Genomic DNA, 55654 nt, shown 5'->3' with positions numbered 1-55654 from the left:
CTTCCCGTCGTGGCCGTCGCTCATCCACCATGGGCGGCATGCCTGTCAATGACATGCCGTGGTGGCGCTGGCGCAGCAACGTGCGCTCGGCGCTGCACATGCTCTCCGATCCCGTGTTCCAGCGGGACGTCTGGCTGGCCGGCGTGGACGGCTTCGGCGACGTGACCGACGCGGTGTACCGGCTGGTCGAGGACACCTGGCTGGACCACTGGTCCGCCGAGAAGTACGTCGGCACGATCTTCCGCGACTCGCAGGAGGCGGCTCTCGTCGACACGGCCGTGCTGCGGGTGCTGCGGATCATGCACCAGGTCGGGCCGGACGCGCCGGTCGCCACGTACCTCGAGCACCAGGCGTGGCCGGAGGCGGTCCGGGCGGCCCGGGACGCGCATGTCCGGCTGGCCGCGAGCGACGGTGACGAGCCGGACGCGCCGCCGCGCAGCCTGGAGGTGCTGCGGATCATGACGAGGTCCGCGTAGCGGGACGGTTGCCGGTGCTCTGGTTCCTTGTGGGAACCTGTCCTGCATGAACGAGCAGTCCACCAGCGCCGCGGCCCCGGCCGACCAGTACGTCCTCACCCTCTCCTGTCCGGACAGGAAGGGCATCGTGCACGCCGTGTCGAGCTATCTGTTCATGACCGGCTGCAACATCGAGGACAGCCAGCAGTTCGGCGACCACGACACGGGACTGTTCTTCATGCGGGTCCACTTCTCGGCGGAGGCGCCGGTGAGCCTGGACAAGCTGCGGGCCAGCTTCGCGGCGATCGGTGACTCCTTCCAGATGGACTGGCAGATCAACCGGGCCGACGAGAAGATGCGCATCCTGCTGATGGTCAGCAAGTTCGGGCACTGCCTGAACGATCTGCTGTTCCGGGCGCGGACCGGTGCGTTGCCGGTGGAGATCGCGGGTGTGGTGTCCAACCACACGGACTTTGCGGAGCTGGTGGGCTCGTACAACATCCCCTTCCACCACATCCCGGTGACGAAGGACACGAAGCCGGAGGCGGAAGCCCGGCTGCTCGACATCGTGCGCGAGGAGGGTGTCGAGCTGGTCGTTCTCGCGCGGTACATGCAGGTGCTCTCCGACGACCTGTGCAAGGCGCTCGCCGGGGGGATCATCAACATCCACCACTCGTTCCTGCCGAGCTTCAAGGGCGCGAAGCCGTATCACCAGGCTCACGCCCGGGGTGTGAAGCTGATCGGGGCGACTGCTCACTACGTGACGGCTGACCTGGACGAGGGGCCGATCATCGAGCAGGAGGTCGAGCGGGTCGGGCACGACGTGACGCCGGAGGGGCTGGTCGCGATCGGGCGGGACGTGGAGTGCCAGGCGCTGGCGCGGGCCGTGAAGTGGCATGCCGAGCGGAGGATTCTGCTCAACGGGCGGCGGACTGTGATCTTCGCCTAGGAGCTCGGGACGTTCCGCTTGTGTGGCGGGTGCGGGTGGACCGTGGCTTGTCGCGCAGTTCCCCGCGCCCCTGAGCCACTTACATCCTGCTCAGTGACGCCGCCGCGAACAGGACATCCCTGATCGCCTCTCTGTCTCCCACCTGACCCGCTGCCGCCTCCTGTGGGGGTACGTGGCCCGCTGCCAGGCGGCAGAACTCCACGCCGTCCAGGGCCACGTGGGCCACCTCGTGTTCGGCCGAGCCCTTGGCCGCGGGGGAGTCGAGGGGGATCAGCCACTCGCCGCCGCCCGAGCCCTCGATCTCCAGGCGGAGGCTGCGGCCCGGTTCGCCCGCTGTCACGAGATGGCGGTGGTGGGCGGGTGCGGCCAGGCCGCTGCGGCGGCGGTCGGCCAGGGCGTTCGGCAGCATGCGGGCGGCCAGGTCGATCATGCGGTGCAGGTGGCGCGGCGTGGGCGGGTCGTACGGGTAGTCGACCGCGTTCGCGATGTCCTCAGCGTGCACCCAGCACTCGAAGGCCCGGTCGAGCATCGCGTCGTGCAGGGGCAGCTCGAAGTCGCCGTAGGGCACCGGCAGGCCGCCGACGCCGCTGCCCGTGAAGGACACCGTGCGGACGAGGTTGTGGCTCTGCTCCCGCCAGGGCGCCCGCACGGCACGGGTGGGCGGGAAGTGGGAGGCGCTCCAGTACGCCTCGGTGCGGGACGCCGGGGTCGGCTGCCGGGACGTGACGTCGCCCAGTGGGTCGTCGAGGCCCAGCGCGACCGCGACCAGCCCGTCCACGCTGAGCAGATGCGCGATGACGCCGGCGACGGTGGTGCGGCGGCTCGTGGCCTCGTCGCTCCGGAACCAGCGCAGCCGTACCGGCGCGTGCCACTCGGCGTCGCCGAAGTCCTGGAGCAGGGCGTCCAGGCGCGCGGTCTCGGTGTCGTACGCGGCGGCCCAGTCCGGCACCGGGATGCGCGGCGGGCGGCGCTCCAGGCAGGACTCCAGGACCCGGGTGCGCAGGCCCGGATCCAGGTCGAGGCTGTCGGGGCGTTGCAGCAGCCCGACCGCCTCGCGCAGCCGCCGGGCCTCGTCGGCACACGCGCCGCACTCGCCGAGGTGCTCCTCGACGGCCGTGGCCTCCTCCGCCGAGCACGCGGCCAGCGCCCAGGCGCCGAGCAGGGCCTTCAGCACGGGGTGCTCCAACACGGGCCGTACGGGCGGCGGTTCTGTCGCGTCACCGGGCTCCTCCAGCGCGGGCAACGGCAGCCCGCTGTCCTCGACGGAGGCCCGGGGCAGGGGGATCCGCGGCGGGCGCCCAGCAGCACGCTCGTTCTGCGGGCCTTCGGGGCGTTCGTCCTGAATGTCGCCTTCGTTCCGGGGCTTGTCCTTCTCCTCGGGTCCGTCATCGCCGTCGTGCGCCTCGAACCGGTCCGGCCCGTTCACACCGCACCCCCGTATCCGGGCGGTGCGCCGGGTGCCTCCGAGTCGTGGGCGGTGGACAGCAGTTGCAGGCCCAGGCGGAGGCGGCGGCGGGCCTCGTCCTCGGTGATGCCGAGGTCGGTGGCGGTCTGGCGGTAGTCGCGGCGCTGGAAGTAGGCCCGCTCCAGGGCCGAGCGCAGCGGGACCGGCATGGACTGGACGATGTAGTCGGCACGGGCGGCGACCGAGGCCCGGCGCACCTTGTGCTCCAGTTCCTCCGGGGTGCCGGAGCCTTCGCGGGCGAGGGCGGCGGTCTCGGTGGCGCGCAGGCGCTGGACGGCCAGGCGGTGGGTCAGTGCGGCGACCCAGGTGCGCAACGGGCCCTGCTTGGGGTCGTAGGTGTCCGGATGCTCCCAGACGTGGATGAAGACCTCGCGTGTGATGCCGTCGGCGGCGCGCTCGTCGCCGAGTACGCGGTGGGCGAGGCCGTGCACGAGGGAGGCGAACCGGTCGTAGAGCTCACCGAGGGCGGCGGCCTCCCCGCGGGCGAGCCGCTGCTGCATCTTGCGGTCCCAGCGAGGCGGTGCGTCCTTTTTCGCCATGCCGCCTCCTCACCCCCTGCTCGTGTCCCGCGCCCGTGCCCTGTCCAGACTGTGTCCGACGTCTCCCCGAATGTAGTCGGCACGTCCGGTAGCGCACGCCCCTTTGTGGCAATGTGCGCCCCCTGGTCGGCCGCAGATGGTAGGGGACCGACGGCGCTCGCGACGGGTGCTGTCGGGCCGCGCCTACCCAGCCGCCCTCCGATCAGACCTGACCGAAGAGGATCGAACAGGATCGAAGTCGACTAAAACAAGCCTCTTCTCGGGGGATCCGTTTTTCGGGTTGTGTTTCAGGGAACGGCCGCTGGGCAGCCGCGCTGCAAGGAAGCGTAGGCACTGCTTCCGTTTTGGCGATCGAAGGGCGTGGTGGTGACCTTCAAAGTGACCGGCGGCGAGCAGGGCGAGTGGGCCGTGCTCCAGGTGTCGGGCGAGCTGGATCTGGTGACGTCGCCGGTGCTGCGTCAGCGTGTGCACGACGTGGTGGCCGAGGGGCACCACTGTCTCGTCCTCGACCTGTCCGAGGTGTTCTTCTGCGATTCCAGCGGCGTCGGCGTGCTCATCGCCGCCCGCCGGCTGATCCGCTCCTGCCAGGGCCGGCTGCGGCTGGTGCTGCCCGCCCGGGGCGCGGCCGACGGATCCCATGTCAACCGGGTCCTCGGCGCGCTGGGCGTACGCAGGCTGTTCGACGTGTACGGCGATCTGGACGCGGCCCTGGGCGACGAGGGCGAACCCCTGTCCGCGTGACGGGCCGGTGACGCACCGTAGGACGAGTGTTGCCGTTCCGACACGCTGTTGTCCCGGAATTCCCCCGGTCTTGGCACAAGCGACGTTTTCCCGCGCCTGAACGGCCCCCTCCGTCGTACGCTCCGAGCGAGAAGCACCCCACCCGACGTAAGGCGGCCCGAAAGAGACATGGTCAGCAGCGAGTACGAGCGCAGGATCGCCGCCCGGTTCGCCACCTTCGACCAGGACGGCAACGGTTACATCGACCGCGAGGACTTCTACGGCGCGACCAAGGCGCTGCTCACGGAGTTCGCCGTGGCGGCCCGGTCCGACAAGGGACAGGCGCTGTACGGCGGCGCCGAGGCGTTCTGGCAGGGCATGGCCGGGATAGCGGACCGCGACGGCGACCAGCGCATCACGCGCGAGGAGTTCGTCAACGGCGCGGTCAAGCGGCTGCGCGACAACCCCGACCGGTTCGCCGAGATCGCCCGTCCCTTCCTGCACGCGGCCCTGGACGTCGCCGACACCGACGGTGACGGCGCGGCGACGGTCGAGGAGGCCGCCCGTGTCCTGAAGTGCCTCGGCGTCCCCGAGGACATCGCCGGCCCGGCCGCCGCCGCGCTCGACGCGGACGGTGACGGCAAGGTCGGCGAGGCCGAGGTCGTCCCCGCCTTCGCCCGCTACTTCACCGTCCCCGAGTAGCGGCACCGGGCGCCGGGCGTCACGTGCCCGCATAGCGCTCGCGCAGCTCGTACTTCAGCACCTTCCGCAGGGTCTCGCCCCGCGGAAGGGCGTCCACCACCTCCAGCCGTTCCGGCAGCTTGTGCACGGACAGTCCCTCGGCGCGCAGGAAGGCGGTCGCGGCCGCGAGCGTCAAGGCCTCGGCTCCCGGCGGCCGTTCCACCACCGCGCACACCAGCTCCCCGCGCGCCGCGTCCGGCAGCCCGATCACCGCCACGTCCCCGACCGCCGGATGCCGGTGCAGCAGGTCCTCGATCTCCTGGGCCGAGATGTTCTCGCCCTTGCGGATGATCACGTCCTTCAGCCGGCCGGTGAGGACCAGGTGCCCGGTCTCCGTCAGCCGCCCGAGGTCGCCGGTGCGCAGGAACCCGTCCTCGTCGAAGGCCTCGGCCGTCTGCCCCGGGTCCAGATATCCCCGGCACACCGCTTCCCCGCGCAACCGCACCTCGCCGTCGACGATCCGTATCTCCATCCCCTCCGGCGGCCGCCCCTCGGTCGTCGCCAGCAGCTCGGGGGAGTCGTCCGGCGACCCCATGGTGATCATCGGCACCTCGGTCATGCCGTAACCATGGGTGAGCTGCACGCCCATCTCGCTGATCACGGCGTGATACAGCTCCGGCGGCTTGGGCGCCCCGCCGCCCGCCAGCAGCCGCAGCGAAGGAACGATCGGAACTCCCGGCTGCTTCCGCTGCTCCGCCAGGAACATCGAGTAGAACGCCGTCGACCCGCCCGCGATCGTCACCCCGTGCGTGCGGTACGACGCCAGCGCGTCCGGCAGCGCGAACTGCTCGAACAGCACCGCCGGGAAGCCGTACAGCAGCAGCATCACCGTGTAGTCGGGCCCGCCTATGTGGGCGTAGGGGAAGGCGATCGACCCCACGTCGTCCGGCGAGGGCCGTAGCGCGTGGGCCAGGCAGGAGCCGCCCGCGAGGAGCGAACGGTCCGTGTGCAGCACGCCCTTGGGGGCGGAGGTCGTGCCGGACGTCCAGTAGATCCAGCGGACCGCGGTGCCGTCGGAGGGCGGGGCGGGCAGCACGGACGGATCGCCGTCGGGCAGGTCGTCGTACGCCTCGAAGACGCCCTTCGCGCCGAGCCGCCTGGCCATCTCCGTGTGGTCGAAGCCCCGCCAGGTGCCCGGCACGGCGAAGAACTCCGCCTTCGACTCGCGCAGCGCGAAGCCGACCTCGCGGTCCCGGTAGAAGGGGATCACCGGGGTCTGCACGGCGCCGAGGCGGGCCAGCGCGAAGGACAGCAGGGCCGTCTCGATGCGGGTGGGCAGCTGCCAGGCGACCACCGTGCCGGGGCGTACGCCCATGCCGTACAGGCCGGCCGCGACCCGCTCGGCGCGCGCGTGCAGGGCACCGAAGGTGAGCGTGCGCCCCCCGGGCCGGCCGTCCTGGAGGAAGAGCGGGCGGTCGGGGGTGCGGGCGGCGCGGCGGGCGACCAGCTCCCACAGGGTGCGGGACGAACTCAGGGCGTGCGGGGTCTCGTTCACGGCTGCCCCCTTGCTCCTTGGCTGACGGGTCGTCAGGTGGGATGCTAACTGACGCTGCATCAGATAAGTACCGTCCGGCGGAGGGGACCCATGGCGACCGAACTGCCCCGCATCATCAGCGTCGACGACCACGTGATCGAGCCCGCCCACCTCTTCGACACCTGGCTGCCGGCCAAGTACCGCGACCGCGGCCCCAAGGCGCTGACCGCCGGGATCGGCGAACTCGCCTACGTCGGCGGCAAGTACCGGATCACCATGGACCCGGACGGCCCACCCACCGACTGGTGGATCTACGAGGATCTGAAGTTCCCGTACAAGCGCAACATCGCCGCCGTCGGCTTCGACCGCGACCAGATGACCCTGGAGGGCATCACCCGCCAGGAGATGCGGCCCGGCTGCTGGGACCCCCAAGAGCGGTTGAAGGACATGGACCTCAACCATGTGGAGGCCAGCCTGTGCTTCCCGAGCTTCCCGAGGTTCTGCGGCCAGACCTTCGCCGAGGCGCACGACAAGGAGGTCGCCCTGGCCTGCGTGCGCGCCTACAACGACTGGATGGTGCAGGAGTGGTGCGGGGACAGCGGCGGGCGGCTCATCCCGCTGTGCCTGATCCCGCTGTGGGACGTCGAACTGGCGGTCGCCGAGATCCGCCGCAACGCCGCACGCGGGGTGAAGGCCGTCACCTTCTCCGAGATCCCCACCCACCTCGGGCTGCCGTCCATCCACTCCGGCTACTGGGACCCGTTCTTCGCCGTCTGCCAGGAGACCGGCACGGTCGTCAACATGCACATCGGGTCCTCGTCCCAGATGCCGGCCGCCTCCCCGGACGCCCCGCCCGCCGTCCAGGCCTCGCTCAGCTTCAACAACGCGATGGCCTCGATGATGGACTTCCTCTTCAGCGGGGTGCTGGTGAGGTTCCCGCGCCTCAAACTCGCCTACAGCGAAGGCCAGATGGGCTGGGTCCCGTACGCCCTGGAGCGCGCCGACGACGTCTGGGATGAGCACCGGGCCTGGGGCGGCGTCCGCGACACGATCCCCGAGCCGCCCTCGACGTACTACTACCGGCAGATCTTCTGCTGCTTCTTCCGCGACAAGCACGGCGTGGCGTCGATCGACGCCGTCGGCCGCGACAACGCCACCTTCGAGACGGACTACCCGCACGTCGACTCGACCTTCCCGCACACCAAGGAGGTCGCCCTCGACCATGTGAAGGGCCTGGACGACGAGACGGTCTACAAGCTGATGCGGGGCAACGCCATCCGGATGCTGGACCTGGACCTCGACCGCTGATGGACCTGTCGGACACGCCCGTGGAGCAGGAGTTCCGGGCCAAGCTGCGCCAATGGCTGGCGCGGGTGCTCCCGGGGCTCCCGCCCGAACCGTCCCCCGACGACTGGCCCGGGCGGCGGGCGTACGACCTCGGCTGGCAGCGCAGGCTCCACGACGCCGGTTACGGCGACGTCCACTGGGACGCCTCGCCGACCATCCGGCTGATCTTCCTGGAGGAGACCGAGAAGGCGGGCGCGCCCTACGTGGGCGCCAACTTCGTGGGGCTGCTGCACGCCGGGCCGACGATCGCCGCCGAGGGCACGGACGCGCAACGGGCGCGCTGGCTGCCGCCGATCCTGCGCGGCGAGGAGGTCTGGTGCCAGGGCTTCAGCGAACCGGACGCCGGCTCCGACCTCGCGGCCCTGCGCACGCGCGCGTGGCGCGACGGCGACGCCTACGTGGTGACCGGCTCCAAGATCTGGACCTCCCACGCGGAAGTCGCCGACTGGTGCGAGCTGTTGGTCCGCACCGACCCGAAGGCGCCCAGGCACCGGGGCATCACCTGGCTGGCCGTGCCCATGGACGCGCCCGGCATCACCGTACGGCCGCTGCGCACGCTCGCCGGATCGGCCGAGTTCGCCGAGGTCTTCCTCGACGAGGTGCGGGTGCCGGTGGGGAACCGGGTCGGGGACGAGAACGACGGCTGGCGCGTGACCATGGTGACGCTGTCCTTCGAACGCGGCACGGCCTTCGCCGGCGAGGTCGTCGCCTGCCGCCGCGTCCTCGGCGAACTGGCCGTCACGGCCCGCGAGAACGGCCGCTGGGACGACCCGGCGCTGCGGCGCAGGCTGGGCGGGCTCCACGCCGAGTTCCGGGCGCTGTGGCGGCTGACGCAGTGGAACGTGAGTGCGGCGGAGGCGTCGGGGGGAGTGCCGGGCGTCAGCGGCTCGGTCTTCAAGCTGCGGTACTCGCACGCCCGCCAGGAGCTCTACGACGCCGCCGCCGAGGTACTGGGCGCCGACTGCCTCGACCTGGACCGCCCGTGGACGCTGGACCGCCTCTCCTCCCTGTCGTACACCATCGCGGCCGGCACCTCGCAGATCCAGCACAGCATCATCGCCGAGCGGATCCTCGGCCTGCCGAAGGGACGGTGACCGTGCGCTTCCGGCTGACGGACGACCAGCGGGCGTTGCGGGACGGCATGCGGCAGCTGCTGGCGCGGCACTTCGACGGGGCGGCGCCGCGGGCCGCCGCGGAGGCGCCCGCGCGGCTCGACCGGGAACTGTGGCGGGCCCTCGGCGACGCCGGGTTCTTCGCGCTGCGGCTGCCTGAGGCGGACGGCGGTGTCGGACTGGGCGCGGCCGAGGCGGTGTTGGTGTTCGAGGAGGCCGGGCGGGCGCTGGTGCCCGGTCCGCTGCTCGCCACCCACCTAGCCGCCGGTGCCGTACCGGGCGCGGCCACCGGAGAGACCGTCGTGGCGAGTGTCGACGGCGCACTGGCGGAGTGGCTGGCGCAGGCCGACGTCGTACGCGGCGACGCCGCCGGAGCCGTGCCGGTGCGCTCCCTCGACCCGTTGACGCCGCTGCACCGCGTGCCCGGCGGCACGGCGGCGGAACCGGATCCCGTCGCCGTCCTCCTCACCGCCGCCGAGCAGCTCGGCACGGCCGCCCGCGTCTGCGAGCTGGCGGTGCAACACGCCCGGGCGCGCGAACAGTTCGGACGGCCCATCGGGAGCTTCCAGGCGGTGGCACACCTGTGCGCCGGGATGCTGGTCCGGTCGGAGACGGCCCGCGCGGCGGTGTACGCGGCGGCCGTCACCGGCGACCCGGTCGACATCGCCGCCGCCCGCCTGCTCGCCGACGAGGCCGCCGTGCGCGGTGCCCGCGACTGTCTCCAGGTGCACGGCGGCATGGGCTTCACCTGGGAGTCCGAGGTCCATCTGCATCTGAAGCGCGCATGGGTTCGAACCCAGCGTGCGGGCGGTGTCACGGAGAGTGAGGAATCTCTGGCGGCCGCTCTGGTGACCGGAGTGGTGTGACAGGCCGTCTGGCTGCGGTGTCACCGAATATGCCCGCGAACATGTCGCGGATCGTGGCATCCCGTGATCACGGAGCGTTGATATCGGCTTGTGTCCTCGGAGTGACTCGTCACGGCCCGGAGTCGACTGTCCGCTCCGGTACCTTGTGTGAGATGCGAGTGGCTCTGAGTGCGGTGCTACCCCGTAGTGCCACCTGTTCGACTCCCCGCGACGAGCGTCGCACAGTATGCCGCACGGGTACTCCTTCGCGCTGGAATATGCCCGAAGCGCTTGTTGGGGTGACTGTACGTCAACCATGCTGTCCCACAAGGGATTCACGTTCCGTGATCCTTGTCCCGGCCGTTGTTCTGGCCATGCAGAAAATGGCTACGATCGTGGCCCTCGTGAGGCGCGAGCCTAAGTGTCCGCCGGTTCGGATGGTGTGAGCGGTGCAGGTGCTTCAAGTGCAGCTGGAGATCCGGCCCGACCCCGCAGAGGTGGGGCGGGCCCGGCGGTGGGCCCGCTCCCGCCTGGCCGGGTCGGGCATACAGGCCGACGAGCCGCTCGCCGAGACCCTGATCCTGCTCGTCTCCGAGCTGGTCACCAACGCCGTGGTGCACACCGGCCGGCCCGCCGTGCTGCGGCTGTCGCTGCCGCACGCCGTGACGGAGGAGATCACCGTCCGCCTCGAGGTCGCCGACCGCAGCGGCCGGGCCCCCGTGCCCCGGTGCGCGGACGACGACGCGACCGGCGGCCGGGGCCTCGCCCTCGTCGACGGCCTCGCCGACCGCTGGGGCTGGAGCGTCGAGAGCACCGGCAAGCGCATCTGGTGCGAGCTGGACCGGTGTTCGAAGTCCCCCGAGGTCACGGCGGGGTGCGGGGGCGGCGCGGTGGCGTGCGGCGGTGGAGCGTCCGTCGAGGGGCTGGCGTACGAGGCGGTCTGAGGCGCGACGAGTGCGGTGTACGGCGGCACATGCCGCGCGGTGTTGCGGCGGGGCCGGGGCACGGTCGCACGGCGGGTCCGCCGTTTTGGTCATGGCATGCGGCGATGCGCCGGGATGTGCTTCCGTGCGCGCCCGCGGTGAAAGCCGCATAAGCAACAAATCACCGATCGGGTGTTGACGCCTCGTGACGGTTTGCTCACGCTTGTGGGCAGCGATTCGCCGTGAGGGGACGGCGAGGGCCTGCGACGGCGGCCCTCGGCGAGTGTGAGTCGTGATTCGGCGTCGGCTCCCTGTCAGGGCCACGGGAGCCGGGGCGGGAGCGCCGGAGTCGGGTGGCGGCGCGCGCTGCCGTGCTCGGGGCGAGCAGCGCGGCGCCGCCATCCAGCTTCCTGCGGCGGGGTGGCGGCGGCACGCGCCCTGGCCTGCATGGCCTACAGGACGGCGACCGGGGCCACCGGAGAGCCGGTCGCTCCCGTGAACGGCTCGGGTGTCGCCGCCAGCAGGAACGCGTAGCGGCCCAGTTCTCCACAGGCTGTGGACAACTTTTCGAGATTCCAGTTCTGGCCCTGCGGCATCCCCATCTCCACGAGGTGGAGGGCGTGCACCGGCAGCCACAGGTCCTCGACCTCGGGCGGGAACACCTCGAAGGTGAGGGTGTCGTTGGCGACCGCCGCGACATCGCGTGCGTGGAACCACTCCGGCGTCCGGATCGACAGTCCCGGCGACGGATACGCGTACGCGTGCCGGTCCCCGGCCAGGCAGAGCTGGACCTGCCCCGTCCGTACGAGCACGACGTCGCCGGCCCGCACGCGCGTACCGGCCATTTCCTCGGCGGCGTCCAGGTCCTCGGGCGTGACGGCGTACCCGCCGTCGAGCCGGTCCGTGCCCCGGGCCCGGGCGACGTCGAGCAGCACTCCGCGCGAGACGAGGTGCCGGACCTTGTCGATGCCGCTGAACTCCGCGCCGTCGTGCGGGGTGATGGAGGCTGCCGGGCGGCCGTTGTAGAGCCTGCCCGAGTGCGAGACGTGCGGCAGCGCGTCCCAGTGGGTGGCCGCCTGGAGTCCCATCGTCACGGCATCGTCGCTGCACGCGACGGTGCCCGGGCCGAAGAGCTCCTGGTTGATCTGCACCATGACGTGCAGCGGGTCGATCCGGCCCGGGATCATCCCCGTCTGGACGCCGTCGCGCCGGAGGGGGAGTGCGAGCGGGATCCGGCGGCCGGTGCGGACCGTTGCCGCGGCCTCCCGGACGACCTCGTCGGTGATCAGGTTCAGTGTGCCGAGCTCGTCTGCGGCTCCCCAACGGCCCCAGTTGTTCACGCGCTTGGCGATGTCGTGGAACGCGTCCGGCAGCGACATGAGTCCTCCCCGGGGCTTGTGTTCCCGTATCTGACGGGTCGTAGAATCTGGAGGTCTGCGAAATCTAACGGTCCGTCAGAAACCGTGGGACGGGAAGGGGCCGGGCGTGGGGAACTTCTTGGCAGGCAAGGTCGTCGCCGTCACCGGCGCCGGGCGGGGCATCGGCCGGGCGGTCGCCCTCGCGGCGGCGGCCGAGGGGGCGAAGGTCGTCGTCAACGACTACGGCGTGGCGGTCGACGGTGCCTCCCCGACCAGTGCGGTCGCCGAGGCCGTGGTCAAGGAGATCGAGGCGGCGGGCGGGGACGCGGTCGCCGTCGCCGACGACATCTCCACCATGGCGGGCGGGCAGCGGGTCGTCGACGTGGCGCTGTCGTCGTACGGGCGGCTCGACGGGGTGGTCTGCGTGGCCGGGATCCTCCGGGAGCGGATGCTGTTCAACATGACCGAGGAGGAGTGGGACCCGGTCGTCGCGACGCACCTGAAGGGCACCTTCACCGTGTTCCGGGCCGCCTCGGCGGTGATGCGCAAGCAGCGCGCAGGCACACTGGTCGGCTTCACCAGCGGCAACCATCAGGGGTCGGTGTCGCAGGCCAACTACAGCGCGGCCAAGGGCGGGATCATCTCACTCGTGCGGAGCGCCGCGCTGGGGCTGCACAAGTACGGGGTGACCGCGAACGCGGTGGCGCCGGTCGCGCGAACGCGGATGTCCGCGGGGGTGCCGATGGAGCTGGCGGAGATCGGGGAGCCGGAGGATGTCGCCCCGCTGGTGGTGTATCTGCTGTCCGACGGGGCGCGGGAGCAGGGGATCACCGGGCAGGTGTACACGGTCGCCGGGGCGAAGATCGCGGTGTGGGCGCAGCCGAGGGAGCTGCGGGCCGCGTATGCCTCCGGCGGTTGGACCGTGGAGGGGATCGCGGAGTTTCTGCCCGGGTCCGTGGGGGTGGATCCGATGCCGATGCTCGAGCGGGTGCGGGAGATGGAGAGGGCGGCGCAGGAGGGGGAGCGGCCGAACGCCCAGTAGCTCAGGGGGCGCGTGTGGTGTGGCGGCCGCGGGTTGTTGGTGGCTGGTCGCGCAGTTCCCCGCGCCCCTTGGGGGCCTTACCGCAAGCCCAGTCACCGAGATGAGGCGGCAACCGTGGATTTCGGGTTCGCGCAAGAAGACGAGGACTTTCGTGCCGAGGCTCGTGCCTGGCTCGCCGCGCACGCCGAGGACGCACGGGACCGGCGCTCCTGGGAGCGCACCCTCGGGGCAGCCGGGTGGATCGGGCTCGGGTGGGGCGCGGGCGGGTACGGGAATCGCACCGCCACGCTCACCCAACAGGTCGTCTGGGCCGAGGAGTACGCGCAGTCGGCAGCGCCCCCGCGCTCCGGGCACATCGGTGAGAACCTGCTGGCCCCCACGCTCATGGCGCACGGCACCGAGGAGCAGAAGTCCCGCTTCCTGCCGCCGATCGCCGCCGGGGAGGAACTCTGGTGCCAGGGGTACAGCGAACCCGGCGCCGGTTCGGACCTGGCCGGGGTCCGTACCGCGGCCGTGCGCGAGGGCGACGGCCGTGCCTACCGCGTCACCGGGCAGAAGATCTGGACGTCCCTGGCGCACGAGGCTGACTGGTGCTTCGTGCTCGCCCGCACCGAGCCCGGCTCCGAGCGGCACCGCGGACTGACCTTCCTGCTCGTCCCCATGGACCAGCCGGGCCGGATCGAGGTCCGCCCCATCCGGCAGCTGACGGGCACCAGCGACTTCAACGAGGTCTTCTTCGACGGGGCGCACGCGCAGCACGTCGTCGGCGGTGAGGGCAACGGCTGGCGCGTCGCCATGAGCCTCCTCGGTTTCGAGCGGGGCGTGTCCACGCTGGCGCAGCAGATCGGGTTCGCCCGGGAGCTGGGCAGCGTGGTGCGGGCGGCCGTGGAGTCGGGGGCGGCGGAGGATCCGGTCGTACGGGAACGGCTCGTACGGCAGTGGGCGGAGCTGCGCACCATGCGCTGGAACGCCCTGCGCACCCTGGGCGGTTCGGGCGACCCGGGTGCCCCGAGCGTGGCGAAGCTGCTGTGGGCCGGATGGCATCAGCGGCTCGGGGAGCTGGCGGTGCTGGTGCGGGGTGCGGCGGCGAGCGTCGGTCCGGCGGACTGGTCCCTCGCGTCGCCGTACGAACTGGACGCGGCGCAGCACCTCTTCCTCTTCTCCCGGGCCGACACCATCTACGGCGGCTCGGACCAGATCCAGCGCACGATCATCGCCGAGCGGGTGCTCGGCCTGCCCAGGGAGCCCAAGGGAGCCGCGTGATGCGAGGCGTGATCTTCGACGGGAAGCAGGTCCGGGTCGTCACGGATCTGCAGGTGCGGGAGCCGGGTCCGGGTGAGGTGCGGGTCGCGATCTCGGCGGCCGGGCTGTGTCACAGCGATCTGTCGGTGGTGGACGGGACCATACCCTTCCCGGTCCCTGTGGTGCTGGGCCATGAGGGTGCCGGGGTCGTGGAGTCGGTGGGTAGTGGCGTCACACACGTGGCGCCCGGTGACCATGTGGCGCTGTCCACCCTCGCGAACTGCGGCACGTGCGCGGAGTGTGACCGGGGTCGCCCGACGATGTGCCGGCAGGCGATCGGGCGTCCGGGCCGGCCGTTCCGTCACGCCGGCGTGCCGGTCCACCAGTTCGCCGCGAACTCGGCGTTCGCGGAGCGCACGGTCGTGAAGGCCGTACAGGCGGTCCGGATCCCCGAGGACGTCCCCATGGCGTCGGCGGCGCTCATCGGGTGCGGGGTGCTGACGGGGGTGGGCGCCGTGCTGAACCGGGCGCGGGTCGACCGCGGCGACCGTGTCCTGGTGATCGGGACGGGCGGCATCGGCCTGAACGTGTTGCAGGGGGCGCGGCTCGCGGGCGCCCTGCGGATCGTGGCCGTCGACGCCAACCCGGCGAAGGAGGAGGTGGCACGCCGCTTCGGCGCGACGGACTTCCTCACCTCGACGGAGGGCGTGCGGGACCTCCTGCCCACGGGCGCGGACCACGCCTTCGAGTGCGTCGGCCGGGTGGAGCTGATCCGGCAGGCGATCGACGCACTGGACCGGCACGGCCAGGCGATCCTCCTCGGGGTGCCGCCGGCCGCGGCCGAGGCGTCCTTCCGCGTCTCGTCGATGTACCTCGACAAGTCCATCCTGGGCTGCCGCTACGGCTCCTCCCGCCCCCAGCGGGACATCGCCCTGTACGCCGACCTGTACCGCCAAGGCAGGCTGCTGCTCGACGAACTGGTCACCCGGACCTACCCGGTCGAGGACTTCGAGAAGGCGGCGGCGGACGCGGAGGCGGGCCGGGTGGCGCGCGGAGTGCTCACGTTCTGACGGCCGCCGACCCGTCCCTCCCGGTCCGGAAGGTCCGCCGGTAGGCGGTGGGCGTGACACCGAGCGCCGCCTGGAGGTGCTGGCGCATCGACTGTGCCGTACCGAAGCCCGCGTCGCGGGCCACCTGGTCGACGGAGCGGTCGGTGGTCTCCAGCAGGTGCCGGGCCCGTTCCACGCGCTGCTGGGTGAGCCACTGGCCGGGGCTGACGCCGGTCTCCTCGCGGAAGCGGCGGGTGAACGTACGGACCGACATGGCCTCCTGGGCGGCCATGTCGCGCAACTGGATCGGCTCGTGGAGACGGCCCAGGGCCCAGGCGCGGGCGGTGGTGGTGGAGGCCTGCTGCGGATCGGGCACCGGCCGCTCGATGTACTGTGCCTGACCGCCGTCGCGGTGCGGCGGTACGACCGTACGGCGGGCCACGTCGTTGGCGACGGCGGCGCCGTGGTCGCGGCGCACGATGTGCAGGCACAGGTCGATGCCGGCGGCGACCCCCGCGGAGGTCAGCACGTCGCCGTCGTCGATGAACAGCACGTCCGGGTCGACCTGGACCTGCGGGAAGAGCCGCTGCAGGCGTTCGGCGTCGGCCCAGTGGGTGGTGGCGGGGCGGCCGTCGAGGAGGCCGGCGGCGGCGAGCACGTAGACGCCGGTGCAGATGGAGGCCAGGCGCGTGCCGGGCCGGAGGCGGGCGAGGGCCGCGGCCAGTTCGTCGGTCAGCACTCCCTCGTCGTAGACCGGGCCGAGTTCGTACGACGCCGGGACGATCACCGTGTCGGCCTCGGCCAGGGCCTCGGGGCCGTGCGCGACGTGGATGGCGAAGTCGGCGTCCGTATCGACCGGGCCCGGCGGCCGGACCGAGCAGGTCACGACCTCGTACAGGTGCCGCCCCCGGGCGTCCTTGGGGCGGCCGAAGATGCGGTGCGGGATGCCCAGTTCGAAGGGGAGCAGCCCGTCGAGGGCGAGGACGACGACGCGGTGGGGGCGGAAGGCTTCGCGGGTGCCCGTATGCACGGTCTGCATGGCCCGATCCTAGCGAATGCTGTCTTTCAGGCCACTCGATGAGACGGATCGCGATCCGGAAGCCTTATGGCGTGACCCAGACAAGCGATGCCGCCCCCGACGTGCAGGAATCCGTACCGGAACCCCCCGCCGCGGGCAGGCGGCGCATCCACCGTGCCTGGTTCGTCGCCGCTGTCACCTTCGTGACGATCATCGGCGCGGCCGCCTTCCGTTCCGTGCCGGGCCTGCTCATCGACCCGTTGCACGACGAGTTCGACTGGTCGCGCGGCACGATCGGCGCCGCCGTCTCGGTCAATCTCGCGCTGTACGGTCTGACGGCCCCGTTCGCGGCGGCCCTGATGGACCGCTTCGGCATCCGCCGGGTCGTCGCGGTCGCCCTGACGGTCATCGCGCTCGGTTCGGGCCTCACGGTGTGGATGACGGCGGCCTGGCAACTGATGCTGTGCTGGGGCCTGCTGGTCGGCCTCGGCTCCGGATCCATGGCGCTGGCGTTCGCGGCGACCGTCACCAACCGCTGGTTCACCGAGCGGCGCGGCCTGGTCAGCGGCATCCTCACCGCCGCGTCCGCCTCCGGCCAGCTGATCTTCCTGCCGCTGCTGTCCTGGATCGTCGAGCGGCACGACTGGCGCCCGGCCGCCGTGACGGTCGCGCTCGCCGCCCTCGCGGTCGTCCCGTTCGTCTGGCTCCTGCTGCGCGACCACCCCGCGGACGTGGGCCAGAAGCCGTACGGCGCGACCGAGTTCGTACCGAAGCCCGCACCGGTCCCCGGCGCCGCCCGCCGGGCCGTGACCGTGCTGTTCTCGGCCGCACGCACCGGCCCGTTCTGGCTGCTCGCCGGCACCTTCGCGATCTGCGGCGCCTCGACCAACGGCCTGATCCAGACCCACTTCGTGCCCGCCGCCCACGACCACGGCATGCCCCTGACGACCGCCGCCTCGCTGCTCGCGGTCATCGGCGTCTTCGACGTCGTCGGCACGGTCGCCTCCGGCTGGTTCACCGACCGCTTCGAAGCCCGGCGCCTGCTCGCGGTCTACTACTCCCTGCGGGGCGTCTCCCTCCTCTTCCTCCCGCTGCTGCTGGTGACGCCCGGCGTCCGGCCCCCGATGATCTTCTTCATCGTCTTCTACGGCCTCGACTGGGTCGCCACGGTCCCGCCCACCCTCGCCCTGTGCCGCGAGCAGTACGGCGAGGACAGCGCGATCGTCTTCGGCTGGGTCCTCGCCTCCCACCAGGTCGGCGCGGCCCTGGTCGCCTTCCTCGGCGGCGTCGCGCGCGACACGTTCGGGTCGTACGACGTGGTCTGGTACGCGTCGGGGGCGTTGTGCGCGGTGGCGGCGTTGATGGCGTTGGTGATCCGGCGGCGGGGGGTGGGGGTGGCGGTGACGGCCTGAGAAGGGACTGCCGGGCGCGACAGCGGCTACGCGCCCGCGTAGGGACCCCGCGGCTGGCCCTATCCTTGGGCCAGTTCATTCGCCTCTTGGAAGGTCCGTCGATGACACTCGGCATGGTTCTCGGTGACGTGGTCGTCGTGACGTCGCAGGTTCGTTCACGTTCGGCCTTCCGAGGAGTTTGCCGTGTCCACGATCCGCTGGATCGAGGCTCAACCCCGTTCCGCCCGCTGGCATTCTGAGTCCGGGCTGCCCCTGCCCCGTCGGGTCGTCGTCGCCGACGACCGGATGAGCGCCGCCGTCGCCTACCGTCTGGCCTGCGAGGGCACCGCGCTGTTGTGGCGCGGGGATTTCCAGAACGCGCGGCAGTTGTTGCGCGCGATGGACCGCCGTGTCGGTCGTGCCGCGCCCGGTCCGGCGGGTACGCCGGCCGAGACCTTCCGTCTGTACCGGCGGTTCCGTGCTCACCGTGCGCGCGTGCTCGGCAAGTTGCTCGTGCTGCTGGAGCGGGAGCACGTACTGGCGCTGCGTCGGGCGCCTGACGTGCGGCCGGCGTGCGGTGAGGCGTACGGGCCGTCCGACGGGGACATGGCCGTCGCCCTCACCGAGCTGCTGGGTGTGATCAGTGCCCGGCAGTGGCGGGAGAAGGGTGTGTATGTTCCGGCGCTGGGCGCGCGGGTCCACCCGCATTACGGGGTGTTCGCGCCGACCAGGGGTGAGTACGTCGATCTCGTCGCGCGGGCGCCGCTGCCGCGTGGTGGCGGTGTGCGTACGGCGTTCGACCTGGGCACCGGCACCGGTGTGCTCGCCGCCCTGCTCGCCCGGCGTGGTGCCGGGCAGGTGGTGGCCACGGACGTCAGCGCGCGGGCGCGGGAGTGCGCGCGGGACAACGTACGGCGGTTGGGGCTCGGGCGGGTGGTCCGCGTCGCCGGGCCCGGGCTGTATCCCGAGGGGCGCGCCGATCTGGTGGTCTGCAACCCGCCCTGGATCCCCGCCCGTCCCGCCTCCGACCTCGACCTCGGCGTCTATGACGCGCGCGGTGGCATGCTCCAGGGTTTCCTGGACGGGCTCGGCGGCCGGCTGGAACCCGGCGGTGAGGGCTGGCTCGTACTGTCCGACCTGGCCGAACGGCTCGGGCTGCGCAGCCGGGACGAGCTGCTGAACGCCATCGACACGGCGGGCCTGCGGGTGGTCGACCGTCTGGACACCCGCCCCCGTCACGCGCGCGTGCGGGACACGGACGATCCGCTGCACGCCGTACGGGCCGCCGAGGTCACCTCGCTGTGGCGGCTGGCCGTCGCCTGATCCGTACCGGCTCGATCAATCGGACAGCCGCGCGAAGCGCCCTCGGTGGAACAGCAGCGGTCCGTCCGGATCGTCGTCGTCGCCCGTACCGAGGGCGTCCACCCGGCCGACCACGATGAGGTGGTCACCGCCGGTGTGGACGGCGTGGATCGCGCAGTCGATCCAGGCGACGGCACCCGACAGGCGCGGCGAACCCGACACCGGCGCCGCGTCGTACGCCACCCCCGTGAACTTGTCCGCGCCGCTCACCGCGAAGGCGCGGCACAGCTCGGTCTGGTGGGCGCCCAGGACGTTCACGCAGAACACCCCGGCCCTGGCGATACGCGGCCAGGTCGTCGACGTACGGCCGACCATGAAGGCGACCAGCGGCGGGACGAGGGAGAGGGACGTGAAGGACTGGCAGGCGAAGCCGGCGGGGGAGCCGGCGGGCGAGTCGCCCGTGGTGCCCGGAGTGGTGGGGGGCGCCGTGATCACTGCCACGCCCGTCGCGAAGTGTCCGAGGACGCGGCGGAACTCCGCCGGGTCCAGGGGAGCGCGCTCGTCCTCGCCGACGCACCGCAGCGCGGGGCGCGGCAGCGCTTCGACGGGCTCCGGTGCGGGTGTGCGGGCCGACCTGAGGTAGCGGACGGCGGCTTCGGCCATTCCTGCTTGTCCCATCACATCCACCATTGAATCTGACGTAGCGTCAGATAGGAAGGGTCAGTGACCCTCGTACACGGGTTTCCGCCGCTCCGCGAAGCTCCGTACGCCCTCCTGCGCGTCCGCCGTCGTCATGTTGATCTCCTGCGCGGCGGCCTCGGCGGCGAGGGCCGTGGCCCGGTCGGTGTCGAGAGAGGCGTTGACGAGCTGCTTGGTGAGGGCGAGGGCCCGGGTCGGGCCGGTGGCGAGGCGTGCGGCCCAGGCGCGGGCCGTCTTCTCCAGGTCGGCGTCCGGGACGACCCGGTTAACCAACCCCATCCGCTCCGCGTCGGCCGCCGTGAGCGCGTCGCCGAAGAACATCAGCTCCTTGGCGCGCTGCGGGCCGATGAGGCGGGGGAGGAGGTACGCGCCGCCGGCGTCCGGTACCAGGCCGCGCCGTACGAACACCTCGATGAAGCGGGCCGACTCGGCGGCCAGGACGAGATCGCAGGCCCAGGCGAGGTGCGCGCCCAGCCCCGCGGCCGTACCGTTCACCGCCGCGATCACCGGCTTCTCGCAGTCCAGGACGGCGGCGATCAGGCGCTGGGCGCCGGTGCGGAGGGTGCGTGCGACATCTCCGGCGACAGGTGCGGTCGTCGTGGCGGCGGTGCCCGCCTCGGCGGTCGCGGTGGTGGCCCGGAGGTCCGCGCCGGCGCAGAAGCCGCGCCCCGTTCCCGTGAGCACGACCGCTCGTACCTCCGCCGACGCGGATGCCTCCGACAGCAGCCGGACGATCACGTCCCGCTGGTCGGGCGTGAGGGCGTTGAGGGCCTGGGGCCGGTTGAGGGTGAGGGAGAGGACGTGGTCGCCGGTGGTGTGCAGAACGGCGGGTTCCGTCATCGGCTGCACACCGCCAGCGCGTCCAGCGCCACCGCGCCCTGCCCCTGGGGCAGGACCATGAGCGGGTTGATGTCCAACTCGGCGAGCTGGTCCCCGAGTTCCAGTGCCATGCGCTGCACGCGCAGGACGACCTCGACCAGCGCGTCCAGATCCGCCGGTGGCCGCCCGCGGACCCCGTCGAGCAGCGCCCGCCCGCGCAGCCCGGCGAGCATGTCCCGCGCCCGCTCCTCGCCGAACGGCGGCACGCCTACGGCGGTGTCGCGCAGGACCTCCACGAGCACCCCGCCGAGCCCGACGGTCACGGTCGGCCCGAACAGGTCGTCGTGCGTGACCCCGACGACCATCTCGACGCCGTGCTCGACCATCTGGCAGACCAGTACGCCGTCCAGCGGGACATCCTCGTAGCGGGCGATGTCGGTCAGCTCCCGGTAGGCGTCGCGGACCTGGCTCGCCGAGGTGAGCCCGATCTTCACGAGGCCCAGTTCGGTCTTGTGGGCGATCCGGGCGCCCGAGGCCTTCATCACCACCGGGTAGCCCACCAGCCCCGCCGCCCGTACGGCCGCCGCCGCGCTGGTGACCAACTGCTCGCGCGGCACGCGGATGCCGTACGCCCGCAGCAGCTGCTTCGCGGCGTGCTCGCTCAGCTGCTCGCCGGGCCGCATCAGCGCCTGGGCCTTGCGGTAGGAGGGGGAGGGAGTGCGCGGGGCGTCGTCGAAGGGGGAGTGGTAGCCGGTCGTGAAGCGGTGGTGGCCGAGGTAGGCGCGGACGGCGGTGAGGCAGTTGCCGACCGTGCGGAAGGTGGCCACGCGGGAGGAGCCGAGCAGGACCTCGCGGTAGGCCGGCTCGGTGCCGACCGGCGAACCCCACACCACGCACACCAGCTTGTCCGTCTGCTCCGCCGCCGCCACCAGGTCCCGGACGAGCCGGTCGCTGAGTGGCGGGAACGGCCCGGTGACCGGGCAGACGAGCACGCCCACCTCGGGGTCGTCGAGGATCGCGTCGATGATCTTCCGGCCGCGCCAGTCGCCGACCGGGTGCCCGCCGTTGTCGACGGGGTTGGCGACGCTCAGGTACTCGGGTATCCACTGGTGCAGCTCGGCCTGTCTGGCCTCGGACAGGACCGGCAGCCGCAGGCCCGCCCCGGTCGCCAGATCGGCGACGTGCGCGCCCGTGCCGCCCGAGATCGAGTAGACGACGACCCCGTCGGCGCGCGGCGGGCGAGCCCGGGCCAACAGGGCGGCGGTGTCCTGGAGTTCGTCGAGTCCGTCGACCCGGATCACGCCGTACTGCCGTAGCGCCGCGTCCACCACCGCGTCCGCGCCGGTCAGTTTGCCGGTGTGGGAGGCGGCCGTGCGGGCGCCGGTCTCGGTACGGCCCACCTTGACCGCGACGACCGGCACACCGCGCCGGGCGGCCCGGTCGGCGGCGAGCAGGAAGGAGCGGCCGTCCTTCAGGCCCTCCAGGTAGCAGGCGATGGCGCCGACCTCGGGCTGCTCGGCGAAGTAGGAGAGGAAGTCGGCGGTCTCCAGGTCGGCCTCGTTGCCGGTGGGCGCCCAGTGGGAGAGGCGGATGCCGAGTTCCTGGAGGGCGAAGACGGGGCGGCCCTGGTGGCCGGACTGGGTGATCAGCGCGATCGCCGGCCCCTGAAGGTCGTCACGGAACCGCTCGAAGGCGTTGAGGTTGGTGTTGGGGCCCAGCAGCCGCATCCCGGACCGCTCGACTGCGGCGGTCAGTCGCCGCTGGGCGGCCTCGCCCTCCGCCCCGGTCTCCGCGAAGCCGGAGGCGAAGACGACCGCGAACCGTGCCTTGGCCTCGGCCAGTTCCTCGACCACCGGGAGGGGGTCGCCGACCAGCACCACGGCCAGGTCGACCGGTTCGGGCAGGCCGGCGACGGAGGGGGAGCAGGGTGTGCCGAAGACGGACGGCCGGCTCGGGTGCACCGGATACAGCCGGGCCCCGACCCGCTCGGCCCAGTCGGCCAGTTGCCGTGTGATGCCGGTGTTGGGGCGCCCCTCGGCATCGGACGCGCCGATCACGGCGACGGACCGGGGGCGGAAGAATCGGTCCAGGTCGGGTACGCCGGCGTGCAGCGGACGCCCGCTGACATCGAGGTCTCCCGTCTGGGCCGGCCTGCCGTGCACGACGGGCCCGGACCGCTCGCCACAGGCGATGGCCCGGGTCCGGCGGGAGTCGGTGGTGAGGGTGCCGTGGGTCGATCCAAGCATCGTTCCGCCCGCTCCTGTGAGACAGCCGCTAACTGACGCTCTGTCAGATTATCTGAACTGACGTGATGTCAGGAATGGCCGGGAGCGGGCGAAGTTGACTGTGTCACCCTGAGACGATGAGCGAGGCGACCTCCGGTGTGCGGTTGATGACCATGAACGTGCTGGCGCCGCAGTACGCCGACGGCCCAGCTCGCCGGGCTGTCCTGGCGCGGGAGCTGCGGCGCCGGATGCCGGACGTGCTGGCCCTCCAGGAGGTGACGCGTGGGGACGTGCGAGCCCTGGTCGACGCGGGCTGGCACGTCGTTCCGCATCCCCGGTGGTCCGCCGACGGTGTGGGAGCGGTACTGGCGGCCCGCCGTCCCTTCGGGCGCACCGTGGCGGACCCGCTGGAGGTGACCGGGCGGACGTCGCTCACCAGCTGGTGCGGAGTCGTCGCCGCCGAACTCCCCCTGCCCGAGCCCCTCGGCACGCTCCTCGTGGTGCACCACAAGCCGAGCTGGCCCTACGGCTGGGAACGTGAGCGGGAGCTGCAGGCGCTCGTCACCGCCCGGCTGGTCGAGAGGGCCGTCGCCGAGCGCCCCGTGCGCCACACGGTCCTGCTCGGCGACCTCGACGCGCCGCCCGAGGCCGCCAGCCTGCGGTTCCTTGAAGGGCTGCAGTCGCTCGACGGCATGAGCGTCTGTTTCCAGGACGCCTGGTCGGCCGCGCGTCCCGGCGAACCGGGACCGACGTTCAGCTCCGCCAACCCGCTCGTACGGCAGGGCGACATGCCCGAGGCGTCGGATCGCCGCATCGACTACGTCCTGCTCCGGTGCGGCCGCCACGGCCCGACCCTGCGGGTCTCCTCGTGCGAAAGGGTCCTGGTGGAGCCGGTCGACGGTGTGCAGGCGAGTGACCACTACGGTGTGGCCGCCGACCTGGCACTGCCCGGGCACAGCCCGGGCAGGTGGGTCGTGGGCTAACCGGGCAGCCGCGACACCGCACCCGACCCGTCCCGGGCGACGGCCTTCGCGATCTTCAGGGCGTCGATCGCCATCTCGCGGAGGTTGCCGCTGATGGGGTTCGTGAAGCCGGTGAAGTACAGGCCGGGGGCGGTATTCGGGGTGCGGGCGCCGTGGACGACGGGCCTGCCGCGGGGGTCCAGCACGCCGAGGTGGCCCACGAGGGGCTCCAGGGCGCGGACGTAGCCGGTGGCGGCGATCACGGTGTCCGGGGAGATCCGGGTGCCGTCGGCCAGGACGATCTTGCCGCCCTCCTCGAAACCGTCCACGGCGGCCACGATCTCGACCTCGCCCCTGCGTACGGCGTCGATCAGTCCGACGTCCTGCACGGGGATCGCCCCCTCCTTCACCCGGCTGTACAACCCGGTGTCGGGGCGCGGCAGTCCGTGCGCCGACAGGTCGGGCACGGCCACCTTCGCCTGCACGCGGCTGATCCGGTCGACGAGGCCGACCGGCAGCCGCCGTACGAGGATGCCGCTGTACTGGGCGGCCCAACCCGCGGTCGAGCGGCGCACGATGTGCGGGACGGTCCGCACGGCCAGCCGGACCCGGGAGGCACCGTTCTCCACCAGGTCGACGGCGATCTCGGCCCCGGTGTTGCCGACCCCGACGACGAGGACGTCCCGGCCGGCGTAGGGCTTGCCGCTGCGGTACTCGCCGGCGTGCAGGAGCTCGCCGGTGAAGGTGTCGCGGCCGGGCCAGTCGGGCACGCGGGGCGTGTGGTTGTAGCCGGTGGCGACGACGACCGCCGCCCCGGCCAGCTCCCGTCCGCCGGTGGCGTGCAGCAGCCAGCCCGTGCCGTCGGGCGCGCGCTCGATGCGGGACACCTCGACGCCGGTGACGATGTCCAGCCGGTGGTGCTCCGCGTACTTCTCCAGGTACCGCACCACGTTGTCCCGGGACACCCATCGCCCGAACCGGCGCGGCATCGGCAGCCCGGGCAGGGACGACAGCCGGCGGGTGGTGTGCAGGTGCAGCCGGTCGTAGTGCCCGCGCCAGGACGCCCCGACGCGGTCGGACTTCTCCAGGACGACGGCCCGTATGCCCCGGGCCCGCAGCGCGTACGCGGCGGAGAGTCCGCCGGGGCCGCCGCCGATGACGTAGACGGGGCGGTCGGGTGCGGGGTGCGCGGGGGAGTGTGTGGGGGATGTCGAGTCGGCCATGAGCGGGAGCGTAGCCACGGGCCCGCTTGATGGGTCTCGGTCAAGACCGGAATTGGTTTCGGATCGATCACGACTGTAGGGGGACGGGGTGGGGCCGGTGGCGTAGCGGGCCTGATTGTGGCGGGCCGGTGATCGTTTCCGGCGGACCGTTCCCGACGATCGTTCATCACGAATCGCAGGGTGCGCCTCCGACGGGAACACCCGTCCGTGGAACGGGTGTTGAGAGGACACCGATGGAGAACGGAACGCACCCGCGAAGGAGACCGGAATGGCCCTGACCCGCGAAGAGCGCGAACAGTTCCTGGCCGAGCCGCACATCGCCGCGCTGGCGGTCGACGCAGGGCCGGGCCGCGCGCCGCTGACCGTGCCGATCTGGTACCAGTACGAGCCCGGCGGCGACATCTGGATCATGACGGGCCTCGACTCCCGCAAGAACGAGCTGATCAGTGCGGCGGGCCGGTTCTCGCTGATGGTGGACCGGCTGGAGCCGACCATCCGGTACGTGTCGGTCGAGGGCCCGGTCGTCGACACCGCCCCCGCCACCCTCGACCAGCTGCGCGAGCTCTCGGCACGCTACCTGCCGGCCGACAAGGTCGACGGCTACGTCGACTTCTCCTGGAAGAACCACGGAGAAATGCTGGTGCTGCGGATGCGGCCGGAGCGGTGGGTGTCGTCGGACCTCGGACAGGTGTGAGCAGCCCTCCGGGGGTGACAATCGGGGGATGGCAACGGATCTGCACGAGCTGCTGAGGTCACTGCGGGTCTGGGACCCGCAGGTCACTCACCTGCCCCCCTTCGACCCGACGACCGCCCCTGCCACCCCGCTGCCGCTCTTCACCGAGTGGTTCGCGGCGGCGGTGGCGGCCGGGCAGACCGAGCCGCACACCATGTCGCTGGCGACCTCCGACGAGTCCGGCCTGCCCGACGTGCGGATCGTCATGCTGCACGGCGCCGACGAGACGGGCTGGTCCTTCGCCTCCCACGCCGGCAGCCGCAAGGGCCGTCACCTCGGCGCCCGCCCGTACGCCGCGCTCGGCTTCTACTGGCCGGTCCTGGGCCGGCAGGTACGGGTCCGCGGCCCGGTGTCGTCGGCACCGTCGGAGGAGGCCCAGGGCGACCTCCACGCCCGCTCGACGGGCGCGCTGGCCGCGGCACTGACCGGCCGGCAGAGCGAGGTCCTGGGCTCGGTGGAGGAGCTGACGCGGGCGTCCGAGGCGGCGTGGGAGCGGGCCCGGGGCGAGCCGGCGGCTCCCGTACCGTCCTGGACCCTGTACCGGCTGCGGCCGGACGAGGTGGAGTTCTTCCAGGGAGACGCGGCACGGCGGCACGTACGGCTGCGGTACCGGAGCACCCGGGAAGACGGGGAAGGGTGGACACGGGAACTGCTGTGGCCGTGAACGGACCTGGGCTCATCGCGCCTCGCGGATCCCGAGAATGTACGCCGCAGTGAGCGCGACGGCACGGTCGTCGTCATGGGACAGGTCCGCGAGGGCACGGGACGCTGTGGTACCCGGGATGTCCGCGAGCGCCTGGGTGAGCCGTCGACGCGCGGACGAGTCAACGGTGCCGTCGGCCAGGCGGTCGACGAGCCTGCCGGCGATCTGATCCGCCAACGCGGGACGACTCGCCAGCGCGCTGAGTGCGTCGGCTGCGTCGACGTCGTTCGCCTCCTCGACGATCATGCCGACGAGCGTCGGGACCGCGTCGGCCACCCCACGTGCCCCGAGCGCCAGAGCCGCGTACCTGCGGACCACGATGTCGGGGTTCGCGAGGGCGTCCCGCAGCAGTGCGGTCGCCGCACCTTCCGGAATCTCGGCGACGCACTGGACGGCGCGTTGGCGCACCTCGGCCGCCGGTGAGCCGAGGCCCTCCGCCAGCAGCGCCAGTCCGCCGCCGCCCGACTGCGCCAAGGCCCAGCGAAGGGCTCCGGCGACGTTCGGGTCCGTCTCGCTCAGCGCTGCCTCGACCAGTGCTTCCACCGGCACCGGCACCTCGTCGACCGAGGACAGGGCCGCGCGCTGGCGCGTCCCCGCGCTCTTCGACCCCAACGCCTGGAGGAGCGCGACGGTCTGGAGGACGTCCTCCCAGCCGGCGGGTTCCGCGGCACCGATCCGACCAAGTCGCGTGAGCAGCTCCGTCTCGGCCGCGATGCGTTCTCGCGTCTGGCGGATGAGGTCGTCGACGAGCTCCGAGGGCGTGAAGCCGGGATCATCGAGCGCACGCCCGACTTCACGCAGTGACAGCCCCAGCGACCGCAGGCTCTCGATATGGAAGATGCGCCGGATGTCCTCAGTGGAGTACTCGCGATAACCGGCGTCGGTACGACCCGTCGGCCGCACCAGGCCGAGCGAGTCGTAGTGCCTGAGCATGCGGGCGCTGACCCCGGACCGCCGTGCCACGTCACCGATCAACACTGCCTGTCATCCCTCCTGGCTGCTCGTGCCGAGCGCCACGACGCGCTTCGCCTCCTCGATCGCGAACTCGAATCCGGCATCCGGGTCGCGCAGCAGCCGTTCCGTGGCGAGCGCGTGGGCGCGCACCCGGGGGTCGGGATCCGCCATCGCCGCGCGCAGGGTCGTCATGATCCCCTCACCGAGTGCGATCAGCGCCCGGCTGAGGCTCAACTGCGTCTCGCGCTCGCCGCGCCCGAGCTGTGTGGCCAGCACTCCGGCCAGTTCCGGCTCCTCGCCTCCGGGCACGAGAACGACCGCCGCCCGCCAAGCGCTGCGCGCCACCTCGTCGTCGGCGTCGGTCAGCAGCGCCCGTGTGATCGCCGGCCACGCCTGCCGATCCCCGATCTTGGACAGCGTGTGCAACGCCTGACTCCGTGCCTGCGCACGCTCCGAGCGCAGCTCGTCGAGAAGCTTCGGGACCGTCATCGATGCCGGGTGACGGGTGAGCGCCCAGGTCAGCATTTCGCGGACGTGGAACTCCGGCTCGATCGCGCATCGTTCGATGAGCCTGCCGATGAACCGCGGGTCCGGGACAGTGCCGACCGCCAGCGCTGCCCGCAACCGCACTGACGAGCGGCTGTCCTCCAGCCCCCGAAGACCTCGAACCGTGTCCGCGTCCGTGCCCTGCTTCGGCATGTTCATCGGGACCACCTCCTCCTCGGCACAGTGAAGGCCTTGTCACTGTGTCAAGGTCAAGCCGGCACGGACCGCCCTGTGAAGTCGTACACCCCGAAGTCCGCCACCGGCCGGTACCCGATCCGCTGGTACAGGCCGTTGCTCGTGGGGTTCGACAGGTCCGTGAAGAGGAGCACCTCCTGCGCTCCGGCCGCGAGGGCGGCGCGGCTGACCTCGGCTGTGGCGGCGCCCGCGTAGCCTCGGCCGCGCAGGTGGGGCGGGGTGTAGACCGAGGCGACGCGGACCTGGCCGGCGACCTCGGGGGTCCTGCCGGCCATGGCGGCGGGGGTTCCGTCGGGGGTCTCCCAGAACGTGATGCCGCCCTGCTCGATACGGGCGTCCGCCCACTCGGCGGCGTCCCGGACGGTGCCCATGCCGAGCGACGCGGAGAACTCCTCGTGCCAGCGGATGAGTTGCTTCCGGTCCGCCTCGCCGGCGATGCGCGGCCGGCCGGGCGGTACCGGGCGGGGCAGGGTCAGGGTGCCGAGCCGGTAGAGCCGCTGACGCTGGCGGAGCGTGGCCGTGGCGCCCGTGTGCCGCTGCCAGGCCGCCGCGAAGACGGTGGCGGTGTCGCGGTCGGCCTGCACGCCGGGCAGGCGTTGCCCGAGGGCGGCCAGCCGTGCGGCCAGCGCATCGGCCTCCTCGGACGTCAGGGCGGTGAGGTTCAGCCGGTGCGGTGGTGTGCGGAAGAACGCCGCCCGGACCACACCGTCCTGTTCCAGTACGCCGTACTCCGGTATTCCGTCGCCGTAGACGTGCCGGCCGCGTGTGCGCAGGGTCTCCGTGACGGTCAACGGCACGGTGTGGAGGGCCGGTCGGGAGCGGAGGAAGGCGCCGGCTCGGGTCAGGAAGGCGTCGAGGTCCTGGGTGAGGTGCCAGTCGTCGGTGCGCATGCCCCATGGTGCCGCGCACGCCCCGGCCGGCACCTCCGAATTACGCCCCGGGCCCTCGCCTCGCATCCGGTACCTGGTCCGGGCCTGCGTCCGGGGCCGGTCCCGGGTCCGCACGCGGTCCCGGTTCCCCATCCGCATCCGGTTCCGGATCCGTCGCCAGCCGTGCGTGCAGGTGGGCGTCCCGGAACGCGTCGTGCCGGCCCTCCTGGAAGATCGCCCCGCGCAGCGTCCCCTCGTACGCGAACCCGCACCGCTCGGCGATCCGGCAGGAGGCGTCGTGGCCGACGGCGTGGTCCAGTTCCAGCCGGTGCAGGCCGAGTTCGGTGAGGGCCCAACGGGCGGCGAGCAGGAGGGCCCGGGTGGCGACGCCCCGGCCGCGGGCCTCGGGGAGTACCCAGTAGCCGACGCGGGCGACCTTCAGGTGGTACTTGATCTCGTTGACGCCGATGTGGCCCAGTGCCGTGCCGCTGCGGGCGTCCGCGATCCGGAACGACATGGAGGTGCCCTCCGCCGCGCTCTGGGCCCGCGCGAGCAGCGACTCCCGGGCGCTCGTCCGGTCCGTGACCAGCCTCAGCGGGGTGTTCCAGCGCCGGAACTCCGGGTCCCGCATGCCGCGCAGCCAGGTCTCGACGTCGGAGCCGGACGCGGCGTCCCAGGGGCGCAGACGGAGGCCGTGGCCGTGGATTTCCGGGAGGGGGCCGGTCTGGGACCGGTCGCGTATGGGGGCCATGGGGCCATTCAAGCGCGTGGGGCGGTGCCGTTCACCCGCCGATCGCACCCGGCGCGACACGGAACACCGGGATCCCGTCCCGGAACACGACCTCCAGTTCCGCCCCGGCCGACAGCTCTCCCGCCGAACCCGTTCCCACGACCTCCGTCATCATCCGCGGCCCCTCGGCGAGGTCGACCACGGCGGCGACGTACGGGGTGCGTTCCGTGAAGGGCGGCAGGTCGTTGCGGTGGACGACGGACCAGGTGTAGAGGGTGGCCCGGCCGCTCGCGGGCTCCCAGGCGACGTCCTCGCTCCAGCAGTGCGGGCAGAACTCGCGCGGGTAGTGGTGGGCCCGGGCGCAGGCCCGGCAGCGGCGGATCAGCAGCCGGCCCTCGGCGGCCGCGTCCCAGTACGCCCGGGTGAAGACGTCCGGCTCGGGCAGGTCGAACCGCCCGGCCATCAGAACAGCCCCAGCGCGCCGTCGAGCGACCAGGTCTGCCAGGACATCCCGAACAGGCCGACCACCGACATCAGCGCCATCATCGCGTTCTGCCCCTGCTCGGCCACGTCGTGGATCATGAGGGTGAAGTAGAGGGCGTTGAGGAGGAGCCCGCCCGCCAGGGCGATCGGGGTGAGGAAGCCGGTGATCAGGCCCAGTCCGAGCGCGAGTTCCGCGTAGACGACGACGTACGCCATCGCGCGCGGGTGGGGCGCGACGACCGTCTCGAAGCCCGAACGCACGGCGCTCCAGCGGTGCTCGGCGGCTATCCCGGCGGCCCATGTGATGCCGGTGCCCCGTGCGAACCAGGCCTTGCGGTCCTTGTGCCGCCAGCTCTCCAGCCACCACAGCCCGAGCCCGATCCGCAGCACGGCCAGCCATTCCGCTCCGCTGAGCCAGATCGTGTCCATGCCCATGCTCCCGCATTGCCGCCGACACTGAATCTGACGGTACGTCAGATCTCGTTCTCCCAACAAGCCCTGGAGCGACCGGCCTTCAGGCGCCCCCTCACCATTGCACCGCCGTGAAGTCGATCGGCCGGGGGCGCAGCCCCCGGGTGCGATCCGCCAGGGCGCGCACCCGCCGGGACATCTCGTCGGCGGGCAGGCGCCGGCGGTCGCCATGGCCCGGCAGGAGCCACTCGAAGCGCAGGTCACCGGCCGTCCTGGCCAGGGAACGGGCCAGTTCCTCGATGGAGTGCCACGTCACGCTCTCGGCGACCTCCAGATCGGCTGTCGTGCGTGACCAGTAGAAGCTGTCGCCGGTGAAGCAGTAACGGTCGTCCGCGAGGTAGAGCACACTGCCCCGGGTGTGGCCGGGCAGTGGATGGGCGGTGACCCCCTCGCCGATCTCCACGGGGTCCACTCCACGGATCACCCGGTCGGCGTCCGGTGCCGCGTCGAGGTCGCCCTCGTGGATCCACAGCCGGGCGCCGAAACGGTCCGCGTAGCGGCGGCCGTGCGCGGCATGGTCGCGGTGGGTGAGCAGTACGTCGGTGACCGGGCCCGACGCCGCGTACCGGGCGGCCAGGTCAGGGCTCCAGCGCGGTGTGTCGATCATCATCGCCGTGCCGGACGGCCGCAGCAGCAGGTAGGAGTTGGCCCCGGCGGTGCGGGGGGAGTTGTGGCCGCAGAGCAGCACGGCTTCGTCCAGGGCCATGGGGAACGGGTCCAGCGTCGGGTCCGGCCGGCCGGTCGCCGGGCGGATCGAGCGGGTGGGGCAGGCGAACGCGGCCGCGTGTAAGCGCCGCGTCTCCGCCGCGTCCCTCGGCGGCCGCAGGATCCGCGACCTTCCTTCCGCCTCGCCGATCAGCCCGGGAGCGAGCTGCCGGGCCACGTCGCAGTTGACGCAGCGGTCGTCCACGTACCAGTCGTCCATGGCAGGCGTAGCAGGCATGACAGGGCTCCTTCCAAGGGGGGAACGGCCCCGAGTGGGGGCGCCGGCTCAGGGACCCCTTCAGGTTCCCCGGTCGCGGCCGAAACCGGTAGGCCCCGCCGATCTTGTGTTCTCACCGCCGAGCCACTCTCCCGACCTGCCGCTGCGCAAGGCGTTATGCGACCTTTTGCGGTCAGATGCCCCTTACCCCGCCCCCAACACCACCGTCCCCGAGGAGCAGAACCACCCACCCGTCCCGGACGCCACTCCCAGCCGCGGCAGTGCCCCGTCGGCACCCCGCCGCACCTGCCGCTCCCCGGCCTCCCCCCGCAACTGCCGCACCGCCTCCACCAGCAGGAACAACCCCCGCATCCCGGGATGCTGGGCCGACAGCCCACCCCCGTCGGTGTTCACCGGAAGCCCCCCGCCCCCGACCCGCAGCCGGCCCTTCTCCACGAACGCCCCGCCCTCGCCCTTGCCGCAGAAGCCGAGGTCCTCCAGCGTCACCAGGGTCATGTAGGTGAACGCGTCGTAGATCTCCGCGAAGTCCATCTCGTCCGGCCGTACGCCCGCCCGCTCGAAGGCCAGCCGTCCGCTCACCGCCGCCGGGGACACGGTGAAGTCCGCCCACCCGGACATCGCCGCGTGCGAGACGTGCTCCCCGCTCCCCAGCACCCACACCGGCGGAGTACGGCAGTCCGGTACGTACTCCTCCGCCGCCAGCAGCACCGCCGCCCCGCCGTCGGAACGCACGCAGCAGTGCAGCTTGGTGAAGGGATCGGCGATCACCGGGCCGGCCAGGACCTCGTCCACCGTGACCGGGGTGCGGAACATCGCCTCCGGGTTCAGGGCCGCGTTGGCCCGGGCCTGGACCGCCACCTCCGCCAACTGCTCGATCGTCGTGCCGAACTCGATCATGTGGCGGCGAGCCGCCATGGCGTACTTCGCGATCAGGGTGTGGCCGTAGGGGACCTCGAACTGCAGGGGGCCGCGCGTGCCGAAGGACAGCGTCCCGGTGCGGCGGCCCGCACGGACGTCCGCGCGGGCCGTCGAGCCGTAGGCCAGCAGCACCACGCGCGCGTGCCCGGCCGCGATCGCGTCCGCCGCGTGGGCCGCCATGACCTCCCAGGTGGAGCCGCCGACGGAGGTGGAGTCGACCCAGGTGGGGCGCAGGCCCAGGTACTCGGCGACCTCGACCGGGGCCAGGGTGCCCAGGCCGGCCGAGGCGAAGCCGTCGACCAGCGAGCGGTCCAGGCCCGCGTCGGCCAGGGCGCGCCGGGCCGCCTGGGCGTGCAGGGCGTACGGGGTCGCGTCGGCCACCCGGCCGCAGTCCGAGAGGGCCACGCCGACGACGGCCACTTTCCTCCGGGCAACCATGAATCTGACGGTACATCAGATATGCCCGTCGGCGGGAGCGGCAGGACTCTGGGCATCCCCGCCCCTCCGCCCTAATATGACGCACCGTCAGATGTGGAGAGAGGTAGATCCCCCATGGACGCCCGCTTCACCGCCGAACAGGACGAGATCCGCCGCACCCTGCGCGAACTGCTCCACAAGCGCTCCGGCCCCGAGGAGCTGCGGGCCGCCGTCGGCACCCCGGCCGGGTACGACCCGGCCCTGTGGACCGCCCTCGCCGAACAGCTCGGCCTGCCCGGACTGGCCCTCCCCGAGGCCCACGGCGGTGTCGGCTGCTCGGTCACCGAGCTGGCCCTGGCCTGCGAGGAGACGGGCCGGGTCCTCGCCCCCTCCCCGCTGCTCGCCACGGCCGTCCTCACGGCACCGCTGCTGCTCGCCCTCGGCACCGACTCCCAGCGCGCGAACCTCCTCCCGGGTATCGCCTCCGGCAGGCTCACCGCCGCGCTCGCGGTGCCGGGGCCCGCCCTCGCCACCGCCCTCGGGCTCACCGGCCACGACCCGCGCGGGGAGTGGGCCGGCGGCGGACGGGCCGGGGGCGTGCAGGCCCGGCGGATCGACGGCGGCTGGCGGCTGTACGGGCAGGCCGACCAGGTCCTCGACGGGCACAGTGCTCACCTGCTCCTGGTCGCCGCGCACAGCGGCGGCTTCGCCCGCTCCCGCGTCCTGCTCTTCCTCGTGCGTGGTGACGCGGCCGGTGTCACCCGCGTACGGCAGACCGCACTGGACGCGACCCGTCCGCAGGCGCGCCTCCAACTGCGAGATGTGCCGGCTGAGTTGCTGGGCGGCGCTGACACCGACTCCCTCCCCGCCCTCGCCCGGCTCGGCGGCACCGCGGCCGCCTGTCTCGCCGCCGAGGCCGTGGGGGCCGCCGACCGGGTGCTGGAGCGGACCGTCGAGTATGTCGGGCGGCGGGAGCAGTTCGGACGGCCGGTCGGCTCCTTCCAGGCGGTCAAGCACCGGCTGGCCGACGTGTACGTCCAGGTGCAGGCGGCCCGCTCGGCGGCGTACTACGCGGCCTGGGCCGCCTCCCACGGCGAGCCGGTCGGCGGCCTCGCGCTCGCCCAGGCGCTCCAGGCCCTGCGCTCGGCCGCCGCCGAGGGGATCCAGCTGCACGGCGGCATCGGTTTCACCTGGGAGCACGAGGTTCACCTGTACTTCAAGCGTGCCGCGGGCGACGAGCTGCTGTTCGGGCCGGTGCACCGGCTGCGGGCGCACGCCGCCGACGTGGCGCACGTCTTCGAGGAGGCCGGCCGATGAGGGGCGTGCGGTTCGTGCAGAAGGTGTCCTCCACGCGGGGTTTCGCGCGGCTGGCGCCGTACGTCTTCCCGGCCCTGGACCGGGCCGTGCACCGGCTCACGCGCGGAAAGGTGCTGCTCAGCGCGCAGCTCCTGCCGGGTGTGGTGCTGACCTCGACCGGGGCGAGGAGCGGCCGGCCCCGTCGTACACCGCTGGCCTGTATGCCGGAGGAGGACGGGCGCAGCTGGCTCCTCGTCGGGTCCAACTTCGGGCGGCCGGGGCACCCCGCCTGGAGCCACAACCTGCTCGCGCATCCCGACGCCCGCATCAGCTGGAAGGGCCAGGACATCCCGGTCACGGCCCGGCTGCTGGAGGGGGCGGAGCGGGCGGCGGCCTGGCAGGCGGTGCTGGCGTTCTGGCCGCCGTACGCGGCGTATCAGGCGCGGGTGGAGCGGGAGATCCGCTTGTTCAGGATCGTACGAAGGTAGAAAGCGCAACAGGCGGCGGTCCACTCGGGTGGACCGCCGCCTGGCAGACAGGACTTGGGTGCGGGAAAAGGCCGGGGTCGGCGGGCCGGGTTACTTCGTCGGCTTCCTGCCCGTGACGCCCAGGTGCACCAAGAGTGCGAGGTTCGGCTTCAGTTCGGCCTGCTTGACGCCCCAGGAGGAGAAGCCCTTCTGGTGGGAGGCGACGGCCGCGAGCATCGCCACCAGCGAACCGGCGACGGCCGCCGGGTTCACGTCCTTGTCGACCCTGCCCTTGGCCTGGAGTTCGGCGACGGCGTCCGCGAGGGAGTTGTTCACCGAGTTGAGGATCTTCATCCGGAGCTTGTAGAAGCGCTTGTCGCCCTCGGCGGCGCCGAGATCGACGACCCGGAGGATCGCGTCGTTCTTGCGCCAGAACTCCAGGAACCCGTCGACGAGTTCCTGCGCCGTCTGCCAGCCGGCCTTGCCGGCCCAGGAGCGGCCCTGGAGGAGCTCGGTCAACGCGGCGCCCTCGGTCGCCATTTGCTCGGCGATCTCCAGGACGGCGCCCTCGACGTCCGGGAAGTACTGGTAGAAGGTCGCGGGCGAAGTGCCCGCCTTCCGGGCGACATCGATGACTTTGACGTCCCGGTACGGGGAGGAGCTGAGCATCTCGCTGAGGCAGTCGAGCAGCTTCTGCCGGGTCGCCTGCCCACGCCGGCCGGCCACGCGGCCGTCGACGGTACGCACTTGTCCTGTCATGCCGTCAGCTTACCGAGGCGTGATCGGGGCGCGATTCGGCCGACTGCAAATGGGGTGTAAGGGAGTGCGGGGGCTGGTGTGCCTGGTCTGCGGGCTGCGGCGGTCGCGGTTACGTTGTCGACATGGCCGAAAACAGGGCATCGGTGTACGCAGAGGGCGTTCCCTGCTGGGTGGACGCGCAGCTTCCCGACGTCGAGGCGGGCAAGCGGTTCTACGGTGAACTTTTCGGGTGGACCTTCGAGGACTGGTTCGGCCCTTTCGCGCAGGCGCTGAAGGACGGTGAACCCGTGGCCGCGCTGGTCCGCAAGATGGACGGCCGGCTGCCCACCGTCTGGACCGTGTACTTCGCGACCCCGGACGCGGCGGCCCTGGTCCGGCGTATCAGGGCGGCCGGCGGGCAGGTCGTCTCGGCGCCGGTGCCGGCCGGCGAGCTGGGCGTCACCGCTCTGGTCACCGACGCGGAGGGGGCCGTCTTCGCCCTGTGGCAGCCGGGCGAGCACCCCGGCTTCGGCAGGCGGCACGAGCCGGGCACCTTCGCCTGGGCCGAGCTGTACGCCCGGGACACCGAGGCGGCCAACGCCTTCTACGGCGATCTCTTCCAGGAGGCCCTGTTCGGACCGGACGCCGAGCCCGACTTCGGCCGCGCCCCGGTCTCCGACGTGTTCCCGGCCGAGATGCCGCCCCATCTCCTCGTCCACTTCGCCGTCGAGGACGTCCCGGCCGCGCTGGAGGACGTCACCCGGCTCGGTGGCCGGATCCAGGCCCCGCCCTTCCAGACCTCGTACGGGACGGTCGCCGTCGTCACGGACAATCAGGGGGCGTCCTTCGCGCTGCTGCACCGCTGAGCAGGGCCGTGCCGGGCTGAGCAGGGCTGATCAGGCAGTGTTTGGTCATCATTTGATCGCTTGCGTACGGAGACATCCCAATTGTCACCGGGTTCGCAACCAGGGCTCCGGCCAGGAAGAATCAGGGTGCGTGCCGCCATGGCGGTGCGGTGGTGAGACGCTGCACGGGGTCGCGTGGAACATGTGGCTTGGCGCGGCTCGTACGGGGAGGTGGCAGGCAGAGTGGTGGATCAGCTGACGCAGCACGATCCGCGGCGGATCGGGCCGTTCGAGGTGCTGGGACGGCTGGGTGCCGGCGGCATGGGGCTGGTCTATCTCGCGCGCTCGGCGTCCGGCCGGCGCGTGGCGATCAAGACCGTCCGGACGGAGCTGGCCGAGGACCAGCTGTTCCGGGTGCGCTTCACCCGTGAGGTGGAGGCGGCCCGGGCCGTCTCCGGCTTCTACACGGCCGCGGTCGTGGACGCCGATCCGCGCGCCGCCGTGCCGTGGCTCGCCACCGCGTACGTTCCCGCGCCCTCCCTCGAAGAGATAGTGAACGACTGCGGGCCGCTGCCGGCCCAGGCGGTGCGCTGGCTGGCGGCGGGCGTGGCCGAGGCGCTCCAGTCCATCCACGGCGCCGGGCTGGTGCACCGGGACCTGAAGCCGTCGAACGTCCTGGTCGTGGAGGACGGCCCCCGGGTGATCGACTTCGGTATCGCGTCGGGCGTTTCGAACACGCGTTTGACGATGACGAACGTCGCCGTCGGCACGCCCGCCTACATGTCCCCCGAGCAGGCCAAGGACTCCCGCAGCGTCACGGGCGCGAGCGACGTCTTCTCCCTCGGCTCCATGCTGGTCTTCGCCGCCACGGGACACCCGCCCTTCCACGGCGCCAACCCGGTCGAAACGGTCTTCATGCTGCTGCGCGAGGGCCCGGACCTGGAGGGTCTCCCGGACGAGCTGCGGCCGCTCATCGAGTCCTGCATGCAGATGGACCCCACGGCCCGCCCCAACCCGGCCGACCTCCAGGCCCAGCTGGCGCCCCACCTCTTCGGCTCCGGCTCCGACGACAGCGGCACGGCGTCCGCGTGGCTGCCCGAGCGGGCGGTGAGCCTGATCGAGTCCCGCCGCAACGGCCGCCCGGCCGGCAAGCCCGCCCCCGGCGCCGGCCGCAGCGGCGGCGGACGCCCCGCCCCGGGCCCCGCCCCCATCCCGCCCCCGCCCTCGCACGACCCCGTCGTCCCGGCGCCCGCGCCCGCACCCGTCGGCGGCCCCGACACCGGCCCGGTGCGGCTGGCCGGCGCCCAGGTGCCCATCGGGCCGGGCCCGCGCGTGGCCGACGTCCGTGCCGCCGCCGTCAAGGCGCCCCCTCCGGAGGCCGCCCTCGCCGCCTCCTGGTCCAAGCCCCGCCCCGGCGTCAACGGCACCGACCCCGCCGTGGGCCCCGCCGTCGCCGCGCCCCCGGCCCCGGCCGCGCCACCCGAGCAGGCGAGCGGCTGGCGGCCCTGGCGCTTCCGCATGTCGAACGACGTCTGGGGCACCCCGTCCGTCGACGGCGACCTGGTCTACGTCACCTCGTTCGAGGTACACGCGCTGGACGTGGCCACCGGCCGCCGCCGCTTCAAGACCCGGGACGTCGCCTGGTCCATGGCGGTCGCGGACGGCCGTATCCACGCCTCCGACGGGCCCACGCTGTTCGCCCTCGACGCCCGCGAGGGCGCCGACCTCTGGCGTCTCCAGACGGACGCCTGGGTCTACTCGCTCAAGGCCGAACGCGGCACGGTCGTCACCGGCACCCGCGGCGGCGGTGTCCAGGGCTGGGAGGCCTCGAACGGCCAGAAGCTCTGGGAGGTCACCGGCTGCCAGAGCGACTTCGAGTCGCCCGAGGCCGGACCCGCCCTGCACGACGGCACGGTCTACGTGTGGCAGGACGCCCGGCTGCGTGCCCTGGACGCCCGCACCGGCGACGAGCGCTGGTCGTACCCCATCGGCGACGCGGCCTCCTGCGGCGGCGTCCCGGTCCGGGTCGCCCAGGCGTCCGACGGGTACGTCTACGTCTGCGCCGGCACCCGCGTCCTCGCCCTCGACGTGGCCGCCGGGCACGTGAAGTGGCACTTCGAGGCGCCGGCCGTCTTCCTCTCCCCGCCCACCTTCGTCCCCGGCCCGGCCGTCACCGGCGGCGGCATCTACCTGGCCGACTACCTCGGCACGGTCTACGCCCTCGACGCCACCGACGGCCGGGACCGCTGGCGCATCGCCACCGAGTCCCGGGCCTGCGTCGACCCCGTCCTGGTCGCCGCAGGCCATGTCCACGTGGGCAGCGGCAAGGGCCTCTACACCCTCGACGCGGTCACCGGCACACCCAAGTGGCGCTTCCAGGCGGGCGGCGACATCGTGGGCGCCCCCTCGGTGGCCGAGGGCCGTATCCACTTCGGCTCCACCGACCACCTGCTCTACACCCTGAAGGCCGACGACGGGCGGCTCCGCTGGAAGCTCGCCACCGGCGGCGAGATCACCGGCTCCCCGGTCGTCCGGGACGGGGTGGTGTACGCGTGCAGCAAGGACCGCTGCGTGTACGCGCTGGACGCGGAGAAGGGCACGGGCACGGCGCGCACGAGCTAGGACACCTCCAGGGGGTGTCCGCACCAGGCGTCAGTCCCGCAGCTCCGTCAGGAAGTCCAGCAGCGCCTCGTTCACCTCGGTGGGCCGCTCCTGCTGCGTCCAGTGGCCGCAGCCCGGCAGTACCAGCGGCTTCCGGCGCAGGTTCGGCATCAACTCGGGGAGTTTCTCGATCAGTTCGGGCGTGCCCGGGAAGGCCGGGACCAGGTCGCGGTCGCCGTACACGTACAGCGCCGGCGGGGACACGACCGCTCCCTGCCAGGGGGCGGTCAGCTCCCAGTTGCGGTCCAGGTTGCGGTACCAGTTGAGCGCGCCGGTGAAGCCCCGCGCGTAGCTGTCGGTGAGGGCGTCGAGGTCCTCCTCGGTCAGCCACCCGGGCAGCACCTCGGGGTCGGGCGCGTCCGCCAGCCAGCCGCGGTCCAGGTCGACCAGGGCCTGCTCGGGGCGTCCGGCGCCCGGGGCGTCACCGGAGGCGGAGTACAGCAGCTTGCGCAGGGTGGCACGGGTGTCGGTCTCGAATTCGGCTTCGGCGACACCCGGCTGCTCGAAGTAGTTCCAGTAGAAGCGCCCCTCGAACCGCTCCCGCATGGTCCTCAGGGGCGGCTGCGCGCCACGGAACGGCGGCGGCACGCTCAGCCCGGCGACCCCGCGCACCACGTCCGGCCGCAGCAGCGCGGTGTGCCAGGCCACCGGCGCGCCCCAGTCGTGCCCGACGACGAACGCCCGCTCCTCGCCCAGCGCGTGGACCAGCCCGACCACGTCGCCCACCAGGTGCAGGATGCTGTACGCCGCCACGTCCTCGGGGTGATCGCTGCGCCCGTATCCGCGCTGGTCGGGCGCGACCACCCGGAAACCGGCCTCGGCCAGCGGCCCGAACTGGTGCCGCCAGGAGTGCCAGGACTCCGGGAACCCGTGCAGCAGCACCACGAGCGGGCCCTCGCCCTGCTCCGCGATGTGCAGCCGTATGCCGTTCACGTCGATCATCCGATGCTCAACCACCCGTCGAGCATACGCGTGTACGGGTAAACGATTCCCTGACGCAACCGGCCCTCCGCGCAACGGGTACCTCAACGCAACCGGTACTCACGCCGTCGCCCCGCGAACAGCCGGGCCTGTTCCTCACCCGTCGCGTTCCCGAGCGCGATCAGATGCGGCGCCTGCGCGAACCCCCGGGACCGCCCCGCCTCACTCGCGGCCCACAGCGCCCGCACGGTCCCCTGCACGGCCTCGGTCGGGAACCCGGCGAGGACGGTGGCGCACACCCGCGCCGCCCCCAACGCCTCGCCCTCCGCCACGAGTTCGGACACCAGACCCACTTCGTACGCCCGCCGCGCGGAGATCCGCTCCGCCGTGCCCATCAACGCCATCCGCGCGACCTCCCCGTACGGCATGCGCTGCGCCATGAGGACGGACTCGTAGGCGCTGACCATGCCGTAGGCGGTGTGCGGGTCGAAGAAGGCGGCGGTGGTGTCGGCGACCAGGAACTCCGCCTCCCCGAGCAGGTAGAAGGCACCCCCGCAGGCCATTCCGCGGACGGCGGCGACGACCGGCTTCCACAGGTCGTTCGCCTTCGGCCCGATGCCGAGCAGCGGATCGTCCTGCGCGTACGGCGAGTTCGGCTGCGGTACGACGGCGTCCCGGTCGATGCCCGTGCAGAAGGCGCGCTCACCGGCACCGGTGAGGACGACGGCCCGCACGGAGTCGTCGAACCGCAACTCCTGCCAGACCCGGGCGAGATCACCGGCCATCTCCAGGTCGACGGCGTTGAGCCGGTCGGGCCGGTTCAGGGTGACGACGGCGACCCCGCTGTCCTTGTCGGCGCTGACCAGCACCCTGCTCATGACCGCTCCGGAACCCACCGGGGAAGCCCGTCGTCGAAGACGGCCCGCACCCGGGCGCCGATCCTCAGGCGGTCCGCCGCAAGGGAGCCGAGCGGCTCACCGGGACCGGCGACGAGGTTGCCGACGAGCCGGATGCGCGGCGCCTCGTCGAGTTCGACGACCACCACGTTGTACGGCGCCAGTTCGGCATAGCCGGGCAGCAGCGGCGGATGCGGAACGACGTAGGACCAGACGCGGCCCCGGCCGGACATCCGGCGCCACTCGCCCTCGAAGGACTGGCAGTGCGGGCAGCAGGGCCGCGGCGGGAAACGGAGCTCACCGCAGCCGGCGCAGGCCTGGACGCGGAGCTCGCCCCGGGCGGCGTACTCCCAGAAGGGGGCGCCGTCGGTGTCGGTGACGGGACGCAGCATGTCAACTCCTCAGCAGCACAGCGGAGGTCGGGACGCCCTCGCCCGCGGTGACCAGGCAGGCCGAGGCGCCCGGGACCTGCGCGGTACTGGTCCCGCGCAACTGCTTCACCCCTTCGTTGACGAGGTTGAAGCCGTGCACATAGGCCTCGGACAGGCCGCCCCCGCCGGTGTTCACGGGCAGCGGCCCGCCGATCTCCAGCGCCCCGCCCTCGGTGAACGCCCCGCCCTCGCCCCGCCCGCAGAAGCCGTAGCCCTCCAGGGACAGCAGGACCAGGGGGGTGAAGGCGTCGTAGATCTGGGCGACGTCCACGTCCTGCGGCGTCAGGTCGGAGTGCTTCCACAGATGCCGGGCGGCGGTCCAGGCCGGGCCGGTGAGGGGGTCGTCGTTCCAGTAGTTGACCATGCCGTGGTGCTGGGCCGGGAGCGACTGCGCGGCGGAGTGGACGTAGACGGGCTTGCGGCGGCAGTCCCGGGCGCGCTCGGCGGAGACGACGACGCAGGCCAGTGCCCCGTCCGTCTCCAGGCAGTTGTCGAAGAGGCACAGGGGTTCGCTGATCCACCGGGACGTCATGTACATCTCGCGGGTCAGGGGCCGGTCGTACATGATCGCGGCCGGGTTCTGGTTGGCCCGGTTCCGGCAGGCCAGGGCGACGTTGAACAGGTGGTCCCGGGTGGCCCCGTACTCGTGCATGTAGCGCCGGGCGAGCATCGCGATCTCGTCGACCGGCCTGAGCAGCCCGAACGGCCGGGTCCACTGGGCCGGGGTCGGCAGCTGGACGGCGGTGTTCGTCCAGGGCCGGGGCCCGCTGCCCCGCTTGCGCGACCGCCAGGCGACGCCGACGCTCGCCTGCCCGGTGGCGACGGCGGCGGCGAGATGGGCCACGGTCGCACAGGAACCGCCGCCCCCGTAGCCGACCTTGCTGAAGAAGGTGAGGTCACCGAAGCCGCAGGCCTTCGCCAGCTCCACCTCGTCGGTCTCCTCCATGGTGTAGGAGGCGAGGGCGTCGACCTCGCCGGGCGCGATCCCGGCGTCGTCGAGGGCGGCCAGGACGGCACGGCAGGCGAGGGTGCGCTCGTCCTCGGGGAGCCGCTTGGCGAAGGGCGTCTGGCCTATGCCGACGATGGCGGTGGCGTCCTTGATGCCGCCCGATCCTGCTGCCATGCTGCGCGCACCTCCGGGCCGAACGGTTCGCTGACAGACCGTCAGATTACAGCTAATCTGACGGAGAGTCAGCTCCTGTGCCGGCTACTGCTGGGGAGGCTTGCGGTGCGAGCGGATACGGAGTGGGGAAGCATCCCGGGCCTGGTGCGGACGGCGGCCGAGCGGTACGCGGACGTCGAGGCGGTCGTCGAGGGCCGCACCCGGATCACCTACGCGGAGCTGGGCGCCCGCGCGGAGCGCGCGGCGGCGGCCTGTCTGGCGAACGGCGTCGGACCGGGCGACCGGGTCGGCATCTGGGCGCCGAACACGCTCGACTGGATCGTCAGCGCGCTGGGCGCGATCTCGGCCGGTGCGGTGCTCGTGCCGCTGAACACCCGCTTCAAGGGCGCGGAGGCGGCGGACGTGCTGCGCCGCAGCGGGGCGCGGTTGCTGTTCGTGACGGGCACGTTCCTCGGCACGTCGTACGTGGCCTCGCTGCGCCGAGCGGCGGGACACGGCCCGGGCACCGGACCGCTGCCCGGTCTGCCGGACCTGGAGCACGTGGTGGTCCTCGCGGAGGACGCCCCGGTGGACTTCCGCACCTGGAAGGACTTCCTGGCGAGCGGAGAGGCGGTCGGTGCGGCACAGGTGCGGGCCAGGGCGGACGCGGTCGACGGCTCCCGGCCCTCGGACATCGTCTTCACCTCGGGCACGACGGGCCGCCCGAAGGGCGCGGTCATCACCCACGCCCAGACGCTGCGGGCGTACGAGATCTGGAGCGAGCTGGCGGGTCTGAGCCGGGGCGACCGCTACCTCATCGTCAACCCGTTCTTCCACACCTTCGGCTACAAGGCCGGGGTGCTCGCCTGTCTGATGCGGGGCGCGACGATGATCCCCCAGCCGGTGTTCAACGTGGACACGGTCCTGGCCAACCTCGCGGCCGAACGGGTCTCCGTGCTCCCCGGCCCCCCGACGCTCCTGCAGTCCCTCCTGGACCACCCGGCCCGGGACGCGCACGACCTGTCGGACCTGCGTCTCGTGGTGACGGGAGCGGCGGTGGTGCCGCTGGGACTCGTCGAGCGGCTGCGCGGGGAACTCGGCATCGACACGGTCCTGACGGCCTACGGCCTCTCCGAGGCCGGCGGCGTCGTCACGATGTGCCGGCGCGGCGACGACCCGGCGGTGATCGCGTCGACGTCGGGCCGCGCGATCCCCGGCACGGAGATCCGGGTCGTGGACTCCCGGGGTGAGCCCCTGGGGCCCGGCACACCGGGCGAGGTCCTGGTCCGCGGCTTCAACGTCATGACCGGCTACCACGAGGACGCGGCGGCCACCGCCGAGGTGCTGTCGGAGGACGGCTGGCTGCGCACGGGCGACGTGGGCGTCCTGGACGCCGCGGGCAACCTGCGCATCACCGACCGCCTCAAGGACATGTTCATCGTCGGCGGCTTCAACGCCTACCCCGCCGAGATAGAGCAACTCCTGAACCTCCACCCGGACGTGGCGGACGTGGCCGTGATCGGCGTGCCCGACGCCCGGCTGGGGGAGGTCGGCAGGGCCTACGTCGTACGGCGGCCGGGCGCCCTGCTGACGGCGGACGACCTGATCGCCTGGTCCCGCAGGGAGATGGCGAACTACAAGGTCCCGAGGACGGTGGAGTTCGTGGCGGAGCTGCCCCGCAACGCGAGCGGGAAGGTCGTGAAGGGAGCGCTGCGGGACGGCCTCCTCAGCGGCTGACCGGCGGCAGCGGAGGGGTCCCGGTGACGGACATGACGAGGGAGTACAGGGTGCTGTCGGCCGCGATGAACAGCCGGTTGCGCCGGGCGCCGCCGAACCGGATGTTGGCGACGGTGCCGGGCACCAGGACGCGGCCGAGGAGCGTGCCGTCGGGGTCGTAACAGTGCACACCGCCGTGCATGGCGGCGGCCCACAGGCGCCCCTCGTCGTCGAACCGGATGTTGTCGAAGTTGCCGTCGTGGCACTCGGCGAAGACGTCGCCGCCGGTCAGGGTGCCGTTCGGCCGGACGTCGAAGACGCGGATGTGATTGGCCAGGCTGTCCGACACGTACAGCTTGCGCTCGTCGGGGGAGAACACCAGCCCGTTGGGGCCCTGGAAACCCTCGGCGGCCGGCCGCACCTCGCCGCTGCGGGGGTCCACGCGGTAGACGTTCCGGGCTCCGATCTCGCTCTCCCCGCGGTGCCCCTCGTAGTCGGTCGCGATCCCGAACTCGGGATCGGAGAACCACACCGAGCCGTCGGACCTCACCACGGCGTCGTTCGGGCTGTTGAGCCGCTTCCCCCGGAACCGGTCGGCGATCACGGTGACCGAGCCGTCGTGCTCGGTCCGGGTGACCCGCCGGTTGCCCTGCTCGCAGGTGATGAGACGGCCCTGGCCGTCCAGGGTGTTGCCGTTGGGGTACCCGGCGGGCGAGCGGAAGACTCCGACGGACCCGGTGGTCTCGTCCCAGCGGAGCAGCCGGTCGTTCGGGATGTCGCTCCACAGCAGATACCGTCCGGCCGGCACGTACACCGGCCCCTCGGCCCACCGGCACCCCTCGAACAGCGTCTCCAGCCGCGAGTCCCCCGCCTGGCACCGGCCGGTCCGGAACCGCTCGTCGAGCGTCTCGTACAACTGCGGCTGCTCGCCGGGCATGGGGCGCCACCTTCACCGTCGGGCCGACTGCTGATCTGCCGGACCCACTATGACGCGCGGGGGTACCGGATGTCCCGGTCGACACCGGGCGGACACCGGGCACACATCGGCCGCGACGGCTCCCCCTCCGCGCCGCCGCGGCCGAACCCCGTGTGGTTCCCCCGTCGCCTTCCCCCGTCGCCTGCGCGGACCGCCTACTTCGTCGGCTTGAACGGCTCCGACGTGGCGTGCAGGTCCTTGGTCTCCAGCGGCTCGTCGGTGGCGTGCAGGTCCTGCGTCGTCACGGTCCCCTCCTCCGTGGCGTGCAGGTCCTCCGTCGAGGCCTGGCCGTCCGTGCCGCCCGTGGCGTGCAGGTCCTGCGGCTTGAGCTCGTCGCCCATGATCGTCAACTCCCCTTGGCATGGATCAAGCAGTGAGGTCGGCGGGCCCGCCCGGTCACTCCCCCGAGGGTGACCGGACGGGCCCGCCCGGGCCGCACCGCCCGGTTCGGCGATGCGCGCCCCTGTGCAGTGACCCGTCTGCCCCCCGACGCGACGGATCGACTACGTCGAGCATGGCGGGCGGCGATAAACGAATGATGAACGCGTGCGCCGGACCTCAGGCCGCGCGCACCGGCGACAGCAACGCGCGCACCTCGGCGGCCTCGGGCGAGCCCAGCTCCTCGTAGATCGCCGCCGCCTCCTGCCAGCAGACCTGGGCCCGGCCGGTTTGCCCTATGCCGCTGAGCGCGCGGCCGAGGACGGTGAGGACGTTGCCCCGCCGCCACTCCCCGCCGATGCCGCGCAGCACGGTGAGGGCCATCTCGGCGTTGGCGGCGGCCTGTGCGGGACGCCGGGCGGCGAGATCAACCTCGGCCAGCCGGAACAGGCTCATGCCCTCCCACAGGCGCTGCCTGCTGTCCCGGAACACCTCCAGCGCCTCCTGGAGCCGCTCGGCCGCGTCGCCCAGCTCGCCGCTCTGGGTGAGGGCGAGACCGAGGGCGTAGCGGGCGTTCGCCCCGCGCATGGAGTTGCCCATGGCGTCATAGATGCCGATGCCCTCCTGGGCGAGTGCGACCGCGCTCTGGGTCCGCCCGGTCGCGAGGTGGATCCGGGACAGGTTGCACAGCGCCGCGGCCTCGCCGGGGCGGTCGCCCAGCGCCCGGAAGTGCTCGATGGCCCGGGAGAGGTGTTCCTCGCCGTCCTCGTGCCGGTTCTGGTACAGCGCGATGATGCCGCGCGCGTTGCCGGCCCAGCAGACGGGCAGCAGGTCGCCGGCCTGCTGCGCGAGGACGATGGCCCGTTCCGCCTCCTGGTCCGCCCGCTCGAAGCGGCCGCCGACGTGGTGGACGTTGACGAGCGTCATGAGCGCCCGGGCCTCCGCCCGCGCGAGGCCGAACTGCCGCGCCGCGTCCAGGAGCGCCTCGGCCGTCGCCTCGTACTCCCGGGAGTTGGCTCCCGACTCGGAGAGGTCGTGGGCGGCCCACAGCAGGTCGATCGCCCGGGGGAGGGTGTCCGGCCGCCCCGCGGACTGGCGCACGCACGCGAGCAGGCAGATGGCCTCCGCGTACAGCCAGTCCTGCGCCGCGTGCCGGCTGTCGAACCGCAGCCCCGGGTACGAGGCCGGCTCCAGATGGTCCACCAGCCCGTCGCCGGGCCGCTCGATCGCGTACACCCCGGCCGCGGACGCCAGGTAGAAGTCCAGCAGCCGCGACAGCGCCGCCCCCCGCTCGCTCGGTGGCAGCTCGTCCCTTTCCGCACAGGCACGCGCGTAGAGCCGTACCAGATCGTGGAAGCGGTAGCGGCCGGGAGCGGCCGACTCCAGCAGGGACGTGTCCACCAGGGACTCCAGGAGGTCCTCGGTGTCCTCCACGGGCAGGTCCAGGACCGCAGCCGCGGCCGGGAGGGAGATGTCCGGACCGTCGGCCAGGCCCAGCAGGCGGAAGGCGCGGGCCTGGGCGGGCTCCAGCTGGCCGTAGCCCAGTTCGAAGGTGGCCTTCACCGCCAGGTCGCCGGCCTGGAGTTCGTCCAGGCGGCGGCGCTCGTCGGCGAGCTTCGCCGCGAGGACCGACACCGTCCAGGTACGGCGGGCCGCCAGGCGGGAGGCGGCGATGCGGATCGCCAGCGGCAGGAAGCCGCAGGCCGCGACGACGTCCAGGGCGGCCTTCCGCTCGGACGCCACCCGCTCCTCGCCCACGATCTTCGTGAACAGCGCGAGGGCCTCGTCCGGCGACATCACGTCCAGGTCGATCAGATGGGCGCCCGCCAGGTCCACCATCCGCACCCGGGAGGTGACCAGCGCGGCGCAGCCGTCCGTGCCGGGCAGCAGCGGACGTACCTGTGCGGCGTCGCGGGCGTTGTCCAGCAGGACCAGGACGCGGCGCCCGGCCAGGACCGAGCGGTACAGCGCCGCCCGCTCCTCCAGGGAGTCGGGGATGGCCGTGTCGGCCGTGCCGAGGGCGCGCAGGAACGAGCCGAGGACCGACTCCGGCTCCGCCGCACGGGCGCCCGCGCCCTGGAGATCGACGTACAGCTGTCCGTCCGGGAACGCCCCGCGCGCCTGGTGGGCCACGTGCACGGCGAGGGTCGTCTTGCCCACGCCGCCGATGCCGGCCAGGGCCGAGACCGCCATGACCCGGTTCTCGGCCGAGGCCAGGATGTCGCCGAGCTCGCGCACGAAACCCGAGCGGCCGGTGAAGTCCGGGACCGTGGCGGGCAGCTGTGCCGGACGGACCGGGACGGCGGCCGGCTCGGGGGCCGGGGAGGAGGGCTCCGCGAGACCCGGGTCCGCCTGGAGGATCCGCTGTTGCAGTTCGCTCAGGCCGGGGCGCGGGTCCACGCCCAGTTCGTCGGCGAGCAGGCGCCGGGTGTCGGCGTACACCGCGAGGGCCTCGGCCTGGCGGCCGCTGCGGTACAGCGCCAGCATCAGCAGCTCGCGGAGCCGCTCGCGCAGCGGATGGGCCGCGGTGAGGGCCGTGAGCTCCGAGACGGCCTCCGCGTGGCAGCCCTGCTCCAGGTCCATGTCCAGCCGGGTCTCGGTGAGCTGGAGCCGCCACTCCTCCAGGCGGACGCGCTGCGCCTCCGCGTACGGGCCCGGCACGCCGGCCAGTGTCTCCCCGTCCCACAGGGCCAGGGCCCGCCGCAGCACCTCCCGGGCGTGGCAGAGGTCGCCGGCGGACCGGGCCTTCTCCGCCTCGGTCGCCAGGTCCTGGGCGACGGTCAGGTCCAGGGCGCCGTCGCCGAGGCCGCGTACCGCGTATCCGCCGGATTCGCTGGCCAGGACGCCGGGGTCCAGCACCTTGCGCAGCCGGGAGGCGTACGTCCGCAGCGCCGCCAGGGCCTGCGAGGGCGGTTCCTCGCCCCACAGCGCGTCGATCAGCTCCGCGGCCGTGGCCGTACGGCCCTCGCGCAGCAGCAGGGCGGCGAGCAGGGCGCGCTGCTGGGGGGAACCGGTGGTGAGCGGCTCGTCGCCACGCCAGGCGCGCACCGGTCCGAGCACGCCGAAGCGCAGCGCCGTCCGCGCCGTCGCCCCCGCCGACTCCGGCGGCTTCGCCGAGGAGTCGGAACGCCGCTGCTCCGGTACGCGCGGTACACCGTCCGGTACACCGTCCATGCAGTCCCCCTAGACATCCTGAGCAACCAGGCCAGTTTGCCTTGTACACGGCGGATACGTCAGCCGTGGGAGACACCGATCACAGGGCGACGCACGGGAGTCCACAAGGTCCGCACACTCTCTCCGCACCCCCAGGCCCCGGCCCGGCCACCGCGGCCGGAACCCGCCCCCGCCCGGATAGCTGACGACCCGTCAGATCGGCGCTACCGTGAGCGCCATGGACACCCACGAGAGCACGTTTCCGCTGATCATCTCCGTGGACGACCACACGGTGGAACCCGCGACCGTCTGGCGGGACCGGCTCCCCGCGAAGTACCGGGGCGCCGGACCCCGGATCGTCCGTGCGCCCGTGAAGGAGATGACGTTCCTCGGCGGACGCTTCAGGCCCGTGATGGGCGCGCCCGGCGACGACGGCCCCGTCGGTGACTGGTGGGTCTACGAGGACCTCCGCCGCCCCCTGACCCGCCTCGACACGGCCGTCGGGTACGACAGGGACGAGATACGCCTGGAGGTCATCACCTACGAGCAGATGCGGCCCGGCTCCTACGACGTCCCGGCCCGGCTCGCCGACATGGACGTCAACCACGTCCAGTCCGCCCTGTGCTTCCCCACGTTCCCGCGCTTTTGCGGCCAGACCTTCACCGAGGCGAAGGACCACGAGCTGGGTCTGCTCTGCGTCCGTGCCTACAACGACTGGATGGTGGAGGAGTGGTGCGGGCCCGAGGCGCACGGGCGGCTCGTCCCGCTCACCCTCATCCCCCTCTGGGACGCCGAGTTGGCCGCCGAGGAGGTCCGGCGCAACGCCGCACGCGGTGTCCGTGCGGTCGCCTTCTCCGAGATACCGCCGTACCTCGGGCTGCCCTCCGTCCACACCGACGACTGGGACCCCTTCCTCGCCGCGTGCGACGAGACCGGCACGGTCGTCGCCATGCACATCGGCAGCAGCAGCCGTATGCCCTCCACCTCCGCGGACGCCCCGCCCGCCGTGGGCTCCACCATCACCTTCGCCAACTGCTGCTTCTCGATGGTCGACTGGCTGATGAGCGGCAAGTTCGAGCAGTTCCCGAACCTCAAGGTCATGTACGCGGAGGGCCAGATCGGCTGGATCCCCTACATCCTGGAGCGCGCCGACGTGGTGTGGGAGGAGAACCGCGGCTGGGGCGGCGTCGCCGACAAGGTGCACCGGCCGCCGTCCGAGCTGTTCGCCGAGCACGTCTACGGCTGCTTCTTCGACGACGCCTTCGGGCTGCGCAACCTGGACGCGATCGGCCTGGGCAACGTCCTGTACGAGACCGACTACCCGCACTCCGACAGCACCTGGCCCAAGTCCCGCGAGGTCGGCGAGGCGCAGATGGGGCACCTGGAGCCGGAGGTGGTGGAGCGGATCGTGCGGCGGAACGCGATCGAGCTGCTGGGGCTGACCGACGACGGGCTGTGGGACGGGCCGCGGTGAGCCTGGCGTACGGGATACAGCTCCCGGTCCAGTCCCAGAGCACCCTCTACGCCGAACCCTGGGAAGCCGCCGCCGGGCCCGGGGACCTGCTCGCCGTGGCCCGCGCCGCCGACCGCGCCGGCTTCGCCTACCTGGCGAGCTGCGACCACGTCGCCATCCCGCGGCGCCTCGCGTCCGCGATGAGCACGGTCTGGTACGACCCGGTCGCCACCCTCGCCTTCCTCGCGGCGGCCACCGAGCGGACCCGGCTGCTCAGCCACGTCGCCGTGGTGGGGCTGCGGCATCCGCTGCTCAGCGCCAAGCAGTACGCCACCCTCGACCATCTGTCGGGCGGCCGGCTGATCCTCGGGGTCGGCGCCGGGCACGTCCTGGAGGAGTTCGAGGCGCTGGGCGCCGACTTCGAGCGGCGCGGGGCCGTGCTGGACGAGTCGATCGACGCCCTGCGCGCCGCCCTCGGGGCCGAGGAGTTCCCCGAACACCACGGCAAGCTGTACGACTTCGAGGGGCTCGGGCAGCGGCCCCGCCCGGCGCAGGACCGGGTCCCCCTCTGGGTCGGCGGTTCCTCGCCCGCCGCCGTACGGCGGGCCGCGCTCAAGGGCGACGGCTGGCTGCCGCAGGGAGACCCGAGGGATCAACTGCCGGACCGCATCGCGCGGATACGGCGGCTCAGGGAGGAGGCCGGGACCGAGGGGCCGTTCACCGTCGGCGCCATCGCCGAGCCCCTGTACGTCGGGGCGCCGGGCTGGGAGGTCGGGCGGCGGACGGTCAGCGGGCCCGCCGAGCGCATCGCCGAGTCGCTGCGGGCCTATCGCGCGATGGGGGTGGACCAGGTCCAGGTGCGGTTCCGCAGCCGGAGCCGGGACGAACTCGTCGGCCAGATCCAGCAGTTCGGGGAGGAGGTCGCACCGCTGCTGCCGTAAGCGCGTTCCTTGAAAGCTTGAACATGTCCACGCCGATCTCCGTAGGTACGGACGTACGGACACGTACGGACTCGTACGGCTTCGGCGGAAGGACACAATGACGTGCGCACTTCCCGGAAACTCTCCGTCGCCCTCGCCTGCCCCGAGGGCCCCTGGCCGCATCCCGACTGGCCGGCCCCGGACGACCCGTACGTCGAACGGGCGGTGAGCCTGCGCCCGCCCCCGCCCTTCCGCGTCCCGGACGGCGTCGACGTCGTCGTCCTTCGCTGCGCCGAACCGCTCGGCGGCCTGAGGGAGTTGCGGGCCGACGGGGTGCCGGTGATCGTGATCGGTCCGCACCGGGACGCCGAGACCATCGTGGAGGTGTTCCGGGGCGGCGCCGCGTACCTGGTCGAGGACGACTACTGCACCTGCATGCTCTCCTCGGCCGTCGTCGGGGCCACCATCGGGCACACCTACCTCTCCCCGGCGGCCTGCGCGGCCCTGCGCGAGGGGGCTCGGCAGGCGTCCACGCAGGACACGGCGCTGGAGCGGCTGCGCGGGCAGCTCTCCCCGCGCGAGCGGCAGATCATGGAGTTGCTGTCGACCGGGCTGGGCGCGCAGGAGATCGGGCTGCGGTTACGGCTGAGCGAGAAGACCGTCCGCAACAACCTCAGCAACATCTACGCCAAGCTGGACGCCCGCGGCAGCACGGACGCGGTCCTGAGGTGGCTGGGAGCCGCGTCCGTGCTTCGCATCTGAGAACCTCGGAAGCTGTTCTTCTACGGCGCCGGAATCTCCGACAGCGGGATCTCGACGTCGGTGACGTTCTCGCCGGCCTCACCGAATCCCGGTTCGGACCTCAGGGCGCGCGTGGAATTCCTCAGGCCCGACGCCTCCGGCGTCCCGCACTTCACGTTGCGCAGCCACAGCCGCCCGTCGGGGGTGCCGTTCTTCAGGATCTGCGGATAGAAGACGTGCACGCTCGTGGCGCCCTCGCTCGGGGCGAAGAAGACCGTGCCTCCGTCCTGCGCCTCCTTGTACGTGGCCTTGAGGTAGCCGCTCACGTCGGTGCGCTTCGCGGACCACATGAAGAACCCGACGCTGTCCGGCTGCACGGTGTCAGTCCTGCTGAACTGCAAGGTGGTCGTCTTGTCGTCACGCGTGATGTCGATCTCGGAGGTGCTGAACTTCACGCCGATCTCGAAGAAGGAATTGCCGAGTTTCGTGTCGGCGGCCGCGGTGAATCCGTCCTCCAGCTGAATGGTCCTGGTGACGGACGTACTGACATTGAAGGTCTTCGAGGCGGCGCTCGTCGATCCGCAGTTGTCGGTCACCGCGGAGACGCGCTGATTGGGCCCGAGGTTGTTCCGCTTGAACTGGACGTCGACGAACTCGCAGTTCTCCAGTTTGTCGGAGTCCGCCGAGCAGTCGGCGGTCACTTCGGAAGGGGTGGCGGCGCCCGCGGGGTTCATCAGCGGTACGGCCACCGCGACGGCCGCCACCGGGGCCAGGGCGAGGGTGATGCGCTTCTTCTTGCTCCGGTGGCTTCTGCTGCGGCCGGTGCGTGTCATGGGGTTCTCCTGTGGGGGGAAGGGGCGAAGGGGGGCGGATGGTCGGTCAGCAGTCCGTCAGTACGGCCTTGGAGGTGCCGTCCACGACACCCGGGGCGCCGGCCGCGCCCGGCAGCACGACCGGGCCCTCGACGACCTCCGGCGCCGCGAAGTTCTGCTCCGGAGTGGCGTTGGTGACGGTCGTCGCCTCACGGGCGTCGATCCGCACCCGCCATTCGCCCGTCATGCGCTGCATCTTCGGCGTGAACTCCATGTGGAGCACCTTGCCGACCGGGACTTCCCGCTGTTCGGTGTCACCGGCGGTCGCCGACCTGACGGTCATGTCGAGGGTGCCCTTGTGCTTGACCCAGGATCCGCTCAGCGCCCCGAAGAGCCCTCCGGCGCCGCCCTGCTGGGTGACGGTGTACTTGCCCTGCCCCTGTGCGGTCGTCGCCTGCCAGGTGACCGACACCTTCGCCGGTTCGGTGGCGTTCGGTTCGCAGTTCGGGAAGTCGATGGAGGCCTTTTCGGTCGGCCCGTCGAAGGTCTCGAACTCCGTCTCGACGAAATCGCAGTTGTCGGACGCGAAACTCGGGCCGGCGACGGGGTGGCCGCCGAAATCGAAGATGGACTGCTGCTTCCCGTTGAGCACCTCGGCCCGCTGGCACATCGTCATGATCTGCTCGGGTGTCTTCTCGTCGGCGGCGTTCGCCGACGGCAGCAGCACCGTGGCCACGGCACCGCCGGTCACGAGAGCCGATCCGATCGCGACGATCCTGATCTTCCTGTTCCTCAGTCTTCTCTTGGCCATGGGCCAGATCCTGGAAGTTCCCGACCGGCCCCGACAGGGTCAAACATCCCTACTTGCGGGTTACGTGAGATTCGCCTCAGCAACGGCCAGGTCTTGCATCTGACGCTCCGTCAGGTATGTCGGTACGATGCGGAGTCCACCGTGTCCACCGCGCGAAGGGGGCTGCCATGGGCAAGCTCGACGGACGGGTCGTCATCATCACCGGCGCCGCGCGCGGCCAGGGCGAGCAGGAGGCCCGGCTGTTCGCCGCCGAGGGTGCCCGGGTGGTCGTCGCGGACGTCCTCGACGACCAGGGCGAGGCCCTCGCGAAGGAGATCGGCGCCCGGTACGTCCATCTCGACGTCGGCCGGGAGGACGACTGGCAGGCGGCCGTCACCGCCGCCCAGGACGCGTACGGCCGGGTCGACGGGCTCGTCAACAACGCCGGCATCCTCCGCTTCAACACCCTCCTCGACACACCCCTCGACGAGTTCATGCGGGTCGTCCAGGTCAACCAGGTGGGCTGCTTCCTCGGCATCAAGGCCGTCGCCCCCGGGATGGCCGACGGGGGCACGATCGTCAACACCGCCTCCTGTACCGGCGTGACCGGGATGGCGGCGGTGGGCGCGTACGCGGCGAGCAAGCACGCGGTGGTCGGTCTGACCCGGGTCGCCGCGCTGGAGCTGGCCGGGCGGGGGATACGCGTCAACGCCGTCTGTCCGGGCGCCATCGACACCGCGATGTCCAACCCGGCCCGGCTGGACCCGGACGCCGATGCGGAGGAGACGGCCAGGGGGCTCGACCGGCTGTACCGCAAGCTCGTGCCGCTGGGGCGGGTCGGGCAGCCGCAGGAGGTGGCGCGGCTCGCCCTGTTCCTGTCGTGCGACGACTCCTCCTACATCACCGGCCAGCCGTTCGTGATCGACGGCGGATGGCTGGCGGGTGTGAGCGTCATCTGATCCTCCGCCTACCTGACGGACCGTCAGCTATTGACGCTCCCGGGCAGCGGTGGAACAGTCGGAGCCATGTATCTGACGGATCGTCAGAACTGACTGTGGGGCGGTGAACCTCCTTGGAATTCGGGGTCTTCGTACAGGGATACGTGGGCAAACGGGCCGAGACCGACCCGCTCGCCGAACACAAGGCGCTGATGGAGGAGACCGAGTACGTCATCCAGGCGGACAGGTCGGGCTTCAAGTACGCCTGGGCCTCCGAGCACCACTTCCTGGATGAGTACTCACACCTGTCCGCCAACGACGTCTTCCTCGGGTACCTGGCACACGCCACGGAACGGATCCACCTGGGCTCGGGCATCTTCAATCCGCTCGCCCCGGTGAACCACCCCGTGAAGGTCGCCGAGAAGGTCGCCATGCTCGACCATCTCAGTGAGGGCCGGTTCGAGTTCGGCAGCGGGCGGGGCGCCGGCTCCCACGAGATCCTGGGGTTCATGCCGGGGGTGACCGACATGAACCACACCAAGGAGATCTGGGAAGAGACCATCGCCGAGTTCCCCAAGATGTGGCTCCAGGACGAGTACGCCGGTTTCCAGGGCAAACACTGGTCGCTGCCGCCGAGGAAGGTCCTGCCGAAGCCGTACGGCGCCTCGCACCCGGCGATGTGGTACGCGGCCGGGTCGCCGCCGTCGTACGCCATGGCGGCGAAGAAGGGGCTCGGGGTGCTCGGCTTCAGCGTGCAGAAGGTCTCCGACATGGAGTGGGTGCTGGAGCAGTACAAGACGGCGATCGTCGACGCCGAGCCGGTCGGGGACTTCGTCAACGACAACGTGATGGTGACGACCACGGCGATCTGTGCGCCGACGCACGCGGAGGCGGTGCGCATCGCGGCGAACGGGCAGTTGCACTATCTGCCGTCGCTGGTGTTCCGGTACCACGACACGTTTCCCAGGCCGGAGGGGTTTCCGGTGTGGCCGCAGACGCTGCCGGAGTACACCGAGGAGTTCGTGGAGGTCCTCATCGAGGAGGAGCTGCTGATCTGCGGGGATCCGGACGAGGTGCTCACGCAGTGTCAGCGGTGGGAGCGGGCCGGGGCGGATCAGTTGAGCTTCGGGTTGCCGGTGGGGGTGCCGAAGGAGGAGACCCTGCAGACGATTCGGCTGGTCGGGGAGTACGTGATTCCGAAGATCGATACGGATCCTGTGCATCGGACTTCGCGGTTCCGGCAGGGGGGTTGAGCGTCGTCGGCGGGTGCGGGTTCGTGGGGGCTGTTCGCGCAGTTCCCCGCGCCCCTGAAGGGACATCTCGCTCAAGGAGTTGAGGGCTCATGCTCGATCACGTCATCAGGGGGGCGACCGTAGTCGACGGGACAGGTGCGCCCTCCTACACGTCCGACGTCGGCATCAAGGACGGCCGGGTCGCCGCCATCGGGCAGATCACGCAGGAAACGCGCACCACCGAAGACGCCACCGGTCTCGTCCTCACCCCCGGCTTCGTCGACCCCCACACCCACTACGACGCCCAGCTCTTCTGGGATCCGTAT

54 protein-coding genes (2 of these 54 only partly in view) are annotated in these 55654 nt (G+C 72.2%); 27 read left to right on the top strand and 27 right to left on the bottom strand.

Annotation, left to right across the window (positions count from 1 at the left end):
- On the top strand, nt 1-476 hold the 3' portion of the coding sequence (locus GTY47_RS11335) for a hypothetical protein (RefSeq protein WP_029180888.1). It extends 25 nt beyond the left edge of the window; the window shows 476 of its 501 coding nt (coding positions 26-501); its start codon lies beyond the left edge, outside the window; the stop codon is at nt 474-476.
- A gap of 46 nt (nt 477-522) precedes the next feature.
- Nucleotides 523-1404, top strand: a complete 882-nt coding sequence (gene purU, locus GTY47_RS11330; RefSeq protein ID WP_010035755.1) for a formyltetrahydrofolate deformylase — start codon at nt 523-525, stop codon at nt 1402-1404.
- 79 nt (nt 1405-1483) lie between these two features.
- Here purU and GTY47_RS11325 read toward each other — a convergent pair whose 3' ends face one another.
- The gene (locus tag GTY47_RS11325; protein WP_010035754.1) at nt 1484-2830 is read right to left on the bottom strand and encodes a zf-HC2 domain-containing protein; all 1347 of its coding nucleotides are present in this window, start codon (nt 2828-2830) and stop codon (nt 1484-1486) included.
- Nucleotides 2827-3408, bottom strand: coding sequence for a sigma-70 family RNA polymerase sigma factor (locus tag GTY47_RS11320; protein WP_010035752.1), 582 nt, complete (start codon nt 3406-3408; stop codon nt 2827-2829). Before GTY47_RS11320 ends, GTY47_RS11325 begins: the two co-directional genes overlap by 4 nt.
- Before the next feature lie 360 nt (nt 3409-3768).
- On the opposite strand from GTY47_RS11320, the gene GTY47_RS11315 reads away from it, so the two are divergent.
- Together GTY47_RS11315 and GTY47_RS11310 are read left to right on the top strand one after the other, a co-directional pair.
- Nucleotides 3769-4149, top strand: a complete 381-nt coding sequence (locus GTY47_RS11315) for an STAS domain-containing protein (RefSeq protein WP_010035749.1) — start codon at nt 3769-3771, stop codon at nt 4147-4149.
- A gap of 168 nt (nt 4150-4317) precedes the next feature.
- Nucleotides 4318-4830 (top strand): EF-hand domain-containing protein, encoded by a 513-nt coding sequence (locus GTY47_RS11310; protein ID WP_010035747.1) that lies wholly within the window; start codon nt 4318-4320, stop codon nt 4828-4830.
- Nucleotides 4831-4849: 19 nt separating this feature from the next.
- On the opposite strand, the gene GTY47_RS11305 is transcribed toward GTY47_RS11310, so the two are convergent.
- On the bottom strand, nt 4850-6364 hold the full coding sequence (locus GTY47_RS11305; protein ID WP_010035745.1) for an AMP-binding protein: 1515 nt from the start codon (nt 6362-6364) through the stop codon (nt 4850-4852).
- Nucleotides 6365-6454: 90 nt separating this feature from the next.
- Here GTY47_RS11305 and GTY47_RS11300 point away from each other — a divergent pair, with 90 nt between their 5' ends.
- The 4 genes from GTY47_RS11300 (at nt 6455) to GTY47_RS11285 (ending at nt 10591) form a co-directional block, all read left to right on the top strand.
- Nucleotides 6455-7651, top strand: coding sequence for an amidohydrolase family protein (locus GTY47_RS11300; protein WP_010035743.1), 1197 nt, complete (start codon nt 6455-6457; stop codon nt 7649-7651).
- The gene (locus GTY47_RS11295) at nt 7651-8784 is read left to right on the top strand and encodes an acyl-CoA dehydrogenase (RefSeq protein WP_010035741.1); all 1134 of its coding nucleotides are present in this window, start codon (nt 7651-7653) and stop codon (nt 8782-8784) included. The genes GTY47_RS11300 and GTY47_RS11295 overlap by 1 nt, the downstream gene beginning before the upstream one ends.
- A gap of 2 nt (nt 8785-8786) precedes the next feature.
- On the top strand, nt 8787-9668 hold the full coding sequence (locus tag GTY47_RS11290) for an acyl-CoA dehydrogenase family protein (protein WP_029180887.1): 882 nt from the start codon (nt 8787-8789) through the stop codon (nt 9666-9668).
- A gap of 443 nt (nt 9669-10111) precedes the next feature.
- Nucleotides 10112-10591, top strand: coding sequence for an ATP-binding protein (locus tag GTY47_RS11285; RefSeq protein ID WP_010035738.1), 480 nt, complete (start codon nt 10112-10114; stop codon nt 10589-10591).
- Nucleotides 10592-11022: 431 nt separating this feature from the next.
- Here the strand turns inward: GTY47_RS11285 and GTY47_RS11280 are convergent, their stop codons facing one another.
- The gene (locus GTY47_RS11280) at nt 11023-11949 is read right to left on the bottom strand and encodes a cyclase family protein (RefSeq protein ID WP_010035737.1); all 927 of its coding nucleotides are present in this window, start codon (nt 11947-11949) and stop codon (nt 11023-11025) included.
- A gap of 106 nt (nt 11950-12055) precedes the next feature.
- Between GTY47_RS11280 and GTY47_RS11275 the strand changes: the two genes are divergently transcribed.
- The 3 genes from GTY47_RS11275 (at nt 12056) to GTY47_RS11265 (ending at nt 15282) form a co-directional block, all read left to right on the top strand.
- Nucleotides 12056-12970, top strand: coding sequence for an SDR family NAD(P)-dependent oxidoreductase (locus GTY47_RS11275; protein WP_010035736.1), 915 nt, complete (start codon nt 12056-12058; stop codon nt 12968-12970).
- Nucleotides 12971-13084: 114 nt separating this feature from the next.
- Nucleotides 13085-14233 carry an acyl-CoA dehydrogenase family protein gene (locus tag GTY47_RS11270; protein WP_010035735.1) on the top strand — a complete coding sequence of 383 codons (1149 nt, stop codon included), beginning with the start codon at nt 13085-13087 and terminating at the stop codon, nt 14231-14233.
- Nucleotides 14233-15282, top strand: coding sequence for a Zn-dependent alcohol dehydrogenase (locus tag GTY47_RS11265; protein ID WP_010035733.1), 1050 nt, complete (start codon nt 14233-14235; stop codon nt 15280-15282). Before GTY47_RS11270 ends, GTY47_RS11265 begins: the two co-directional genes overlap by 1 nt.
- Here GTY47_RS11265 and GTY47_RS11260 read toward each other — a convergent pair.
- The gene (locus GTY47_RS11260; protein ID WP_010035731.1) at nt 15272-16300 is read right to left on the bottom strand and encodes a helix-turn-helix domain-containing protein; all 1029 of its coding nucleotides are present in this window, start codon (nt 16298-16300) and stop codon (nt 15272-15274) included. The genes GTY47_RS11265 and GTY47_RS11260 overlap by 11 nt on opposite strands.
- A 71-nt stretch (nt 16301-16371) precedes the next feature.
- On the opposite strand from GTY47_RS11260, the gene GTY47_RS11255 reads away from it, so the two are divergent.
- Together GTY47_RS11255 and GTY47_RS11250 are read left to right on the top strand one after the other, a co-directional pair.
- A complete protein-coding gene (locus GTY47_RS11255; protein WP_010035729.1) occupies nt 16372-17691 on the top strand; it encodes an MFS transporter in 1320 nt (439 codons plus the stop codon).
- Between the two features lie 183 nt (nt 17692-17874).
- Nucleotides 17875-18993, top strand: a complete 1119-nt coding sequence (locus GTY47_RS11250) for a class I SAM-dependent methyltransferase (RefSeq protein ID WP_010035727.1) — start codon at nt 17875-17877, stop codon at nt 18991-18993.
- A 15-nt stretch (nt 18994-19008) separates the two neighbouring features.
- Here the strand turns inward: GTY47_RS11250 and GTY47_RS11245 are convergent, their stop codons facing one another.
- The 3 genes from GTY47_RS11245 to GTY47_RS11235 are packed head-to-tail and all read right to left on the bottom strand — an operon-like array spanning nt 19009 to nt 22736.
- The gene (locus tag GTY47_RS11245) at nt 19009-19650 is read right to left on the bottom strand and encodes a flavin reductase family protein (protein WP_231911159.1); all 642 of its coding nucleotides are present in this window, start codon (nt 19648-19650) and stop codon (nt 19009-19011) included.
- Between the two features lie 42 nt (nt 19651-19692).
- Nucleotides 19693-20511, bottom strand: coding sequence for an enoyl-CoA hydratase-related protein (locus GTY47_RS11240; RefSeq protein WP_040902733.1), 819 nt, complete (start codon nt 20509-20511; stop codon nt 19693-19695).
- On the bottom strand, nt 20508-22736 hold the full coding sequence (locus GTY47_RS11235) for an acetate--CoA ligase family protein (RefSeq protein WP_010035720.1): 2229 nt from the start codon (nt 22734-22736) through the stop codon (nt 20508-20510). Before GTY47_RS11235 ends, GTY47_RS11240 begins: the two co-directional genes overlap by 4 nt.
- A gap of 116 nt (nt 22737-22852) precedes the next feature.
- Between GTY47_RS11235 and GTY47_RS11230 the strand changes: the two genes are divergently transcribed.
- Nucleotides 22853-23698 (top strand): endonuclease/exonuclease/phosphatase family protein, encoded by an 846-nt coding sequence (locus GTY47_RS11230; protein ID WP_010035718.1) that lies wholly within the window; start codon nt 22853-22855, stop codon nt 23696-23698.
- On the opposite strand, the gene GTY47_RS11225 is transcribed toward GTY47_RS11230, so the two are convergent.
- Nucleotides 23695-24900, bottom strand: a complete 1206-nt coding sequence (locus tag GTY47_RS11225; RefSeq protein ID WP_010035716.1) for an NAD(P)/FAD-dependent oxidoreductase — start codon at nt 24898-24900, stop codon at nt 23695-23697. The two genes, GTY47_RS11230 and GTY47_RS11225, sit on opposite strands and share 4 nt — an antisense overlap.
- Nucleotides 24901-25168: 268 nt before the next feature.
- Here GTY47_RS11225 and GTY47_RS11220 point away from each other — a divergent pair, with 268 nt between their 5' ends.
- Complete coding sequence (locus GTY47_RS11220; protein WP_010035713.1) at nt 25169-25594, top strand: pyridoxamine 5'-phosphate oxidase family protein; 426 nt, start codon at nt 25169-25171, stop codon at nt 25592-25594.
- A gap of 28 nt (nt 25595-25622) precedes the next feature.
- Nucleotides 25623-26297, top strand: coding sequence for a pyridoxal 5'-phosphate synthase (locus GTY47_RS11215; protein WP_010035711.1), 675 nt, complete (start codon nt 25623-25625; stop codon nt 26295-26297).
- 12 nt (nt 26298-26309) lie between these two features.
- Here GTY47_RS11215 and GTY47_RS11210 read toward each other — a convergent pair whose 3' ends face one another.
- From GTY47_RS11210 to GTY47_RS11175, 8 genes are all read right to left on the bottom strand, one after another.
- Nucleotides 26310-27314, bottom strand: a complete 1005-nt coding sequence (locus GTY47_RS11210) for a HEAT repeat domain-containing protein (RefSeq protein WP_010035709.1) — start codon at nt 27312-27314, stop codon at nt 26310-26312.
- 6 nt (nt 27315-27320) lie between these two features.
- The gene (locus GTY47_RS11205) at nt 27321-27995 is read right to left on the bottom strand and encodes a HEAT repeat domain-containing protein (protein ID WP_010035706.1); all 675 of its coding nucleotides are present in this window, start codon (nt 27993-27995) and stop codon (nt 27321-27323) included.
- A 50-nt stretch (nt 27996-28045) separates the two neighbouring features.
- Complete coding sequence (locus GTY47_RS11200) at nt 28046-28921, bottom strand: GNAT family N-acetyltransferase (RefSeq protein WP_010035702.1); 876 nt, start codon at nt 28919-28921, stop codon at nt 28046-28048.
- Nucleotides 28922-28961: 40 nt separating this feature from the next.
- A complete protein-coding gene (locus GTY47_RS11195; protein WP_010035701.1) occupies nt 28962-29651 on the bottom strand; it encodes a GNAT family N-acetyltransferase in 690 nt (229 codons plus the stop codon).
- A 31-nt stretch (nt 29652-29682) separates the two neighbouring features.
- On the bottom strand, nt 29683-30093 hold the full coding sequence (locus tag GTY47_RS11190) for a Zn-ribbon domain-containing OB-fold protein (RefSeq protein WP_010035700.1): 411 nt from the start codon (nt 30091-30093) through the stop codon (nt 29683-29685).
- On the bottom strand, nt 30093-30542 hold the full coding sequence (locus tag GTY47_RS11185) for a hypothetical protein (RefSeq protein ID WP_010035698.1): 450 nt from the start codon (nt 30540-30542) through the stop codon (nt 30093-30095). Before GTY47_RS11185 ends, GTY47_RS11190 begins: the two co-directional genes overlap by 1 nt.
- A 97-nt stretch (nt 30543-30639) precedes the next feature.
- Nucleotides 30640-31509, bottom strand: a complete 870-nt coding sequence (locus GTY47_RS11180; protein ID WP_010035695.1) for an MBL fold metallo-hydrolase — start codon at nt 31507-31509, stop codon at nt 30640-30642.
- Nucleotides 31510-31710: 201 nt separating this feature from the next.
- Entirely contained in the window at nt 31711-32883 is a 1173-nt protein-coding gene (locus GTY47_RS11175; RefSeq protein WP_029180886.1) for an acetyl-CoA acetyltransferase, read from the bottom strand.
- Nucleotides 32884-32997: 114 nt separating this feature from the next.
- Here GTY47_RS11175 and GTY47_RS11170 point away from each other — a divergent pair, with 114 nt between their 5' ends.
- Together GTY47_RS11170 and GTY47_RS11165 are read left to right on the top strand one after the other, a co-directional pair.
- Nucleotides 32998-34179, top strand: coding sequence for an acyl-CoA dehydrogenase family protein (locus GTY47_RS11170; RefSeq protein WP_010035692.1), 1182 nt, complete (start codon nt 32998-33000; stop codon nt 34177-34179).
- A complete protein-coding gene (locus GTY47_RS11165) occupies nt 34176-34646 on the top strand; it encodes a nitroreductase/quinone reductase family protein (RefSeq protein WP_010035687.1) in 471 nt (156 codons plus the stop codon). Before GTY47_RS11170 ends, GTY47_RS11165 begins: the two co-directional genes overlap by 4 nt.
- 90 nt (nt 34647-34736) lie before the next feature.
- On the opposite strand, the gene GTY47_RS11160 is transcribed toward GTY47_RS11165, so the two are convergent.
- Complete coding sequence (locus GTY47_RS11160) at nt 34737-35384, bottom strand: TetR family transcriptional regulator (RefSeq protein ID WP_010035683.1); 648 nt, start codon at nt 35382-35384, stop codon at nt 34737-34739.
- A 122-nt stretch (nt 35385-35506) separates the two neighbouring features.
- Between GTY47_RS11160 and GTY47_RS11155 the strand changes: the two genes are divergently transcribed.
- Together GTY47_RS11155 and GTY47_RS11150 are read left to right on the top strand one after the other, a co-directional pair.
- Nucleotides 35507-36229, top strand: coding sequence for a VOC family protein (locus tag GTY47_RS11155; RefSeq protein ID WP_173937280.1), 723 nt, complete (start codon nt 35507-35509; stop codon nt 36227-36229).
- Between the two features lie 222 nt (nt 36230-36451).
- Nucleotides 36452-38830, top strand: coding sequence for a serine/threonine-protein kinase (locus GTY47_RS11150; protein ID WP_010035679.1), 2379 nt, complete (start codon nt 36452-36454; stop codon nt 38828-38830).
- Nucleotides 38831-38860: 30 nt separating this feature from the next.
- Here GTY47_RS11150 and GTY47_RS11145 read toward each other — a convergent pair whose 3' ends face one another.
- The 4 genes from GTY47_RS11145 to GTY47_RS11130 form a co-directional block, all read right to left on the bottom strand.
- Nucleotides 38861-39811 carry an alpha/beta hydrolase gene (locus tag GTY47_RS11145; RefSeq protein ID WP_010035677.1) on the bottom strand — a complete coding sequence of 317 codons (951 nt, stop codon included), beginning with the start codon at nt 39809-39811 and terminating at the stop codon, nt 38861-38863.
- Nucleotides 39812-39894: 83 nt separating this feature from the next.
- Entirely contained in the window at nt 39895-40668 is a 774-nt protein-coding gene (locus GTY47_RS11140; RefSeq protein WP_040902656.1) for an enoyl-CoA hydratase/isomerase family protein, read from the bottom strand.
- Nucleotides 40665-41078, bottom strand: a complete 414-nt coding sequence (locus GTY47_RS11135) for an OB-fold domain-containing protein (RefSeq protein ID WP_010035674.1) — start codon at nt 41076-41078, stop codon at nt 40665-40667. Before GTY47_RS11135 ends, GTY47_RS11140 begins: the two co-directional genes overlap by 4 nt.
- Nucleotide 41079: 1 nt before the next feature.
- Nucleotides 41080-42240, bottom strand: coding sequence for a lipid-transfer protein (locus GTY47_RS11130; protein WP_010035673.1), 1161 nt, complete (start codon nt 42238-42240; stop codon nt 41080-41082).
- A 105-nt stretch (nt 42241-42345) separates the two neighbouring features.
- Between GTY47_RS11130 and GTY47_RS11125 the strand changes: the two genes are divergently transcribed.
- Nucleotides 42346-43956 (top strand): FadD3 family acyl-CoA ligase, encoded by a 1611-nt coding sequence (locus GTY47_RS11125; RefSeq protein WP_040902653.1) that lies wholly within the window; start codon nt 42346-42348, stop codon nt 43954-43956.
- Here the strand turns inward: GTY47_RS11125 and GTY47_RS11120 are convergent.
- From GTY47_RS11120 to GTY47_RS11110, 3 genes are all read right to left on the bottom strand, one after another.
- On the bottom strand, nt 43946-44872 hold the full coding sequence (locus GTY47_RS11120) for an SMP-30/gluconolactonase/LRE family protein (RefSeq protein ID WP_010035670.1): 927 nt from the start codon (nt 44870-44872) through the stop codon (nt 43946-43948). The genes GTY47_RS11125 and GTY47_RS11120 overlap by 11 nt on opposite strands.
- A 194-nt stretch (nt 44873-45066) precedes the next feature.
- Nucleotides 45067-45252, bottom strand: a complete 186-nt coding sequence (locus GTY47_RS11115) for a hypothetical protein (protein ID WP_010035668.1) — start codon at nt 45250-45252, stop codon at nt 45067-45069.
- 217 nt (nt 45253-45469) lie between these two features.
- A complete protein-coding gene (locus tag GTY47_RS11110) occupies nt 45470-48463 on the bottom strand; it encodes a BTAD domain-containing putative transcriptional regulator (protein ID WP_010035665.1) in 2994 nt (997 codons plus the stop codon).
- 217 nt (nt 48464-48680) lie between these two features.
- On the opposite strand from GTY47_RS11110, the gene GTY47_RS11105 reads away from it, so the two are divergent.
- The 3 genes from GTY47_RS11105 (at nt 48681) to GTY47_RS11095 (ending at nt 51577) form a co-directional block, all read left to right on the top strand.
- Nucleotides 48681-49916 carry an amidohydrolase family protein gene (locus tag GTY47_RS11105; protein WP_010035662.1) on the top strand — a complete coding sequence of 412 codons (1236 nt, stop codon included), beginning with the start codon at nt 48681-48683 and terminating at the stop codon, nt 49914-49916.
- Nucleotides 49917-49918: 2 nt separating this feature from the next.
- Nucleotides 49919-50836 carry a TIGR03619 family F420-dependent LLM class oxidoreductase gene (locus GTY47_RS11100; protein ID WP_102515022.1) on the top strand — a complete coding sequence of 306 codons (918 nt, stop codon included), beginning with the start codon at nt 49919-49921 and terminating at the stop codon, nt 50834-50836.
- Between the two features lie 102 nt (nt 50837-50938).
- Nucleotides 50939-51577: a response regulator transcription factor gene (locus tag GTY47_RS11095; RefSeq protein WP_010035651.1), complete on the top strand. Its 639-nt coding sequence runs from the start codon at nt 50939-50941 to the stop codon at nt 51575-51577.
- Between the two features lie 20 nt (nt 51578-51597).
- On the opposite strand, the gene GTY47_RS11090 is transcribed toward GTY47_RS11095, so the two are convergent.
- Both GTY47_RS11090 and GTY47_RS11085 read right to left on the bottom strand, forming a co-directional pair.
- Nucleotides 51598-52389: a hypothetical protein gene (locus tag GTY47_RS11090; protein WP_010035648.1), complete on the bottom strand. Its 792-nt coding sequence runs from the start codon at nt 52387-52389 to the stop codon at nt 51598-51600.
- Between the two features lie 46 nt (nt 52390-52435).
- Nucleotides 52436-53179, bottom strand: coding sequence for a hypothetical protein (locus GTY47_RS11085; protein WP_010035645.1), 744 nt, complete (start codon nt 53177-53179; stop codon nt 52436-52438).
- Between the two features lie 167 nt (nt 53180-53346).
- Here GTY47_RS11085 and GTY47_RS11080 point away from each other — a divergent pair, with 167 nt between their 5' ends.
- The 3 genes from GTY47_RS11080 to GTY47_RS11070 all read left to right on the top strand — a co-directional run.
- Nucleotides 53347-54117, top strand: a complete 771-nt coding sequence (locus GTY47_RS11080; RefSeq protein WP_010035644.1) for a glucose 1-dehydrogenase — start codon at nt 53347-53349, stop codon at nt 54115-54117.
- A gap of 113 nt (nt 54118-54230) precedes the next feature.
- Entirely contained in the window at nt 54231-55349 is a 1119-nt protein-coding gene (locus GTY47_RS11075) for an LLM class flavin-dependent oxidoreductase (protein WP_010035643.1), read from the top strand.
- Nucleotides 55350-55438: 89 nt separating this feature from the next.
- Nucleotides 55439-55654, top strand: partial view of a D-aminoacylase gene (locus GTY47_RS11070; protein WP_010035641.1) — the 5' end (the start) only. It continues 1515 nt past the right edge of the window; the window shows 216 of its 1731 coding nt (coding positions 1-216); it begins with the start codon at nt 55439-55441; the stop codon falls past the right edge of the window.

It is taken from the genome of Streptomyces sp. SID5464, from assembly GCF_009862985.1.
GTDB lineage: Bacteria > Actinomycetota > Actinomycetes > Streptomycetales > Streptomycetaceae > Streptomyces > Streptomyces chartreusis_D.
The sequence above is the reverse complement of the archived record's forward strand: the minus strand, read 5'-3'. Positions and strand labels throughout refer to the sequence as shown.

Excerpts from the sequence above, each read along its gene's own strand:
- purU (WP_010035755.1), top strand. The coding sequence starts at position 523 with ATGAACGAGCAGTCCACCAGCGCCGCGGCCCCGGCCGACCAGTACGTC.
- GTY47_RS11320 (WP_010035752.1), bottom strand. The coding sequence starts at position 3,408 with ATGGCGAAAAAGGACGCACCGCCTCGCTGGGACCGCAAGATGCAGCAG.
- GTY47_RS11310 (WP_010035747.1), top strand. The coding sequence starts at position 4,318 with ATGGTCAGCAGCGAGTACGAGCGCAGGATCGCCGCCCGGTTCGCCACC.
- GTY47_RS11300 (WP_010035743.1), top strand. The coding sequence starts at position 6,455 with ATGGCGACCGAACTGCCCCGCATCATCAGCGTCGACGACCACGTGATC.
- GTY47_RS11295 (WP_010035741.1), top strand. The coding sequence starts at position 7,651 with ATGGACCTGTCGGACACGCCCGTGGAGCAGGAGTTCCGGGCCAAGCTG.
- GTY47_RS11280 (WP_010035737.1), bottom strand. The coding sequence starts at position 11,949 with ATGTCGCTGCCGGACGCGTTCCACGACATCGCCAAGCGCGTGAACAAC.
- GTY47_RS11265 (WP_010035733.1), top strand. The coding sequence starts at position 14,233 with ATGCGAGGCGTGATCTTCGACGGGAAGCAGGTCCGGGTCGTCACGGAT.
- GTY47_RS11260 (WP_010035731.1), bottom strand. The coding sequence starts at position 16,300 with ATGCAGACCGTGCATACGGGCACCCGCGAAGCCTTCCGCCCCCACCGC.
- GTY47_RS11245 (WP_231911159.1), bottom strand. The coding sequence starts at position 19,650 with ATGGGACAAGCAGGAATGGCCGAAGCCGCCGTCCGCTACCTCAGGTCG.
- GTY47_RS11240 (WP_040902733.1), bottom strand. The coding sequence starts at position 20,511 with ATGACGGAACCCGCCGTTCTGCACACCACCGGCGACCACGTCCTCTCC.
- GTY47_RS11235 (WP_010035720.1), bottom strand. The coding sequence starts at position 22,736 with ATGCTTGGATCGACCCACGGCACCCTCACCACCGACTCCCGCCGGACC.
- GTY47_RS11230 (WP_010035718.1), top strand. The coding sequence starts at position 22,853 with ATGAGCGAGGCGACCTCCGGTGTGCGGTTGATGACCATGAACGTGCTG.
- GTY47_RS11225 (WP_010035716.1), bottom strand. The coding sequence starts at position 24,900 with ATGGCCGACTCGACATCCCCCACACACTCCCCCGCGCACCCCGCACCC.
- GTY47_RS11220 (WP_010035713.1), top strand. The coding sequence starts at position 25,169 with ATGGCCCTGACCCGCGAAGAGCGCGAACAGTTCCTGGCCGAGCCGCAC.
- GTY47_RS11215 (WP_010035711.1), top strand. The coding sequence starts at position 25,623 with ATGGCAACGGATCTGCACGAGCTGCTGAGGTCACTGCGGGTCTGGGAC.
- GTY47_RS11205 (WP_010035706.1), bottom strand. The coding sequence starts at position 27,995 with ATGAACATGCCGAAGCAGGGCACGGACGCGGACACGGTTCGAGGTCTT.
- GTY47_RS11200 (WP_010035702.1), bottom strand. The coding sequence starts at position 28,921 with ATGCGCACCGACGACTGGCACCTCACCCAGGACCTCGACGCCTTCCTG.
- GTY47_RS11195 (WP_010035701.1), bottom strand. The coding sequence starts at position 29,651 with ATGGCCCCCATACGCGACCGGTCCCAGACCGGCCCCCTCCCGGAAATC.
- GTY47_RS11190 (WP_010035700.1), bottom strand. The coding sequence starts at position 30,093 with ATGGCCGGGCGGTTCGACCTGCCCGAGCCGGACGTCTTCACCCGGGCG.
- GTY47_RS11185 (WP_010035698.1), bottom strand. The coding sequence starts at position 30,542 with ATGGACACGATCTGGCTCAGCGGAGCGGAATGGCTGGCCGTGCTGCGG.
- GTY47_RS11180 (WP_010035695.1), bottom strand. The coding sequence starts at position 31,509 with ATGGACGACTGGTACGTGGACGACCGCTGCGTCAACTGCGACGTGGCC.
- GTY47_RS11175 (WP_029180886.1), bottom strand. The coding sequence starts at position 32,883 with ATGGTTGCCCGGAGGAAAGTGGCCGTCGTCGGCGTGGCCCTCTCGGAC.
- GTY47_RS11170 (WP_010035692.1), top strand. The coding sequence starts at position 32,998 with ATGGACGCCCGCTTCACCGCCGAACAGGACGAGATCCGCCGCACCCTG.
- GTY47_RS11165 (WP_010035687.1), top strand. The coding sequence starts at position 34,176 with ATGAGGGGCGTGCGGTTCGTGCAGAAGGTGTCCTCCACGCGGGGTTTC.
- GTY47_RS11160 (WP_010035683.1), bottom strand. The coding sequence starts at position 35,384 with ATGACAGGACAAGTGCGTACCGTCGACGGCCGCGTGGCCGGCCGGCGT.
- GTY47_RS11155 (WP_173937280.1), top strand. The coding sequence starts at position 35,507 with ATGGCCGAAAACAGGGCATCGGTGTACGCAGAGGGCGTTCCCTGCTGG.
- GTY47_RS11145 (WP_010035677.1), bottom strand. The coding sequence starts at position 39,811 with ATGATCGACGTGAACGGCATACGGCTGCACATCGCGGAGCAGGGCGAG.
- GTY47_RS11140 (WP_040902656.1), bottom strand. The coding sequence starts at position 40,668 with ATGAGCAGGGTGCTGGTCAGCGCCGACAAGGACAGCGGGGTCGCCGTC.
- GTY47_RS11135 (WP_010035674.1), bottom strand. The coding sequence starts at position 41,078 with ATGCTGCGTCCCGTCACCGACACCGACGGCGCCCCCTTCTGGGAGTAC.
- GTY47_RS11130 (WP_010035673.1), bottom strand. The coding sequence starts at position 42,240 with ATGGCAGCAGGATCGGGCGGCATCAAGGACGCCACCGCCATCGTCGGC.
- GTY47_RS11120 (WP_010035670.1), bottom strand. The coding sequence starts at position 44,872 with ATGCCCGGCGAGCAGCCGCAGTTGTACGAGACGCTCGACGAGCGGTTC.
- GTY47_RS11115 (WP_010035668.1), bottom strand. The coding sequence starts at position 45,252 with ATGGGCGACGAGCTCAAGCCGCAGGACCTGCACGCCACGGGCGGCACG.
- GTY47_RS11110 (WP_010035665.1), bottom strand. The coding sequence starts at position 48,463 with ATGGACGGTGTACCGGACGGTGTACCGCGCGTACCGGAGCAGCGGCGT.
- GTY47_RS11105 (WP_010035662.1), top strand. The coding sequence starts at position 48,681 with ATGGACACCCACGAGAGCACGTTTCCGCTGATCATCTCCGTGGACGAC.
- GTY47_RS11090 (WP_010035648.1), bottom strand. The coding sequence starts at position 52,389 with ATGACACGCACCGGCCGCAGCAGAAGCCACCGGAGCAAGAAGAAGCGC.
- GTY47_RS11085 (WP_010035645.1), bottom strand. The coding sequence starts at position 53,179 with ATGGCCAAGAGAAGACTGAGGAACAGGAAGATCAGGATCGTCGCGATC.
- GTY47_RS11080 (WP_010035644.1), top strand. The coding sequence starts at position 53,347 with ATGGGCAAGCTCGACGGACGGGTCGTCATCATCACCGGCGCCGCGCGC.